The organism is Paenibacillus sp. Marseille-Q9583, assembly GCF_976954365.1.
Genome location: NZ_CDRJTB010000048.1, coordinates 1 through 50,992 on the forward strand (window position 1 = coordinate 1; position 50,992 = coordinate 50,992).

Consider the following 50,992-nt stretch of genomic DNA (forward strand, 5'->3'; position numbering starts at 1 on the left):
CCTTATTGAGGGACATTCGGACTGGAAAGACGGTATTCGCCATGATTAGGAGGAATATCTAGCATTTTCGAACACATAACGACTATGGGGTCGGATAGCATCTCAAATGTGCGGAAATCTTACAAATAAGGGCTCTGGGGTCCGTAAGGGTTCGTGTAAGTGCGCTACGATTGATGTCAATTATTGCTCGATCAAAAAACTCTCATGAGCCCTCGGCTCACACCCCAACATGAAAATGTTAATCCCACTTAATCATCCATACCTTTCGCTAGACTAGTAAAATCCTGCAAAAGTACAGGTTTTTGTACAGATTTCCTCTTCATGAAGTCCAAAAACTGCAAATGTACAGGTATATTCTCACTAATGGCTTGAAGGCTTGTTATTGAGCAAGAATAACTGCAGATTTGCAGGAATTAATGATTTTTCCATCTTCGTATCATTTAATAATGCACTTTTGCAGGTTTATTCCCCAGTTGAGTAACTAATTAGTCAACCATCCACATCATTGAAGTACACTGTGCTTCTTATCCACTTGATCGTTCCTTACATTTACGTAAAAAAGGCCCACCCCCAGTAGAATTCACTACTTGGGGGCGGGTCCAGCACCAATTATTCATAAGACTAAGGATAGTTTAGTCTGTCAACAACTCATACAGCCCTTTTACAACCATGTCGGCTTCCTTCAGCACTTCCGGTTTTCCTATGCCTACTACCTTCATACCTGCAGCCTTACCTGCTTGAACGCCTGCCTCCGCATCCTCAAACACAATACATTCGTCCGGCTGTAAGCCTAGCTCCTGACCAGCGATCAAGAATACCTCCGGGTCCGGCTTGGCAAGAGACACTTTATTACCATCAACAACGGCATCGAACAGATCCGTAATGTTCAGCTTATTCAAAATAAACTCTGCATTCTTACTAGCTGAACCTAACGCAATTCCAATCCCGCGCGTTCTCAGTCCAGTTAAGTATTCTTTAACGCCAGGAAGCAGTTCCGACTCCTCAAGCTTCGAGATGTACTCTACATATAGACGATTCTTCTTCTCCGCCATCGCAAGCTTCTCCGCTTCTTCAAATTGTAGGCCACCAACTTCCAGAAGAATATCGAGCGATCTCATCCGGCTCACGCCCTTAAGACGTTCGTTATCCTCCTCTGTAAATGTAAAGCCTAGCTCGTCAGCAAGACTCGCCCAAGCCAAATAATGATATTTGGCCGTATCTACGATAACGCCGTCCAGATCGAAAATGGCACCCTTCATATTTTGCAACATGGATTTAATTCCTCTCCGTTGTTAGTTAATGTCTATACTGTTGTTTCAGCCAAGGTTAGCCGCAAGCTCTCACCTGCACCACAGGACTTTCCTTCGCCCCCTTGTACCGAGAACACAAGAGTCCCGCTGTAGTCAGCTGCTGTGGTAACTGTAACTTCATCGTTGCTGATCCGCAGTTTAAAGGTATCTCCCCGAAGCGTAACCGGTAGCTCAACAGACTGCCAATGTTTAGGCAGTGAAGGTTTGATATGGACAGTTCCCCCATCATAATCCAACCCTGCAAAACCAAGCACCGCAGCCATCCAAGCACCACCGTTAGCGGCTGGGTGGGTACCACCGATATAAAGATCGCCTACGTACTGCTTAGATTCTCCCGTGAGATCAACAGTAGCCGTACGCATAAAATATGGATATCCCCAATCCGGCGAACCAATATCGGCAGCTACCAAAGCGTAGATACAAGGACTAAGACTTGACCCATGCTCGGTGCGCGGTTCGTAGAATTCCCAGTTCGCTTGTTTCACTTCCTTGGTGAAGGAATGTTTGAATAGATTCAACATCAATACGACATCCGCTTGCTTCAGTATTGTTGTGGTTGTGGCTAATCCATTACCGCCACCCAAATACTCATTTTTGTTAAGTACACGGGATTTCAAATCTGGCAGCCTAACATCTTCTAAGGTGAAGTAACGGTCGAATTGCTCGATGACAAGACTGGCAGGGTCTGGCTGCGGAACATAGAAGCTATCCAGCATAGCTTTGAACTCTGTCAGAAACGGACCTTCACTAAACTCTGTAGACAGTTGGTTGTACACTTCCGGATACTTTTCTTGCAGCAATTCTGCTGTGCGCAAGGCAATCTCCAGTGTCTCCTTAACCAGAGCATTCGTAAAAGCATTATTGTTCACACGCTCATGATATTCGTCTGGACCTGTTACATCTAGAATCTCGAAGCGTTCTTTTACTGAATTATAGTAAGCATAAGAGTAGAAGAACCGGGCACATTCCCAGATCACTTCCGCCCCTCCGCTAGTCAGCAGGCTCTCGTCACCTGTAAATTGAACGTATTTCCAGATCCCATGTACAACATCCCCACTGATATGAACCTGCTTATCACGGAAATAAGTCCGCATTGGTCGACCGGTAAATACATCATTCACATTAAACAGTGTACAAGCATCGTCTCCTGTATCCTGACTTTCCCAAGCATAGAATGCTCCCAAATAACCATATTCCGCGGCCTTCCGGCGAGCTCCGTCCAAGGTATGAATCCGGTACATCATCAGGTTGCGAGCAACCGTTGGATCCGTATGCAGGAAGAACGGCAGCATAAACATCTCCGTATCCCAAAATACTGCACCTTTATAGACCTGACCCGATAAACCACGAGCTGGGATAGAAACCTTCTCCGAAACTGTAGGTGCAATAATTAACAGCTGATAAATACTGTATCTTAAAGCAAACTGGGCATCCTCATCGCCTTCGATAATGACATCGCTAAGTGACCATCTTTCTTCCCATTGCTGGCGATGAGCCTGTAATAACTCGTCATAACCGAGCGTTTCAGCAGCTAGGACAGACTTTACTGCTTCTGACTCCGGTACACTAACATCAAGTCCAGTATATACCGCAACGTACTTAAACCATTCATAGGTCTCACCCGCACGCGCTTCAAAAGAAATCCGGCGAACACTAGCGCCTTCATCCAGTTGTTGATCTCCGAAATTAAATACGGCTCTTTCCGCCACAACTACAGGAATGTTCAATTCTCCACTAGTGGAGGAAGAGACTAGTACCTCACCCTGTGACTGTACTTTTTGACCATAGAGGTGGGGACCATTGATATCCCATACATCTGCGTCAATCCCGGTCTCAATCACAATTTGGCAGTCCTGTGTACTATGGATAGAGTATTTACTAACGAGCAGGTGAAGATTGTCCTGGCTTACGAAACGATCTGCAGTAAATGTCAACATCCCACCATTAGATAGACTATAGCCCGTGCTCCGATGATGCATGGCACTACGAATATTCAGCTCCTGAACATGAGAGCTCGGTTCACGCTCTAGCACACTTAACGGTTGACCGTTGCAGACAATCTTGGTCCATAATCCATTTGGAGCATTGACAGGTTCTCTCCACTTATCTCCCGCTTTGTCATATAGACCAGCTAAAGTTACGGCAACTAACTCAGTTTTACCGAATTCCTCAAGAGTCCCGCGATATCCCATATAGCCATTGCCTAACATATATTTGTTCCCGTTCGTCGTCACCAATTGCTTGTCAAAACAGCTATCCCTAACCGCCCAGCTCATCGAGCCAACATCCCTTCACCTAGCGGAAGTGTCGTCCCGGATGCGTCCACCGTAATTGACTGCCCATACACTGTAATATCAGTGCTCCCCCCATGAATTGCGGTGAGCGTTACTGAAGTCTTGTTGACCAAAATACGTAGTAATATCCCTTCATACATCACTTGAAAGCTATACTCGTTCCAGCGCTCCGGCAATGAAGGCTGGAAGGACAAACGATCCCCATCTGAACGCATACCTCCAAAGCCATACACAATATTCATCCAAGCGGCTGCAATCGAAGTCGTGTGCAATCCTTCGCGTGTGTTACGGTTGTAATTGTCTAAATCCAGTCTTGTCGCAAATTCAAAGAACGAATAGGCTTCTTCTGGCTTGCCGATTTCGCTTGCCAGAATGGAATGGATCGAAGGTGAAAGTGAAGACTCATGAATACATCTAGACTCGTAATATTCATAGTTAGCCAGCTTCGCTTCTTTAGAGAATTGTCCATTATATAAGAACATAAACATGAGAACATCCGGTTGCTTAATCATGTCATAACGGTACAATCGATCATACGACCAGTTCGAGTAGAGCGGAAACTCTGTTACAGGAATGGAATGAATATCAATATGTGGCATATCGAAGAATCCATCATGCTCCTCAAATACTCCAGTCACTTCGTCAACCGGAATCTTCATATGGTCTGCTTTATTTTTCCAATCGGTAAACTCTTCGTCACGGAGCCCCGTCTTTTCCGCAACCATTGCAAATGCCTCCGGTGCCTGTTCTTTCATTTCACTCAGGGTGTCTAGCGTGTATTCAAATGATTTTTGGGCCATCAAATTAATATAGCAGTTATTATTGACCATCAATTGGAACTCATCAGGACCCATTACGCCAAAATATCCATATTTCCCACTCTGTTGACCCCATTGACCGCGTGTAGCATAGAATCTACTGATCTGGATCAGCATTTCAGCGCCTTTACTGTACAGGAATTCTTTATCCCCAGTATTTTTGACATAATGCCAGATACCATAGGAAATAGCAGTCCCTACATGAAGCTGAAGATTCGAATGCTGCCAGAGATCACAGCTTTCAGTTCCGTCTATTGTAGCAATAGGGTAGCAAGCGCCATCGCAATCCACATCTTTAGCGCGTTGCATAGCCTGAGGTAATGTCTTATATCTAAAGTCCAGTAAACTCCGTGCAGCCTTAGGATTATTAAACATATAGAATGGTAAGCAATACGACTCTGTATCCCAGAACGCCAAACCACGATACACTTCTCCCGTCAATCCTTTAGCGCCGATATTGAACCCTGAATGATCACCATGATAAGTCTGATAAAGCTGGAAAATGCAAAAACGAATGCCCTGCTGATTCTCAGGATCGCCCTCGATCCGAATATCACTTGTCTCCCAGATACCATTCCAATATGCCGTCTGATCCGCGAATATTTGAGTATCGCTCAGTTGGCTTGCACTTTCAGCAAGAGCTAACCCTTTGCTCCACAGCTCTTCAGCTGTATGGGCAGATTCACTATCCGAACAGTTGATAACCAGCTTTGTAAAATGGGTCGCTTCTCCCTGAGCAAGATCCATAGTAAAGCTTCGTCCAATAAATTTATCATGTTCAACTCGCGTAAGCTGAAGCGGCTGTGAAGATTGTAACGAAAAGCTAGAGAATAGCTTGTTAGCTGTATTCACTGTTCTCGCCATGATAGCTGTGGTAGATCCTTGTTCTCCACTGCGGAGACTACTCCACATACATTCGCCGCGTTCCTCATGAATAATGCTGAAATCAAGACCTGCACAAATGTCCACGCTGCCCGAGAAATTAAGGGGCTCAAATTCCACCCGCTGTAGTCCCAGATGAGACATCGTCATACTTACCAGGCGTGTAAAGACAACTTTTAAAATTTTCCCATCATCTAGGTGCCAGATTAGCTCCCGCCGATAGGTCCCACTACGAAGATCCAGTTTGCGCACATAATCTGATATTTTACTTTTTGCCAGATCCAGCTGTTCACCATTCACAGTGATCCGTGTATACAGCCAGTCCACCGCATTCACCATATATCTCAGCGAGCGAATAATCCCTTTATAATGATTGCCAATGTCCAATTGTTCATTTAGCCCGTTGAAATAACTGCCTTGCAGGGAATCCCCAGAGTAACCTTCCTCAGCATACCCCCGCACACCCATATACTCATTTCCCAGCGAAAAAATAGATTCCGAGGTCCGATTTCGTTCTGGATCAAAGCCCTCTTCAATAATTGCCCAAGGATCTACCTTAAGATATTTGTCAGCCACTTTAGCCATGTATGATTTCCCCTTCTCCTGGTTTTTGCTCCATTCTCAGGATATCGTTCCATACCCGTTGCGCCAATGTCTGACCTTAATGAAGATGTGTGCATTTATACGGAATTGAAATCGAATGGATTTCTATATCATGAATTTTTGCAGTATACTATGTAGAATCTAATTAGCACAAAAAAAACAGCGACAGACCCATTATTTGAGAATAATGGATTGCCACTGCTGATATATAAAGAACTTCTTACTCCTTTTTAGTTAAAAATCATATTACATCTTGCACTTTTGAAGTGAAAATAATCACAATGTTGAAAATTCGACACTTTTAAATGGTTTTTCTTAACCAAATCGAAGATTTTAGAGGTATAATTAATTTAAAATTTACTGAAAAACTGAGGGAATAAAGGGGATGTCGATTATGCTAAAAGAACATTACAATGTCATCGAAGCCCACGGAAATACAAACTGTTTCTCCGAACAGAATTTCAACAGACTTCTTGTTACTATGAAAGAACGCGTTGTTCCAGAGGGTTCACATCTTTTCTGGGAAGGCGACTACTCGGATAAATTGTTTTATATCAAACGTGGACGTGTGAAATTAACTAAATCAACGGATGAAGGTAAAGAACTTATTCTTTATATGTACCAAGCCGGCGATATGGTAGGTCAAGCGGATCCATTCTTCAGCACCAAGCACAGCTTTACTGCAGAAGTGATTGAAGAAAGTGAAGTTGGCGTTATCGAGCAAAAGGATTTAGAAATTCTCATTTGCCAACATTGTGATTTTGCCATCGACTTTATGAAATGGATGGGCATTCATCACCGCCTAACTCAAACGAAATTCCGTGATTTGATGATGTATGGCAAACCAGGCGCACTTTGCTCCACTCTCATTCGACTTGGTAATACTTATGGTGAGAAGAGCAGCGATGGTGAGAACATCCTCATCAACAAAAAAATTACGCATACAGATCTGTCCAACATGATCGGTGCTACTCGTGAGAGTGTGAACCGGATGTTGAGCGACTTGCGTAAAAAAGACGCGGTTGAGTACGAGAACGGTATGATTGTCATCAAGGATCTTGGCATGCTGCAGGAAATTTGCCACTGCGAAATGTGTCCAAACGAGATCTGCCGAATTTAATTCCATAATAATGTACCCTCTATTCTCCTCAATGAAACATACATGACCCCATTATTCTGCACATTATAAAATAGAGTGGTCAAAGGCGCCTAACATAGGCGTCTTTTTTTATACCACAAGAAGAAAAAGAGCTGAACCCGAAATGGGGTCAGCCCTATAACTATAAATAAACTCTTAACGCTTGGTCTGAGTACCACGCACGGGAGAGATCATCCAGTAGGCCATACCGACAAATACGCCACCGCCAATTATATTTCCTAACGTAACAGGAATCATATTGTGGATCCATCCGGCAATTGTAACGGTGTCCGGGTGATTCGGGAGCAACACAGCAACACTCAGCAGCGTCATATTAGCCACACTGTGCTCATATCCACTCGCAATAAAGGCAAATAAACACCACCAGATTAGAACCAGCTTGGCAGTTTCACTTTTGGCGCGTGAGGCCATCCATAGCGCTAGACAGACCAGCCAGTTACATAGAATCCCACGGAAAAATAGCTCTGAAAATGGAAGGCTCATTTTCTTGGCTGCAGCCGCAAAGATCAGATGCTCTGGGGGAGCCGCACTGAATAGCCCAGTTCCTCGAATCAAAAGTGCTAAAATCACTGCCCCTACCACATTCCCTACAAACACAAGCACCCAGTTCTTGACAGTATCCCAGATACTTGTTCTACCAGCAAGTGTACTAACCGTAAAGAACATATTATTTCCGGTAAACAGCTCTGAGCCTGCAAACACAACAAGAGTCAAGGCAATACCGAAGGATGCACCCATAATGAGGGGTTGAAAAGGCGATTTGGCAGCCGCTAGAGGTGCTCCCAGCGAGAAAATAAGGATAATCCCAATGCCTACATATGCCCCTGCCAAAAGGGCTGCTAGAAAATATCTTGGTAAACTTTCATTCATTTGGTCTCGCTTGCTGACTGCCGCCTCAACAATGTTCTCCACACTTTGAGTAAACATAATACTCCACCCCACCGTTTTCTATTTCATCCTTTACTACAAGCTCGGTGTTTACAAGCTCACTGTCACAATGTCTCCGACAAGGGAAACTGGATAAGTCACAACGATACCTTGATCCGGTGCCTGAACTTCACCCGTGCGAAGATCTATTTTCCAATCATACAATGGATCATAAAGAAAGTGACCCGAAACGATCCCTTCAGCAATCGGACCCCCTTTTGGATGAGGGCTCCGATTCTCAAGTGCATAGATGGCTCCGTCAGACGCACGGAACACAGCTAGTTCAACATTTCCAGCAATCACCACACGGCCAATCTGCAGCAGGAAATCCTGTACTGATCCTATTGTATAAGTTTGTGTTGTCTTATTCATTGGTCTCTCCCCTTCTGTGTGCGTTATATCCGCTAGACTCTTGTTTCTTCAAAAAGCGCAGTACGAGTGCTGCTGTCATTAAGCATTTTTTTCCAAGGATCCGTAACCTGAGTCAGAGCAAAGTCAATCCGTGCGGCCAGCTCTTTACGGTTCTCTTCATTGTTCAGAATGACCGTTTGAATCTGCTCAAGTCCCAAACGCTCAACCCACTCGGAGGTTCTCTCCAAATAATTGCCGGTCTCCCGGTAATATTGCATCACAGCGGAGCACACTTCGATCAACTCTTCATCGGTCTTAATTTTGCAGAAGGAGTCTGCGATCCGTGGCTTGATCCCACCGTTACCACCGATAAACACTTCCCAACCACCATCATTACCGACGATGCCAATATCCTTCGTGCAGGATTCCGCACAGTTACGTGGACAGCCGTTGACAGCGATTTTAAACTTGGCAGGAAAATCAAGACGTTCATACTTACGTTCTATGAGCGCGCCCATTCCCAGCGAATCTTGTGTGCCAAAGCGGCAGAACTGGGAGCCCACACAAGTCTTAACCGTACGCAGGGATTTGGCATAACCATAACCTGATGGCATATCGAGCTCTTCCCATACTTTCGGCAGATCCTCTTTTTTCACACCAATCAGATCCAGGCGTTGCCCACCAGTCACTTTCACAACTTTCACATCATATTTAAGGGAGACATCGGCGATTTTCTTCAAATCCTCCGGTGTTGTTACCCCACCATACATGCGTGGTATCACGGTGTAGGTTCCGTCTTTTTGAATATTGGCCCCCATTCTTTCATTTACAAATCGGGATTCTTTCTCATCTTGATGGGTATCAGGGTTCATCATCCCTAGATAATAGTTAATCGCCGGACGACACTTGGAGCAGCCTTCCTCTTGTTTCCAACCAAGTACATTCATGACCTCTTTTGTTGTCTTAAGACCTTTAGCTGTAATTTCAGCAACAATTTCATCACGGCTAAGCGTTGTGCACCCACAAATACCTTGTTTAGCAGCTTGCTGGAAACTGTCACCTAAGACAAATTGCAGGATTTGTTCTACTACGGGTTTACAACCACCACAAGAGCGAGTAGCGCCAGTGCATGCTTTGATCTCATCCACAGTAGTAAAACCATGTTCAGTGACAGCATCCACGATATCTTTTTTAGTTACACCATTACAGCCGCAGACAATTTCTTCGTCCGCCATTGCTTCTACGGATGTGCTCTTCTTAGCTCCGCCACCGCAGCAGCCTGTTCCCATAACCTCCGTATAAATCTCATCGGTCATTATCGCGCCTTGTTTTACTAGCTTTTGCAAATTGGCGGACTCCGTCACATCACCGAACAAGACCGCACCGACAATCACATTATTTTTGAGCAAAATTTTCTTATAAGTTCTCTTCCATTCATCTTTGCTTGAGATCACAGTGTGTTCAGGAGAATCCAAAAACTCACCTGCAGAAAATACATCCACCCCAGATATTTTAAGCTTCGTGGAAACAATCGAACCTTCATAAGGCTTGGTATCACTACCACATAAATGTTTAGCTAGAACCATGCCTTGTTCAAATAGTGGAGCCACCAGTCCGTAACACATACCGCGATGCTCGGCACATTCACCGATGGAATATACATTCTGCATGGAAGTTTGCAAATAATCATCCACCAAGATCCCACGATTTACGGAGATTCCGCTTTCTTTTGCCAATGTCACGTTCGGTTTGATTCCAACAGCCATTACCACAAAATCTGCCTCAAGCGTACTGTCATCACTAAAACGCAATCCACTTACTCTCTGTTCCCCGATCAATTCTATCGTTTGTTTGCCCATAGCAAATTTCACACCTTGACGCTCAAGCTCAGCTTGCAGCATCGAGGAGGCATTCCGATCAAGCTGACGCTCCATCAGATCTTCCATCAAATGAACTACGGTTACGTCCATGCCTAGGTTCACAAGACCTTTTGCCGCTTCCAGCCCAAGCAAACCCCCGCCGATGACAGCCGCTTTGCTGTATTGTTTGGCCGCTGCCAGCATCGCATCACAGTCTGAAATATCCCGGAATCCTACAACGCCCTCTTTATCACTGCCAGGTACAGGTAAAATAAACGAATTCGAGCCTGTCGCAATAATCACTTTGTCATAGGGCACTATCATCCCGTTATCCGTAACAACTTGCTTCGAGCCTTCATCAATTCGTGTCACCGTTGTTCCCGTGTGTAGAGTTATACTATTGTCTTCATACCAATTCCAGTCGTTTAGGATGATATCATTAAGGGTCTTACTTCCTTCAAGAACATAAGACAACATGATGCGATTGTAATTGGGGTGAGGTTCACTTCCAAAAACCGTGATGTCATAAGCTCCACCCAGCTTCAATATCTGCTCAATCGTACCTATGCCTGCCATACCGTTGCCGACTAATACTAGTTTTTCTCTTATCGTTGTCATGGTTAGGTGCCTCCTCAAGCTTATGAATACCTGATCAATTTCTCTTCTACATATTGGAATTATACGGTTCAAATTCAAGTCGTCATTGTGATTGCAGTCACTTTAATTGTGAATATTTTCACACTTCAGTGTACTGATAATTGTTACATATCTTTTCCACATAAAAAGCCAGATTAACGATTCTGAACAACCGTTGATCTGGCTTAATGTACGATTTTTTAGCGTAAAGTCAATAAAATTTCCAATTCATCTTGAGCCCTGAGCTTCATATCCATTCCATCATCGAGTAGTTGTTTTCCATTCACCTTAAGCTTCCATTCTTCATTACTAAGAGGAGTATAATCGTCGACGGAAAGCACCTTTTTATTGTCATCGGCCAACTGTACGCTACTACAGCTTTTGAGCAGATCTCTTACAGTTAAATCCTCTTTAAATAACATAATATACGTATGATGCAAGTCTACTTCTACACTTCCACCGTTCAAGGTCAGCCTTACAGTTTGAAGTGGTGCTTGATGGTCCTTTGACTTCGCGGTGAAGACTAGCTGTGAATCATACCCTACAGTATTATTCCAATCCGCATTCCCAATGATTTGACCGCCCATCTGAAGCTCCCAAACCATTCCCGCCTCTAGCGAAAAATTCTTTACCGAAACAATGCTTGAGTTATCCTCAGCAAATGTGGCAACATTACTACCTTTCAGTAGCTCCATGATCGATATTCCATTTCTATAACTCCCACTAAGTAACCTATCTGATGGTTTAGTAAGCAGTTCATTATCTCCAACCCTTATCGATATTGTCGGTCCCTCTGATCCTGCCACACCATTATTAGCATTACTATTGCCGTCATTGTTAGTAGAGCATCCACCTATTATGAATACAATGACTAATCCTAGCATCAATTTCCACAAAGATCGCATGGGCATCCTGGCACCGCCTTGTCCCGCCTAATGACCCTATAGCGTCTCAGGCTTGTAAAGTTATGTATACTGTCTTTTTAAGGATAACTTAAACAAGCCATGTTCTCAAATAAGTAATAATAAGCTTACTTTCAGTATCTTTAATTATCTTCCTCTTTTTGCTCATTCAGCGTCATTTCACATATTCTGGGGGATTTATCCCCCTCTTTCTGCTCATTCAGCTTCATTTCGCATATTCTGGGGGATTTATCCCCCTCTTTTTACTCGTTCGGCGTCATTTCGCATATTCTGGGGGATTTATCCCCCTCTTTTTGCTCATTCAGCGTCATTTCGCATATTCTGGGGGATTTATCCCCCTCTTTCTGCTCGTTCGGCGTCATTTCGCATATTCTGGGGGATTTATCCCCCTCTTTCTGCTCACTCGGCGTCATTTCGCATATTCTGGGGGATTTATCCCCCTCTTTCTGCTCATTCAGCTTCATTTCACATATTTTGGGGGATTTATCCCCTTCTTTTTGCTCATTCAGCGTCATTTCACATATTCTGGGGGATTTATCCCCCTCTTTCTGCTCACTCGGTCCTATCTCATAGTCCGCTTTTAAGCAATCCTTCCGCCTGCCTGCCTGCCTGCCATCCATCCATCCATCCATCCTATTTTTCACGATCATTTATTCTACCTTTTTCAACGTAGTTATCCGCATTTCTTTACATTCTATAATTCCCTATAAAAAAAGCCCCCTAAGGGACTCTTTAGAACAATATTCATCTTCACTGAAACCTAGGGAACAATATATTATTCTCCAAATGTACGTGTTCAAAAGTCATACTCTCCAGCTCTTCCAGCCGGGCATATGTCAATCGATAGGTCGTGCAAGCATGCGCCGGTGGAGTGAAATCATCTGTAATACTACGTATTTTTCTCAAAATATCGCCCGCACCATCATGTTCACTCTCCAGCTCAGACAATGACTCACGAAGCGATGTCAGGCCTTCTTCACTAGGATTAGCAGCGTATGTCAACAGCTTAGGAAACTCATCTTCTTCTTCTTTAGCCGTATGCGTAAGTAAATCTTCCTTAAGTGTGTTGAACAAGTTATATAACTCCACCAAATGGGGAGAATCTCCGCCATGCACTCGATACACCTTAGTTACATTTTGGCTAATGAGGGGTAGCTCTTCACGAAGATAACGGTGGTGTTTGTTAATAATATGGTCAATTAACTCTTCTGAAGGTGCAGTATTCCAAGCGATTTCCTCTTGGGGTACTGGATACTCTTCGAACAGCTTGTTTAGATCGCCGATGATTATCTCGTGATCCAGACCACGCTCAGCAGCTGCTTCAGCAAGAGGTTTAGCTCCACCGCAACAGAAATCAATCCGTTTTGCTTTGAAATAATCTGCCGCTTTAGGGAACTGTAATACAATATCCCTCACTAGTGCATCTGGGATAAACCCAGCTTGTACCGATTGTGCTTGCTTCGAATCCGAAATACTATCATTAAGTTGTTTAGTTTCCATTATAGCTCCTCCTTGGGTTATGGGATTAGGTTCTGAATAACTCTTATCCACTTCTTCACCTTAACCCTGAAAGGAACATTGACTTGTGATTGTACGCACGGAAATTGTATCTTATTTTTGAACGAAATTGGAGATTGATGTACATGCAAAGTAAACGCAAAAAAGCACCTTTGCCTACAAAGGTGCTTTTTCAACTCACTTTATTGCACATAAGCCTGCATATACGTCCGCTGTCCCTTTGAATCCTTCAAATAAGGTCCCAATCCGGCAAAACGGGAGTGATCCATATAAACACCGGTCATCCATCTGCCTTCCGTCAAGCCACCATTCCATTTAAGGACAAGATCAGGTGCGGAAATCCATTCCTGAAAGACTCGTATATTCTGATCTTTGTATTCTTTACATGGCTTAGACCGCTCAATAAGGTGGAACTCATTAAGATAAGTTGGAACGAAATAAGAGGATATCGTATGCAAATCATCATCGTCAAAAAAAGGCTCGTCGCCTAAAAAGGGTTTGAATAATACGGTATTCTCGTACATGGACCAAATTAAAGCTTGAAGCACCATACTCTGGCGAATGCCGTTATGAAACTTATATTGTCGCCCATGATTCGCCGCATTTACATCTTGTGGAGGTTCCGTGGACTCCAGACAGTGCCGTTCACAACCAATACACTTCCAGCCGGTCGGACTTTGAATCCATTTTTGAAAAATAGTCCCACTATCATTGTTTCCTTTGTAGAGTGAAGAGATAATGCTGTAAGGCACGCCAATCCACGCATCCCATAAGGAATCAGGAAGATGGCTATGCAGCATGAACAACGTCTTGTCATAGATGAGCTGTACTTTGATAGAAGCATTCTCTAGCTCAGCAACATCCTTTTTTCCATACGTTATTTCCCGGGAAAACAGGGTCGTCTTCGTCTTCATCTCCCTCGCCTCCTAATAGTTCTGCTATGCCTGTACTCCAGCTGAGTAGATTTGAGCAAAAACCAATACGCGAGCGTTTCCATTCAAGGATCATACAATGTTTTTCTATTATATTACAATTATTTTTAAACTGTGCAAGTTTTTTTCAAGCATAAAGGATTGGAACAAAACTGTCACTGTCTAATATTTAGAAATTGAAAAGCCCCTTTTCCACCATTCCGGAAAAAGGGCCACAACATTACTGTGAATTTTAGTCTACCCAGCTCTCAGCCCAAGACTGAATCTGCTGCATAACAGGCTGCAACGCACGGCCTTTGTCTGTTAATTCGTACTCAATACGTACGGGTGTTTCTGGGTATACATGCCTAACCAGGATACCCTCACCTTCCAAATCCTTCATCCGCTCGGACAGCATCTTATCGCTCATTGAAGGAATGAGGCCGGAGATATCTTTAAAACGCTTCGGTCCACTCATCAATGTCTGAATAATAAGTCCATTCCAACGTTTGCCTAAGAAAGAGAAGGCTGTTTCAAATCTGGGACACATCGCAAATTGATGTTCTTCCATTGTTCTCACCTCTCACTAGCGAAACTTACTATTAGTTAGTATATATAATATTAACACATTTTAACCATGATGAACATCGTTTACCGAAAAAAGTTCATCTGACTCTATTATTATATCCCCAATGTCAATCCCCCATTGGTCCTTTAGATCCCCTTTGAGCAATCGCTTCAGTTACGATTTGTGCCAAGTCATCATTTCCAAAAAGCGAAAGTACACCCAGAACGGTGTCATCAGAAATGTCCCCCGCTTCCTCCGCGGAAACCGTGAGGGCAAGTGCCTGACGCAAGGCTTCATTCCCTTCCTGCTGCGGATAAGCTTGCAAGTATAGAGCATGTGGATCGAGTCCATTATTTACACACCACTGCGCAAATACAAGAATCATCATCTCTTCTTCGCGCTTATAGCTTTCGATGATCTGTTCCTCCACTAATTTACGGTTATCCTCCATATATTCTTCTCCTTTCTCAGAGACCTCATTCAGCAAGCTGTGCCGCCAGCATATGACTAGGCAGTACCGCTGAAGCAGCAATGCTGCATAGCTCCGGTGTATTTATGTTGCTAAGAAAATTATTCACCACTCCACTAAAACCTCTTCTATCGAGTACAGTATCCCAGCTTCCAAAGCCTTGAATATGCGGTAAGGTATCTTTTTCAAAAAGAATGGCCTTGTCTAGATCCACTACTTCTACCGATCTGCCATTTCCGTGCAGCTCAAGCTTCTCCAAATCCACACCAGCTTCACGGACCATACTGTACATCCCAACTGCACTATCTTTCCAGCCTAGCATTCCAGATGCCTGCAGAAGACGACCTTCTCCACTAGAGTGAAGATGACTACGAAGCAGTTCATACTGATCTCCACACAACCACAACATCAAATCAAGCATATGGATAAGATCATCATACACGGTTTCACGGCTGTTGCTTGTCTGTAGCTTCGTTCGATGTTTAATCGCACTGCAATGGCTAATTCCGCCAACTTCTTCAAGCCATTGCTTGGCGGTGACATACATTGGGGCAAAACGGCGATTAAAGCCCACTCCTAGCAAAAGCCCCTTATCTTGTGCTAGCTCTGCCATCCTTCTGGACTCTTCTAGATCATAGGAAAGTGGTTTATCTACATATACCGAAATCCCACGTTCGAGACATTTTGTTACTATATCATAATGAGTAGTTGTTGGGCTATGTACAAATACTGCATCCGGATCCCAAGATAACAGCTCTTCCAGATTCGTCGTCCCTTTAGGAAAACGGTAGGTATGAACGGCCTGCTCCACCGTTGTCGGTGAATGACTAAGAACACCAACTACCTCGGCATAATCATGCTGAGAGAGCAGTGGTAAATATACTTTGCGGGCTATATTGCCGATGCCTATTATGGCGACTCTTTTACGTTCAGGTACAATCACTGATCCATCCCCCTCTTAACACTTCAATATATCGTTCTTTTCTCTTTGTTCTCTACAAATGCTATTATACCTGCTTCTCATTCGCTGACAATTGATCTTTGCTTCAATATTTACTTCATATCCCGTATGATGAGATGAATGAGTGGAAGAAGGGGCATATTATCTATGAAGAAATGGTTCTCGATTGTTCTTTATGTTTCGGGTACAATCCTTGCGTTTATCTACAGATATGACATCCTAAGCTGGATGAAAGAGGATCATAATCTTTTCAGTTCTACAGGGATTGCAACTTTACTGGCCCTGTTTCCAGTTGTCCCTTATAAAGCTGTCATCGGATTCTTCGGTTATGCATACGGAAGTTTAGTGGGAGCCTTGATTTGCTGGCTAGCTACTAACTTGGCTGCCGCAATCCTTTTTGGTGTTGTGAAGTACTTGTTTCAAAGCCAAGCGAGAGCTTATTTAGCCTCCATTCCCGCACTCGAAAAGTTCACAGTAGGCATTGAGCGGCGACCTTTCGCTTCGATTGTCCTAGCACGACTCATGCCAATCATTCCCCAAACAGTGGTTAACATCTACGCTGGAGCTGCCGGTCTGCCTTTTTGGAGCTATATTGCAGCTTCCGGCATAGGAAAAATACCGGGAATTGCATTATACGCTTTCCTTGGGGATCATCTGTTTCAGGACCCTGTAAGTGCGGTTATTGCCATCATCGCCTATACCGCTGTGCTAATTATCGCTGGACTGAGCTTGCGTCCGCGCTCTCAAGAAGCGAAGAACAGCCGATAGCGAAAGAACTTATCGATTACAAACTGGCAGGCAGTTAGTATTTGCTTTATAATTAAATTGTGATCTATTTAATTGCATTATGTGAATGGAGGGATATCAATGAGTGAACATCAGACTAACCATATAAATACCAAGACGGAAAAAGCAACCTTTGCAGGTGGATGCTTCTGGTGCATGGTCTCGCCGTTCGAAGAATTGCCAGGTATCATTAGTGTCATCTCTGGCTATACCGGCGGTCATACAGTGAACCCAACCTATGAAGAGGTTTGTTCTGAAACAACAGGACATGTTGAAGCTGTACAAATTACGTTCAACCCAGATATTTTCCCTTATAGCAAGTTACTTGAGCTGTTCTGGCAGCAAATTGACCCTACCGACGCAGGTGGACAATTTCATGATCGCGGGACTTCTTACGGAACAGCAATCTTTACCCATTCGGAGGAACAAAAAGAACAAGCGGAAGCTTCCAAGACAGCTCTGCAAGCAAGCGGCCCTTTCTCTAGTCCGATTGTAACCCCGATTCTCCCTGCAACCACCTTCTATCCTGCCGAAGAATATCATCAAGGCTACCATCATAAGAATCCAGGACACTACAAACGTTATCGTAAAGGTTCTGGCCGAGAGGATTTTATCGAAACCCACTGGACACATAAAGAGGACAAACAAAGTTTGAAAGAACGTCTAACCCCTCTTCAATATGAAGTCACTCAGAACAGTGCAACAGAATCTCCTTTCCGGAATGATTTTTGGGATCACCATGGAGATGGTATTTATGTAGACATCGTATCTGGCGAACCGTTATTCAGCTCGCAGGATAAATACGATTCCGGTTGCGGCTGGCCAAGCTTTACTCGTCCCATCCGGGACTACGCTGTGAAAGAAAAGACCGATCTCAGTCATTTGATGGTCCGCACTGAAGTGCGCAGCAAAGTAGCGGATTCCCATCTAGGCCATGTCTTTGACGATGGTCCTGGAGAAAACGGCTTGCGCTATTGCATAAATTCAGCGGCGCTACGTTTTATTCCTAAAGAGGATTTGGAGAAGGAAGGATATGGGGAGTATCGCATACTCTTCCAGCCTGCCTAAACATCAATCCTCAGCACATAAAGAAACGGTTGTCGTCCTTTTTAGGATGACAACCGTTTTTTTCTCTTAAAATATAAGAAAGTATAAGTTTCACGTTATACATTATTCTTATATTTCTCGCTTAAACGCTTACCGTCTTTATAAAGACGCCGAGGGCGTTTATGCTTGTAGGGCTATTCTTTCTTTGAGTCCTCTGAGTCCTTAATAGCCTTCGAATCATCCTCTGAAACTGCCTCCTTAGGCTCTGTTGCCGCAGGGATAACTTGCTCACTGTTCAGTTCTTTATTTCGCTGACGAATCCGCTGGGCCTGCTGCCCCCGACGCTCGTATATATTTTTACGGGAAACTAAAACAATAGCTAATATTATAGCTGCTCCAATGAGTATCGGTAACGCTCCTGCAAGGATAACGACAATCCACTGAAACATAACAGATAACGCATTTAAGCTTCCTTTAAGAGCATCTGAAGCACGTTCCAGTAACGGCCCTTGCTCCTCCTTCTCCTTCACAGCAATACTTTCATCTGTCTGATACACTCTCAGTTCTACCGTAGAGAAGGATACATTCTGATTGATATAACGCATTCTACCTTTAATCTGCTCAATGCTTTCTTGAATCGAACCAAGCTCGTTCGCGAAGGCGACCAGATCAGTAGATTTCGTCGCTTTTTTCATAAACTCTGTATATTGTGCTTCCATTAGCTGCTTCGCCTTCAAACGCGACTCCAGATCAACATACTCTTCAGAGACATCCTGACCTTGAATGCTGCGCTGTAGAGATTCGTGTTTTACTTGTTCTAATTTATTCAGAAAAGGTGAGAATCCGGAGGCAGGCACCTTAAGGATAAACGTCCCGCCTTGCTCGTACTGCGACATGTTTTCGTTAAATTCAATAATATATCCATTAGCCATGGTTACTAAATTACGTATTTCAGTCTGAGCTTTTCCATAGTCTTCTACTTCCATATTAAGATTCGCTTTATAGATCAGCTTCTTGTTCAAGCCCGCTACTACATCGCTACCAGTAAATCCTGCACTTGTTTGATTCGTATTCTCTGGTGTGGAGCCCTTTACAGCCAAATTCTCGCTGCCACCTGCTTCTATCTCAGGCGCTGCCGCGGTACTCTGATCCGCAGATGAGTCTATCGAGTTTTGCGATTGTACCTCTACTGCTGCCTCATTACTCATACTACCATTTTGTTTTGCCGAACTATCTGCCGCTGAATTCCTATCCGCTGAGCCACAACCCGCCAAGATTACCGCAAGAATTAATAAACATAAGTAATGCAGACCCCATTTGCGCATTCTCATTCCTCCAAAAAATGTAGTAGATACCGCTTGCACGGATCATAATATCGTTACGGAATGTCTTGTTCTAAGCAGATCTCTTCCGCACTCTTTACTATGACGTTCCAAAACTTGGAAGGTTGCACTTAAAAATGGAATTGGAAACAATTTCTTTAGAATTAGGCTCTTTAAACAGAAAAAAAGCCGCATTTCTGCGACTCATTTAGTTGAAAGCAATAAATATTTTGTAGAATTTTTCATTATATTTTTATAAAGATTTGCATAGTTATAAAACATTTCTGTTATTGAATAACCCGTTTGCTTACATACACTTTATTTGGTACAATTACCACGTCTAGCCACACAGAAAACACCAAATACCCTCTATTCATAATGAATGAGGGCGCGGCATGGTTCTGTTCGGACAAGCTCCACCTTGCTGAACAGAGGATTTTTTAATGATGCTGTCTATCACTACAAGGGGAGGTGAACCCTCATGGCAAAAGACGTAATTTGCGAAGTTAACTCCTGCACCCACTGGGCAGAAGAGAACAAATGCAGTGCTGATTCTATCTTTGTAGCTTTCCACAGCTCCCAAGAACCTACACGTGCAGAAGAAACAGATTGCAAGACTTTCGAAAGCAAATAAGGTGATGATTTGAAGGGACCCTCCACGGTTCCTTCTTTTCTTTTCTCATTCTATCAAGAATGAGAATTATTATCAAGTGGCTGAAATAAAAAGCCAGGGAGAAATTCCCCGGCTATGATTTATTGTATACCTCTTATGTTATTTGGAAGCACTAACTCCTGCATTTTCTCTTGCAATAGCGGCAGCCTTTACCATGTTACGAAGTGCATCTTCCGTCTCCTGCCAGCCACGTGTCTTAAGACCGCAATCCGGATTAATCCAGAATTGTTCAGGATCAAGCACCCGCAGTGCACGATCAATATTAGCTGTCATCTCTTCTACTGCAGGAACCCGTGGACTATGGATATCATATACACCAAGACCAATTCCTTTATCATACGCCTGCTCCTCAAAGCTAACGATCAGTTCCCCATGGCTACGTGAAGTCTCAATAGAGATAACATCCGCATCCATCGCTGAAATGGAGTCTATCATGTCATTAAATTCGCTATAGCACATGTGGGTATGAATTTGTGTCGTAGCCTTCACATGATTCGTCGCGATACGGAACGACTTCACCGCCCAATTCAAGTATGCCTCATGATCTTCCGTCTTCAAAGGAAGTCCTTCACGGATAGCCGGTTCGTCTACTTGAATCATCTCTATGCCTGCATCCTCCAAAGCTTTAACTTCATGACGGAGCGCTAAGGCAATTTGATTCGCTACTGCTTCCCGACTAAGATCATCACGTACGAAAGACCAATTGAGAATCGTAACAGGACCAGTCAACATGCCTTTAACAGGAAGGGAAGTTAACGACTGAGCATAAACGCTTTCTTTTACAGTCATAGGCTGGATAAAAGCTATATCCGCATAAATAACCGGTGGCTTAACGCAGCGTGATCCGTAGGATTGAACCCAGCCATTACTAGTAAATAAGTAACCATCCAGCTTCTCCCCGAAAAACTCCACCATATCGGTTCTTTCGAACTCACCGTGCACGAGTACATCCAAACCCAGCTTTTCTTGGAAGGTGATTGCATCTGCAATCTGCTCACGAACGAACCCGTCGTAACGCTCTTGATTCCATACGCCTTTACGCCATTTCAACCTTGCCTGGCGCACTTCTACGGTCTGTGGAAAGCTTCCGATTGTTGTCGTTGGCAGAAGTGGCAGCTGCCACTTCTCCTGTTGCACCTTCAGGCGCTCAGCAAAAGGTAGGTTACGTTGGTCTGGTAAATCTGTAAGTCCGAGAACTTGCTCGGCCACATCCTTACGACCGCGTTCAGGAAGTGCACGGAAGGCAGTAAGGGCTTCACGACTGGCCGTCAACGCAGCAGCAGCTTCTGCTGTACCCTCTAAGGCTGCAGCAAGCAGGCCAAGCTCTCTAAGCTTCTCATCAGCAAAAGCTAAAGCGGCCTTGACGGTTGCCTTAAGCTTCACCTCACCCTGAACAGTAACCGGAACATGTAGTAAACTGCAAGAAGGCTGTAGAATAAGACGATCAAGCGGCACATGTACACTCAGCTTTTCGATCAGCTGCAGCTTAGCATCCAGATCCGAGCGCCAGATGTTGCGCCCGTCAATAATACCCGCTCCCAGCCACTTATCCTCAGGCCAGCCAAGACGTTCAATCGATGCCAGGTTCGTCCCACCATCATGGACAAAATCAAGACCTAAACCTTGTACCGGAAGCTTGAACAGTGCCTCCAGCGGTTCAGCAGCTTCAAAGTAAGTCTGCAGAATAATATTTAATCCAGGCACGGATTCAGCAATTTCAGTGTAAATCGAGTGAAGTAAGGATAATTCTGAATCATTTATTCCTGTAACAATCGCTGGCTCATCAATTTGTACCCAGCTTACTCCTTCTTGCTTCAGTTCCTGCAACAGCTGAACGTAAACCGGAAGAAACCGAGCAGCAATCTTCGCAATATCCGCAGATGCAAAACCTTTTGACAACTTAAGGAATGTATAAAGGCCTAAAACCACAGGCTTACCCTCAATTCCCGCTTGGGACTTGGCAAAACGATAAGCTGCCAGTGGCTTATTCTCGGTCAGACGCGGCGTTTGTGCACCGATCTCTGGAACGATGTAATGATAGTTCGTATTGAACCATTTAGTCATCTCGCAAGCGGTAGCCTCAGCATTTCCTCTAGCCATCGCAAAATAAAGATCAAGCCCAATATCGCCACCATCATACGCATAACGTGGAGGTACGATCCCGAACATTACAGCGGTATCTAGCACATGATCGTAGAACGTAAAATCATTTACCGGAATTAAATCAATTCCTGCCTCCTGCTGAGTCTTCAAATGCTGAAGCTGAATTCCTGTCATTTCAGTACGGAACGCTTCCTCATTTATTTTTCCCGCCCAGAAGGCTTCCAACGTTTTCTTCCACTCGCGGTTTTTTCCGATTCTTGGATAGCCAAGATTGCTTACTTTTACTTTGTTCGTCACTTTGCAGCTCCCCTTCTCCATCTTCTTATTTTGGACTCGATATCACTTGCATTCCTATAAAAAAGAGCGCCCTTCCCTAAAAAAGTCAAAGGGAAAGACGCCCATAATATACCTATGGTTAACGTCTAACACCTTCCTATCCTCCGTAGGTGAAGCAGTGCTGTTGAAACAGGCAGGTCTCCTGGCTAGCGGTGTCAGCATCCTAAGCAGTCTTCCCAGCAGTAGTAAATTGCCAGTGACATATGTTGCTATGGACTCTTCCGTTACAGTGGCGGGACCGCATCGGCTTCATACCGAATTTCCCTATTAAGCCTACCGAATTACTAATTTCCGGCAAGCACCTGTCTCCGTTATTTTCAAGCTAAAACGCCTTCGGCGTCCTTTTTAAGGACGGTAAGCGTTTATGCGAGAATGATAAGAAAGTATTTTGTGAAACTTATACTTTCTTATCATTTAATTGCTGAAATGCCTTCGGTGTCCTTATACGGACGGTAGGCGTTTATGCGAGAATTATAAGGATAAAGTGAGTGTCTTAATCTGATGTCATCATACGTGAAAGCCCCCGTCATCTGCAATAGATTACGGGGGCTTTTGTTATATCGATTCCTTATAACGGATTTAGAAAAACACGAAATATACTACTGCAGCAAGGACTATGCGATATATAGCAAATGGTAAAAGCTTAATCCGGTTGATCAATTTCAAGAAGAAACGCATCGATAATAGTGCAAATACAAAGGCACTGATAAAGCCTGCAATGAAGAACGGCAGGGCATCGATGGTGAAATATTGCCAGTTCTTCATCAGTGAGAGTAAACTGGCGCCTGCCATGATTGGAACAGCCATAATAAACGTGAAATCAGCAGCAGCACGATGACTCATACCCAGAAGAACACCACCAGAAATCGTCGACCCGGAACGAGAAAATCCCGGCCACAAGGAGAAGCACTGGACCAGACCAACACCTAGCGCCTGCTTATATGTAATCTGATCGACACTCTCCGTTTGAATCTTCTTTGGTCCGAATAGATCCGCAATAATCATTAATACAGCACCGACTACTAGACCGATTAACACGGTGGATGTAGAGAATAAATGCTCGTCAATATAATCATTAAACAGAACGCCCAGCACGCCTGCTGGCACTAAACCTACAAGCACCTGTGTAAGCTTAAGGTGGCCGCCTTTTTCAAGTTGTGGTTGCTCCTCAGTTACAGGGTCCAACTGCTTGCGGCTGAAGCGCTTTAAGCCCAGCAATTCAATGAACCTATTTCTAAAAATAACTACAACTGCTAGTATTGACCCCAGCTGTATAACCACTTTGAACGTATTGGCCGTATATTGCCCAAATAACTCTGTCGATTTTAACCACATATCATCAACAATAATCATATGACCTGTGGAGGATACCGGAGCAAATTCAGTTAATCCTTCAACAATGCCCAAAATTATAGCTTTAATAATCGTTAATAGCTCCATTTGTTCTCCTCCTTTTAATCATAACTTTTATCTATAAGTCCTTCTCGGTTCAACCTTCGGTTTTCATTTTCCGGCTGCGCTTGCGGAAGAACAAATACCCAAGGATCACTACTCCACCTGCAAGAAGCACGTACACTACGTTGGAGTACATATCCATATACATAGCGATGTCTTCCCAGGACTCACCCAAAGCCGCACCAATAAGCACGAGCAGTAAATTCCATCCCAGCGTACCAATCGTTGTGAAGATCATAAACACTCCAAATTTCATGCCTGACATCCCTGCAGGGATCGAAATCAAACTACGCACTAGTGGAACCATCCGACAAAATAATACGGTCCAATAACCATATTTGTCAAACCAAGCGTCAGCCTTGTGGATGTCTTTTTTGCTGATCCGGAGCAGGCCGCCCCAGCGTTCAACGATCTTTTCCAAGCGATTTACATCGAGCAAACGACCGATATAATAGAGAATCACTGCACCCAGCAGTGAGCCAAGCGTAGCAGCAATAATTACACCAGGAATGGTCAAATTCGTTGTGGTTGTCATGAATCCGCCAAAAGGAAGGATCACTTCGGAAGGAATCGGTGGAAATATATTTTCAAAAGCGAGCATCAGGAAAATACCAAAGTAACCAAACTGTTCCATAAAATCTGTAATCCATGCTTGCATTTCGTAACCCCCATTATTCAGATCAAGTTCTTCTTCAAGTTGCGTAAATAACGGCTGCGAATAAAAAAGAAGTAAAGTCCCTGGACAGCCAAATATCCCAATAACACCGCCCCGGTCTCCACAGCAATTGATAAGTAAAACAACCGCTGAAGCGCAATAAAGGCAAACACACTATGCAAAATGGCCACCCCAACCGGAACAAAAAACAACAACGACAATTGTATCGTTACAATTCGGTTTAGCTCTTGATCTGTAAGTCCCATTTTGGACAATGTAGAATATTGATGACGATCATGATCTAGATCTGTATACAACCGGAAGTAAAGGAAGCTGCCTGCTGCAATAAAAAAGACAGTACCTACCAATAAAGAAGCGAACAGCATCGTATTGTACAGTGTTCTCTGTATTTCAAACAGCGTGCCGCTAACAACAATCGCGTATGGCGAGTTACTTTCATAGGCCCGTTTGCCTTTATGGGCAAGATCTGCCGCTATACCTACTGTTCGCGGGAAGTCATCCATGTAAAATCCTGTATACAAATCGGTCTGTACGGGATGAATAGCCTTGTAAAGCTCATCGCTAATCACAACACCACTGAAATCTCCCCCATCCCTTCCATCCAGCTCCGGCAATAGATATTCGGCAATCGGAACATGCTGGGTATAACCCATTTCTCGAATGGAAAGACCTTGCTTCAAGGTGTATATCGGCTTTACTCTACCCGCTTGCAGACTCCGGTCTCGTTGCGAACCGATCATCACCAATCCTTCATCTCCACTTAGAGGCTGCTCATCCGTCGTAAACCCAGCATGAAGCAGAGCAAGCTTATAATCACTGTAAGCAATCAAGGGAAGCCTTAACGTGCGATCTGGCCCGGTTTGAGATTCCACCTCTGCGTATTTAATCGGAATACTAAGTGTCTCATAGGGTAAACCGAGCGTTGTAAGCTCTTCCTTAATTTCGTCCATATGCTGATCAAAAGGATCCTGCAATTGATTGCCTTTGGCTACATAACCAACTGCTGCGGGATAGTCCAATTTCAACTCTCTGGAAAGCGTATGGATCGATGCGAATACTCCCACTGAAGTAAAAGATACTGCGGATACAATCGTCACCATAAAAAACATTCGGGCATTCTCTTTCCAGCGGTAAGACAAGCCCGATAAAGTAATGATATTCGTGCGGTTCCAATACAGGCGCCGGATCGCCTTAAGTAGTTTAACAGTGTAAATACTGAGCTGAGTATAAAAGAGATAGGTACCCGCAACCGTAATTATAACGACCGGGAACATCACCTTTTCAACCGAAGCCGCTTGTGCTGTAGCTGCCATAAAATAGCCCGTTAACAGCAATAAAGCAGACAGTAAAGATAACACCAAGGAAACTTTAGGTTCCTCTTCTGCTTTTCGTTCTCCCTGAAACAGCCGCATCAGTGATTCATTCCCAATAAAGAAGAACGTGCTTAGCGAGATTAGAATAAATAACAGCGCAAAGCTACATATCGTTAGTACAAGCGCCTGCCATGGAAGATGAAACGTTAAAAGAGGTATCCCTAGAAAAGTAGATCCGATCATCAAAAACAACTTACCCAGAATTAACCCAAGTAAAGTACCTGTCAGGATGGCAGAGGTACCGATCATCATATTTTCCAAAAATACCATCATGTTCAGCTGTCGCTTTGTCATTCCATGCATCAATAAAATCCCAAACTCCATCTTACGTGACTGCAGGAACGATCCGACCGATACAAGAACGAACAAGGAGCAAAACACATAAATAATGGCTTCTGCCGCCATCATTGTATGAGCAGCTGTACTATAAACCAAGCTCTTAGAAATATCCGGATGGTAAATAAACAATGCGCACACAAAAAAGATCATCACTGAAAAAGCACTGACGACAAAATAAGCCGCATATTTACGCTTGTTACGTGTAACATTCCTATAAGCGAATTGCCGAAAGGTCATGGCTAGTTCCCCCAAGCAGAGACAACATATCAATGATACTTTGAAAGAAGGCGCCTCTACTGCTCCCCCTGTACATTTCACTATAGAAACGTCCGTCTTTAATAAAGATGACTCGGTTACAAAAGCTCGCGGCCACTGCATCATGTGTGACCATCAGCACCGTTGCCCCTTCTTCCTTATTTACCTCTGTCAGCATATTCATGACTTCACCTGAAGCTTTGGAATCCAGATTCCCTGTAGGCTCATCTGCTAAAATCAGAGCAGGACGATGAATCATCGCGCGGGCGATGGCAGTCCGCTGCATTTGTCCACCTGAAATCTCGTATGTCCGTTTTTGCAGCAAATGCTCAATGTCCAGCATGCTTGCTACTTCTTTCAACCTACTCTCCATTTCCGTTACATGGACACCAGCAAGCGTGAGAGGAAGCACAATATTCTCCTCTACAGTGAGCGTATCCAGTAGATTGAAATGCTGAAAGACGAAACCGAGCTCATGGCGGCGAAAGAGCGCTTTTTCTTTTCTGCTAAGCAGATTGGGATCTCGGCCGTTGATCAGAATCTGACCGGAGGTCGGCTGGTCGATGGTGGCGATCGTGTTGAGTAGTGTTGTTTTCCCACTCCCCGAAGGTCCCATAATGCCAACGAACTCCCCCTTTTCAACAGAAAAGCGGATATGATTCAATGCCTGAGTGGACACTTTACCCTCATATATTTTTGATAAATTATGAACATCTAGAATGGGCAAGTGTTACCTCTCCTTCTTTCGACTGGATTGCCTTCATTATACAAAGTGTATACACAGGCTGCCATTTCTCTAACTTACAATGACCTTACATTTTTGTAAGGTAGGACTCCCTAAACACTATCCGCACGGTCGTGCCCTTACCTTCTTCTGAGCATATGCTCACCTCGTGACCAAGTTTTCCGCAGATCTGTTTCACAAGATATAGACCCATCCCCGTGGATTCTTGAAAGGTTCGTCCATTCACACCTGTAAAATAAGGATCAAACACACGCGGCAGATCACCTGCTGGGATGCCAACTCCTTCATCTCGTATCTCCAGTACTGCTCTCTTTTCTTCTTGTATGTACCCATGGAAATATACATGTTTGCCGACTTCCGTCGTATAACGTATTGCATTCGTAATAATTTGCGTAAGCACAAAACTTAGCCATTTCTCATCTGTGGTTACGGCGATTCGCTCATCTATATTAATAGTAGGAAATATACGATTACGTATGAACAGACGTTTCTGCTCTGAGGTCACGCTACGTACGAGAGTTTCCAAATCCAAACGTTCCACGTAAAAATCATGCTCAAAAGTATCTAGCCGAGCCGTATAAAGTACAGTGTCCAGTCCTTTTTTCAGACGGTCCAGTTCATCACCTATCGCCGTAAAAGGCGGTCCGTCTTTATCTTGAATCATCAAATGGATGACAGACAATGGCGTCTTCATTCCATGCACCCACTGATTAATAAAGTGAATATGTTCCTCCAGCTTGTGGCGGTAGCTGTGTAAATCATTTTTGTAGAGGCGGAATTGTGACCCTAGTAGTCCTCGTAAACTCACGGCAAGCGGAGAATCCTGTGATGGACCGCCAGCTTCATCTAGAGAGGAGGGTAGAGTCTCCAGTCGTTCATAGAACGTACGATTGCTGATATACCGATAAGCGAGGTAGCCAAGTAGCAGACAAGTGCTGAGAAGTGCAGCGTACAGACTAACACTCACACCACTGCCCCCATCCAGCCGATATACTAGTGTGATCAAGATGAGCTGTGCTAGATAGACAACAATTAAAGAGATCTGCTCCCGTAAAAACAGCTTCAATCCTCATCCCCCCAATTCGGAATCAAGCGGTAGCCTTGACCTCGAACGGTTTGTAGACCGTCCGTAATCTCAAGAGCGGCAAGCTTTTTACGCACACGGGTGACATAGACATTAAGCGTATTCTCATCCACAAAGGCTTGATCATCCCAGATTTTTTCGAGCAGTCTGTCGCGGGTAACGATAGTTCCCGACTTTTGCATCAACTCATCTAGTATCTTGGCTTCCGTGTGACTTAAATCCACCTTGGCTTCTCCTCGAGTAAGAACTAGCCGCTCCACATCCAGTGCCATTCCGGCAACGGTAAGAGTACGCTCATTGTTGCTTCCTGCATAGGTACCATAGGCGCGTCGCAGCTGGCTTTTAATTTTGGCCATCGCAATTTCGTAATCAAAAGGCTTCGTAATATAATCGTCAGCTCCGTTCTCCAGCGCCATCACCTGATCCATTTTGCCGTCACGGGCAGATATAAAAAGGATAGGGCAGGTGGAAATCCCACGAATCTGGCGGCACCAATAATACCCATCGTATTTTGGCAAATTAACATCTAATAGAACCAGGTGCGGAGCGAACGTCTCAAACTGAGTGCGAACCCGCTCGAAATCATTCACAGCCTGTGTTTCATATCCAAACTTATGTAAATAGTCCTGTAGCAGAGCCACCAGTCCACGGTCATCTTCTATAATAAATATTTTGAACATATCATGCCTCCGGTCACAGCCTTAACAATATAGGGGTTTGCCAAATAATATATACATCGTGGACAGGGTTAGTCAAATTGTTAGGGGGATTGTGCGATAGATCGTCAGCGTAAAGCTAGGCAGATCGTCATGCGTAATGTGAGGCAAGTCGCCAAGCGTAACGTGAGGCAGATATATAATGGTTATGAATTAAACTATCCCAAGCCCAACCTCTAAAAAAGACCCGTGAATGAACATAATCATTCACGGGTCTCACTATATAGTTAGTTACAGATACAGTAGCGGTGGAAATCACAGATTCGATAATACAAATGTCGAATGTTGATATCACATCGAACAAAAGTAACCAGTGTCTTGCTGAAGCAATTAGAACTGGATCTGGCCATTTCTACGGGATTTATACCGTTCTTTTGGCCGGATTCGCTCAATCCGTGCAAATCAAGGGCATTTTTACCCTTCTTTCGCTCCATTTGGGCCAATTCCCAGAAATCTAGGGTATTTTTGCTCTTCTTTCGATCCTTTTGGGCCAATTCCCAGAAATCTAGGGTATTTTTGCCCCTCTTTCACTCCATTTGGGCCAACACGCACAATACAAGGGGTATTTCTGCCCTTGTCTCCCCCTAATAAGCCACTCACTAAAACCGCTCATTCTGTGCCTCGAATGTTCTACCCATCAACCGCGCACAAGCCTATCTGCCATCCAGCAGATTGCCGAGTCCTCCAAGTACGCTGCCTTCTTCTTTGCGTCCGCTGTTACCGGCTGCGGACAGAATGCGGTCAGCCATACGGCTGAACGGCAGTGACTGCACCCACACCTTGCCGGGTCCGCGCAGTGTGGCGAAGAACAGGCCCTCGCCGCCGAATAGCGCGGTTTTGACACCTTTTACAAACTCAATATTATAATCCACGGAAGACGTCATAGCGACAAGACAACCTGTGTCCAGCTTGAGCGTCTCTCCCGGCTGCAGTGTGCGTTCCATAACGTAACCACCAGAGTGTACGAATGCAAGACCGTCGCCCTCCAGCTTTTGCATAATAAAGCCTTCTCCACCAAAAAAGCCTGTGCCCAGCTTGCGCTGAAATTCAATACCGATCGAGACGCCCTTCGCCGCACAGAGGAATGAATCCTTTTGACAGATCACTTTTCCAGCGTATTGCTGAAGATCGAGCGGGATGATTTTTCCTGGATATGGAGCAGCAAAGGTGACACTTTTTCGTCCATAAGAACCGCTGTGTGTGAATACGGTCATGAACAAGCTTTCCCCTGTCAACAGACGCTTGCCGGCACCCATCAGCTTACCCATCAGTCCGCTTCCGCGCGTCCCCCCACTACCATCACCAAAGATCGTCTCCATCGTAATTTCCTGATCCATCATCATGAAGCTTCCAGCTTCGGCAATTACACTCTCTCCGGGGTCAAGCTGCACCTCCACACACTGAATTTCCTCGCCCATAATGACATAATCAATCTCGTGAGCACTCATCCCGCATTTCCTCCTTATTATTAAAGTCACCATGTGACTCTTCGAATGAAAATTAATACGCGCGTTGTGATTCACGGTTTCGCCAATCATAACTATCCATGTTATTCGATTATATCCAGCAAAAAAAGTCAACCAAAATTCTGGCTGACCTTAATCGTAGTATCCCCGAAAAATGCAGTTTATACCAGCCGACAAAACGACTACATCCAACAGGATGAATACAGTACCTACTTTGACTCCAACATCCACTGATCAGCAGCGGTAAAATATCGTCTCATCCACTCGCGCCGCCACTTGCAGACTTCCCCCATAGGTATGATGATTCAGACATATTCATTGCGCTGTTTTTCTTACTAATATCCAAGTTTTAACCATTACCGATTCAAGAGTATCTTTTTCAAGTCTTGATAATATGTTACAATACTTTTTATACTCAAACGTTTATTTAGTAGTCTAATTCTAATGATAAAGGTGAAAAGAATGAACCCACAATCGGAATATGCAATTCTGCTATACTATAAATTTGTAAAAGTGCCGGATGCAGAACAATTCGCTCAGGAGCATTTGGCTTACTGCAAAGAGCTTGACGTAAAGGGACGCATTCTCATCTCAGATGAGGGCATTAACGGGACATTGTCCGGTACGATTGCCCAAACCGAGCAATACATGAAGGATTTGCGCGCAAATCCGCTGTTTAGTGATATCGTCTTCAAGATCGATGAGGCTGATGGTCATGCCTTCAAAAAGATCTTCGTTCGTTATAAAAAGGAACTCGTGACGTTCCGGGTCGAGGATGAACTGGACCCTAACGTGATCACCGGAGAACATCTGGCGCCTAAAGATTTCTATGAAATGATGCAGCGCGATGATGTGGTAATTCTGGATGGTCGTACCGGCTACGAATTCGATCTTGGTCATTTCCGCGGTTCCATCCGCCCTGAAGTAGACAGCTTCAAAGAATTCCCGGACTGGATTCGCGAGAATATGAGCGAGCTAAAAGATAAACCAATCCTGACCTACTGTACAGGCGGAATCCGCTGCGAGAAATTAAGCGGGTTTATGATGAAGGAAGGCTTCCAGCAGGTGTACCAGCTGGATGGCGGCATTGTGACTTATGGTAAAGACCCTGAGGTACAGGGCGAATTGTTCGATGGAAAATGTTATGTCTTTGATGAGCGGATCTCCGTACAGATTAATCATACCGACGGGGATATCATTGTCGGACGTTGCCATCACTGCGGTCAGCCAGCTGACCAATTCATCAACTGCGCCAACGATGCTTGCCACCTTCAGCATATTTGCTGTGAGGACTGTGAAGCACAGCACAGTGGTCATTGCTCGGACGAATGCGAAGCTATCACGAATGCCGTGGGCTAAATAAAAGGGCAAGCTGGTCGCAAATGTCTCTACACGATTCAAAGACGAGCACAAGAGAGTCTTAAATTAACTAAAAGGTGGCGCACAGGATTTCACTGTACGCCACCTTTTGTTATGAGCGAAACGTCCAAGCAACGTCCCTGAGATCTTCAACCCTTTTAACAACCCTTTTAACAACCCTTTAAATCACGTCACTTATACAACAAAAAAAAGTCAACCAGAAATTTCTGGCTGACCTTAAATATAGTATATCCCCGAAATAAACTGTTTATACAGTCTTATTCACATTACCGTACCATCATGCGGTTTACGCAGCGTAGACTGAATCTTTGGCGCCTTCACTAACTTTGGTTTACCTAAAGAGGTTGTAAAGGTGATCACATAACCAGCTACAACTACCGCCATCACCGTATACATCGTTTCTCTAACAGGCATATAAAAGAGTGATAATGCCAGAACGACTACATCCAACATAATGAATACTGTACCTACTTTAATTCCCTTCCATTCACTGATCAACAGCGACAAAATATCGTCTCCACCACTTGCGCCGCCGCTTCGCAGAATAATTCCCGCGCCTAAACCTGTCAGTACGCCAGACAAAAGGGCTGCTAATGCCAAGTTGCCCTGCAAGTTGATGACCAAACCGGAATAACGTTCCATGAGACCGTAAAAGATTGTAAAAGCTCCTACAGAAACAAAGGTGTTACACACGAACGTTTTCCCTTTGAACATCCATGCAATCAAGAGTACTGGAACGTCTAGAAGCAGAGTTGAAATTGAAGGTGAAATTCCTAATACATATTTGCCGAGTAGCGATAATCCTACGAATCCGCCCTCAGACAAATGGTTCTGAAAATTGATGTGATAATAAGCAAATGCAAGCAAAAATGTTCCAAACAAAATGACTGTCAACCGGAGCAGTACATTCACTCGTAATTGTGGTTCCTCATACAGGTCTCCCCTTATCGTATATGGCGGCTAAACGTCCCACCAACCTCTACGACGGGTAAAACCGGAGGTATTGCTCCTTCGCATATATATACTCCTTCCCCTCGCAGAGGCGGTTCGTCGAGTAACAACGGTTCACGCACCTTCTACAGGGAAGCTAAGTATAAGACAGATCATAACGTTTCCAAATCGTCCTTTGGGGAATCGTCCTTCGGGGACACATGGTATCCTGATCCTTTCTGTAATTTAATAAGTTCTGAATACATTATACCACGGAGATCCCCTACTCTAAACACTTCGTTATAAAAATAGGCAGGAATCACTCCACGGTACGCAACAAACGATTGACTGTTTCGCGTCTCACACCGATCAATTGTCCAATTTCTTCCTGTGTCAAAAGCTCTGTTAGCGCTGCGCCATGAGAGTAGTCATTGAACCAACGGGTTAAGAGCTCCATACGTTCTGCGGGTGTTCCAACAGTAAGGTGATCTAGCCGAGTCTGCATAAACCGTACCTTCTCCTGAAGAAGGATAGCGATCTCCATCGCTCGACCTGGCTCATCCCGTACCTGTTGATACCATTCCGCTGAAGGAACTGCCTCCACCTCGCTCTTCATCATCGCAACCGCTGTTCCATGCGCCTCCTTTGGCGAAATGAGTGAATGATGGGGAACCATCTCACCAGGATACAAGATGTTGAACAACACCATGTTCCCATTCTCATGAAGCCTTGTTACCTTGAACAGCCCACTTTTCACCTTATATAAGAATTCGCAGCTGTCCCCTTGACGGAACAAGACTTCCCCCTTGTGCAGTATCATCTCGCTCGCTCCTTTGCCCTCTTGTTATATATATTTTCAATTATACAAAAATAAACCTCAATGAAGGAGATTATTCTCGCAAGGATTGAGGGGCATACGTGGTCAAAGTTCAGGTAAGAAGAAACGCCTTCGACTTCCTTTTAGGGACGATTTGATCGTTTCTGCGAAAAATAGAAAGATAGTTTTTAGCGTAAACTTAAAAATTCTTATATTTCAAAAAACTGCCGAGCACCAGAAGAAGCGTCTGGCACCCAGCAGTTCAAATTATTTATTTTATTACTTTGCCTCAAGAGGTTTCTTCCATAATCCGAGCATTAATCCGGAAATAACAGATCCGATCAGAACGGCCAAAAGGAACAACAACGCATGACTCGAAAGCGCGGCTACAAAGATCCCACCATGCGGTGCTGGAACGTTGATATTCCAAAACTGAGTGAGACCACCTGCTACGGCTGAACCTAGGATACAAGAAGTCAGGACACGCAGTGGATCGGCAGCGGCGAATGGAATCGCCCCTTCTGTAATGAACGATAAGCCCAATACATAGTTTGTTAACCCTGACTTACGTTCTGATTCTGTAAATTTGTTCTTAAAGAAAGTAGTAGCAAGCGCTATTGCAAGTGGAGGAACCATACCGCCTGCCATTACAGCCGCCATCATGAATCCGTTAGTATTTCCACTGGTAGTGAATACCCCGATGGCAAAAGTGTAGGCCGCTTTATTGAAAGGACCTCCCATATCAATAGCCATCATTCCACCGAGAACGAGACCCAGAATTACTGCATTAACGGTTCCAAGATCGTTAAGCCAATTAATGAGTCCTACGTTCATCCAGCTAAAGATCGGATCGAACAGGTAATACATCAACCCACCGGTTATCAATAGACCAAATACCGGATATAACAGAATCGGCTTTAATCCGTCGAGCGTTTTTGGCAGACCTGCAAACAGTTTGCGCAGACCGATAACAACATAACCAGCCAAGAAACCTGCAGCCAGACCGCCGAGGAATCCAGCGTTGGAATTCAAGGCCATGTAACCGCCAACCATACCTGGCATCAGGGCTGGACGGTCACCAATACTAATCGCAATAAATCCAGCAAGAACCGGAATTAGGAAATGGAAGGCACCATCACCGCCACCAATCGTCTGCAGCAGCTGGAATAGAGGGTGATTCTCTCCACCGACTTGTTCAATCAGGAAGGAGATCGCCAGCAGAATACCACCACCGACTACAAACGGCAGCATGTGAGAGATACCGTTCATCAAGTCCTTGTATATTTTACTACCGATACTGCCGGATTTCTCTTTCGACTCTCCTTCATTACCACTACGACCTTCATTATGATAAATCGGTGCATCGCCATTCATTGCTTTGCGAATGAGCTCTTCCGATTTGCGAATACCGTCACTAACCGGTCTTTGCAGTACTGGCTTACCATCAAAACGGGCCATTTCCACTTGTTTATCTGCTGCCACAATTACACCACTTGCACGCCGAATCTCATCGGGTGTTAAGACATTTTTGGCACCTTCTGAACCATTTGTCTCTACACGGATATTAACTCCCATTTCCAGAGCCTTCTTCTTGAGCGCATCTTCAGCCATAAAGGTATGCGCAATTCCAGTAGGACAAGCAGTAACAGCTACGACGAATGCTTGGGAATCCGGGTTGCCGACGATTAGCTTTTCTGGTTCTGACTTCTTGACAGCTTCAGCAGCTTCGCTCTCTTTCTCCTTGGCTTCCCCTTCCGCCTGTTTCGCATCGAACAGGGCGGATACCTCATCTGGAGTTCGGGTATTCATCAGCTGTTCAATGAATTCACTATCGATCAACAGTCTGGACAGCGAGGCCAATGTACGAAGATGCATGTTGCCCGCTCCTTCTGGGGCGGCAATCATAAAAAAGATCCGAGCCGGCTCATCATCAAGTGATTCGAATTCCACGCCCTTCGCACTTTTGGCAAACACAACTGTCGCTTCATTCACCGCTTTAGTCTTGGCATGTGGCATTGCGATACCGCCACCAATCCCAGTACTGGACTGCTCTTCGCGCTTCAGGATCATCTCTTTAAATAGAACAGGATCATTGATACGACCACTTGCGGCAAGACTGGCGATCAATTCATCAATTGCACCTTCTTTAGTGGTTGCTTTTAAATCCATAATCATTGTTTCTTTTATCATCAAATCTGTAATTCTCATATCTTCCAACTCCCTTGAGTACTTTGAATGCTGTTAGCTTACACTTCTGAGATGTCGATCAGCGGTCTCAGCTGCTCAATGAATGCTCTATCTGCCAGGTCATCAGAGAAAGCTGTTGCGCTGCCTGAGGCAACACCTGCACGGAAAGCTTCCATTAAATCTCCAGTCAAAGAAAATGTGCCAACGAATCCAGCGATCATAGAATCGCCTGCACCTACAGAATTCTTTACTGCTCCTTTTGGAGCATTGGCGTGGTATACCCCCTGTTCCGTAATGAACAAGGCACCTTCACCAGCCATTGAAACTAACACATGCTTCGCGCCAGCTTCGAGCAGCTTGCGACCATAAGTTATAATTTCTTCCTTAGTCTGTATCGTAACGCCGAATAGCTCTGCAAGCTCATGATGATTAGGCTTAACGAGCAACGGCTGATAAGGGAGTGCCTTTTTCAGCGCTGAACCTGTAGTATCAATGACAAATTCGGCCCCTCTTTGCTTGCATACGGATATCAACTTGTCATAGAAATCAGCACCCAGTGAAGGAGGAACACTTCCGGACAATATCACAACATCGCCTGCATTCAGAACAGCCAACTTCTGTAATAATGTCTCTGCCTCCGTATCTAGGATAATGGGCCCTGCACCATTAATCTCCGTTTCCTCTCCATGCTTAAGCTTGATATTAATTCGGGTATCATCAGAAACAAATACGAAATCACTTGAAATCGACTCTTTCCGCAACCATTCCTCAATGTATCTTCCAGTGAATCCACCAAGGAAGCCTATAGCTTTATTCTGAACCTCAAGCTGATTTAACACGCGTGATACGTTGATCCCTTTACCTCCAGGAAGCTTCAAATCACGTTTCATCCGGTTCAAGCCACCTAGTCTCAAATCTTCAACTTCCACGATGTAATCGATGGAAGGATTAAGCGTTACTGTATAGATCATAATTATCCCTCAATTATTTTGGTTTTCTAAGCCATAGATTACCGGCTAACATGCGGCAAATGTAATTTCTCCAAACGATCTTACAATGATTCCATACCACTCAAATTAAGACATTTTCTAACCGTAGAACATCCTACACCTAAGGTCATACCAGTGAGTAGTCTACGCCCATTTGCGTAATCTCACGGATGAACTTTTCAGACGCACCAGAATCAATAATGCAGTGATCCATTTCCGTCACGTCGGCAACCTTACAGAAGGATACTTGACCGAGCTTGCTATGATCAGCCAGAAGAATTACTTGCTTCGCAACCGAGATCATCTTACGTTTGGTTGCTGCTTCAAGCATATTAGGTGTAGTAATTCCTTCTCGTAAGTCTAATCCGTTGGTTGCAAGAAAGGTTTTATCCACTCTTACCATCTCTAAAGAGCGCTCTGTCATCGGTCCTACAAAAGCCAATGTATCCGGCCGCAACATTCCGCCTGTAATCGAGACTTCTATATTGCGACAATCCCGCAGTTCATTAAGCGCCATAATCGAATTCGTAATGACTTTGATATTAGAAAAAGCCCTCAGCTCTTTGGCAATCTGTAGCGTTGTGGTTCCAGCATCCAGCAGAATAGCATCGCCTTCCTGAATCATCTCTACGGCCTTGCGTGCTATCCTCTGCTTCTCATCCAACAATCGATCTTCCTTATCTGGATAAGTCGCCTCAAAGTTAACACTCTGCAAGGATACTGCCCCGCCGTGCGTTCGCTTCAGCAACTTGGCTTCTTCAAGCTCTTTCAGGTCACGGCGCACAGTAGACTCAGACACGCCCAGTTCCTGACTTAACTCCTGTACCGAAGCTCTTGAATTCTTTTCCACAAAAAGCACGATTCTTTGTTTTCTCTCTTCCTCAAACAACATCGTGGTTCGCTCCTTTAAGTTACAGTGCTATCCCATTTATTAAATGCGCTTATCTTTGGAGATCTATGACCATTATTTGATTATATATGACTGTTATTGATCATTTGTGCTCGTTTATGATTTTAACAGCGTTTTCATCATCTGTAAAGCGCTTTAACATTAAAAATGATACTCTGGCAAAATGTAATAAATGGATTGATTTCATGCTTTGCTCAAGGTGAAACAAGCCCGTAAGAAAATTACATACCAATTGCCTATCTCCTCACTGATGTTTAAAACATATTAATACTACATATAGGAAAAAGCGGGTGATCAGAAATGGCCAACGGAAGAAATAACAAAAAAATGGGCGGTAACAGCAATGCTAAGAGTAACGGAAATAGTAATGGAAATAACAACGGGAACGGTAATAGTGAGGAAACAACAGAATTAAGTGCTGAAGATTATGAAATCATTGCTGCCGCACTAGCCACTTTAGGGGAATTTTTTGCTTTTTTATCTCTCGTCAAGGCAAGACAAGTTACGAAGGAAACCGGAGGCGCGGTTGAAGTACCAGAAATATTCACCCTTTCCACGAAGAAACCTTCTAGACGGAAGTTAAGATGATCCACAAAGCCCCCGAGCGATTTATATGATGATGTTATGGTTACGTGTTGTGAACAACTTACTTGGCGTAGCCTCAGTCATAGGGTCATCTTCCACGGATATGCCAAGAACTACCTATTGGAGAGTAATCCATTTTTTTGAATCAAGTCATGTGAATTAGGGTTATTAAACTACATAGATTATATTTTGAACTTGGGGGATGTTCCTATTGCAACAACAGAAGTATTTTCGGACAAGTCTTGCTATTATCGCTTTTTTACTTATTTTGTACTTGGGCTCCAAAGTAATGTTTCTATTCGCACCACTGGCTGCCATTATCAGATTATTACTCGTTCCCATGGTACTATCAGGTTTCATGTACTACTTATTACGACCGTTAGTAAGAGTTCTTGAGAAAAGAAAATTAAACCGGGCATTCTCCATCCTGCTCATTTATTTCTTGTTTGCCGGATTGTTTGTTCTCTTCTGGGTTCTAGTCTGGCCGACACTGCAAGAACAAATTCAGAACTTTATTGACAACACGCCTTACCTTGTTCAGGGAATACAGGATCAGTTCAATGCATTAAGGGATAATCCGACACTCTCACGCTTTTTCCAAGGGGACTCCGACATAGCTGCCCGTATATCAGAATATCTTAGCGAGGCTATTACTTGGGTGACCAATTCGATGTCCAATTTGATCGGCGTAGTTTCCAGCATTGTTATTCTAATCGCTACCTTGCCCATCATTTTGTATTACATGCTAAAAGATGATTATAAGCTGTCACCAAAACTACAGGGCTTAATCCCTAGAAAGTACCGTAAAGAAGGCAAAGAAATGTTCGGGGATATCGACAGTGCACTGAGCAGTTTCATCGTCACACGTGTGGTGCTAAACGTCGTACTCGGTATTATGTTGTATATCGGTTTCCTTATCATCGGATTGCCTTATTCACTGCTGCTCGCAGTAATTTCGGTACCGCTCAATTTCATTCCTTATGTGGGTTCTTTCCTTGCGGGAGTACCAGTAGTTATTGTTGGATTCATTGAATCACCCACGATGGCAATATGGTCGCTGGTCGTCATATTCATTGCACAGCAAATCCAAGATAATGTACTCTCACCGATCATTTACGGCAAATCATTAGATGTGCATCCACTGACCACGGTCCTTCTTGTTCTTATAGGTGGGGATTTCTACGGTATTATTGGTGTGCTTATTGCGCTGCCCGTCTATATGATTGCCAAAATTATTTTTTTACGAGTGTATGAGATTATTGTTGCAGATCGAGAGGAAGAGGCTGAGCCTCTCAAGCATGAGAATCTATAGCACTTACGAACTGAATGAGGTTCCATAAATAAAAAAAGGTACGTCTCCAATTAGAGATGTACCTTTTCGTGCTTCATTATAGGATTACTGAAATTAACCTCGCAAAGAACGAACTACAAATATGTGATTGCCTTTCATAAGGTTCTGTCCATCCTGAAGTGTAACTGAACCTTTGGTATGCGAAATGATGGTCGTATTCAGAGCAATCAGCCGATCTTCTTTCCAAACACTTACAGCCGATTTAAAATATACTGCATTATCGAATTGCTGCCGTTCCCTCATCACATAACCCACAGAATGCAAGACTGGAGGCAGTGCTCTTTCTCTAGGAGCCAAAGCTTTAATGACCACAATATCCCGAAATGGCACAGCAATTTCCTGATGACCGATGACCGCTACAGAAGCGGAAAGATCCCATTTGCGAAGAATGCCTTTCATGATCGTGTAAGGTTCGTCCCCGCAGTACATGATAACCGGTTTACCAACCCAATGCTTCATTGCTCCCTCCCCCTTCCCAACATCCCATTAGTTATAAGTCCGAAATGAACCAATCGATTCCTTTCATTCCCTTCGACTCCAAAAACTGATTGACCTTCGAAAAAGGACGGCTACCAAAGAATCCACGATACGACGAGAGCGGACTCGGATGTGGGGACTGAATAACCTTATGACGACTTTGGTCTATGAAGGCACCTTTTTTCTGTGAATGACTTCCCCATAAAATAAACACCATCGGCGTAGTTCTTTCATTTAACTTCTTCATTATGGTGTCTGTGAATGTCTCCCACCCTAGACCTTTATGAGAATTCGGCTCTCCCTCACGTACCGTTAGTACCGAGTTGAGCATAAGCACTCCCTGTTCCGCCCATCGCAGTAAGGATCCGTGGTTTGGAATTGGTACACCCATATCCTCCGATATCTCCGTATAAATATTACGCAGTGAAGGCGGTATACGCACCCCCGGATTTACCGAGAAGCTCAAACCGTGTGCTTGTCCCGCTCCATGGTATGGGTCCTGTCCCAAAATAACAACCCTTGTCTCACTAAAAGGTGTATGCTTTAACGCCGTGAACAGTAATTCTTTTGGCGGATAGACTGTATGTTCCTTATATTCACTTTCCAAATTAGCCATCAGCTCCAGAAAATAGGGCTTTTGCATTTCATCTTGTAATATCTCATCCCAATCGTTGCCGAACATCCCCAATTCTCCTCCTCTAGCCGAAACCCAGAACCTTACTGCAACTATTTCCGACCATAATCTGCTTTAATTTCGCCCCACTCTTTAGTTTGCCACTTAAGCACTTTATTGTCATATGTATTGGTTTGCAACCAACGTTCTGCCCGATCAATAAGTACCCATATTTCCTCTGTTGAAGCATCGCGTGGCAAGGTTGTCGCTACTTTCTTCTGCTTTACCCACTTCATTGCATTCACAGAGTCGCTGTAGACTGTCTTATTACTTCCCTCTTTCTTCAGGAGCGCCAAGGCATGCACAATCGCTAAAAACTCACCTAGATTATTAGTACCCTTCCTGATCGGCCCACAAGAGAAGATAATATCTCCGGTTTGCGTATCCACACCCTTATATTCGACTGGACCCGGATTACCACGAGTTCCAACATCCACAGAAATGCTGTTGTAATCGATCTCCGCTGAGGTCTCCACTGTAGCGCTTCGTTTAAAAGAACTTGTCCCCTTAGACTTAGCCGCACCGGATGCTGATGACCCTGTTCCCCAATTACCTTTCCAGCCCGCTGTGTAAGCCGCATCTGCCGCCGCTTTAGATTCATACGATTTATATTTGGCTCCGGTATAGTGATCCGTCTGCGCCTGGCATTCTGCCCATGTGCTATAGACTCCCGGCTGCTTGCCTTCCCATACTACATAATACTTCTGTTTAGCCATTAGTACAGCTCCCTTTTTCACCTTAACTTATTGTAATCCAAAATGCTTCTTCATCAAAAGAAGAATGTTATTTTTCGTGAATTCCTTCGAATAATTCATATTTTCCAGGTCATACTATACGCCAGAGATGTCCAGGCCTATATTACCATTTGTAGAATGATCGGTAAATATTATTGTGTCCACAAGCAGAAACGCCTTCAGCGTACCTCAAGGACGGTAAGTGTTTGTGCTTACACCACATTAATACTAACTAATCAGTCTATATTAAGCTCGAAGGATATCAGTACAATTACTTAGGGAGGTTATACAGATGAGAAAGATAGCAAGCGTAGCCGCAGTATTTGCAATTGTGCTGTTGGTCGGATGCGGAAACTCAACCAATAACAATGCCAATGTTACCCCTACCGCCACTACTACACCTGGTAACACCAATAACGCTGGCAACACTAATAACACCACTGATGCTGTAACCTCTGCGTCGGTAGTGGATAATGAAGAGGCCTTTAAAAAGGCTATCAGTGCGGACGGTACTTGGATTGCCGCTACACTGAAAGATTTAACCTTCACCGAGGATCTCGTGCTGGACGGACAATTCACGAATAAAGATGAGCCTGCCCGCAAAATTGCTCTCTATACACAAGATGCAGAGCACAATATCACCAACTCCTTTAAACTAACTGCACCAAAACTTACGATCAAAAGTAAAAACGCTCGTATTCAAGGCGGCACATTTATTGGTGATGTATACGTAGAAGCAGATGGCTTCAGTTTAGTAAATGCAACGGTTGAAGGGAATGTTTACTTCACAGATGCTAAGTATCAATCCACCTTTGATACCTCGGATCAAGGAAAAGTAACGGGCGTTACTGAAGTGAAAAAATAAGCAAAAAGGTGCTCTCAAGTCAATAAGACCTGAGAACACCTTTTTTCATGAATTCATTATTCTTGATAAAACCCATTTTTGAAAAAGTTATACCATCCATCGATTTGTTCTAATGGCATAACCTTTAACTTCTTCAAGACTTCTTTTGTAAATTCCAAAGAAGCCGTACCATTAGCAGTAATGATATCGTCACTCGAAACGGTCTGTTTTTCTAAAAAATTTGCGTGTCCTTTATAATTAGGAGCGAACTCTTTTAAGTAATCTAATGAATTTCCAGTGTGAGGAATCTTATCTAAATAGCCATGTTCTGCCAAAAAGGTTGATGCGTCACATATAGCCGCTATAGGAGTTCTATTCTGTATACAACTTTCAATCACTGGAGTAATCGCTGAATTATCTTTCCAGCCTGTACCCCCAATTAAAATTAACATTTCAAACTGGGCGGGTAAACTATCTATAGTATAGTCTGGAATAACAGTAAATCCGCCCATAGATTGTACATTGTCGCTATTTAAAGAAACTGTCTTAACTTTGTATTCACTTTCTGGCTTGTTTAGTTCGGCACTTATATAGCCAGCTTCCCAATCTGCATATCCATTAGAAATAAAAATCAATACTTCTTTTTTCATTTACTGATCCCCCTCAAGTTTCAACAATGTATCTGCAACTTCCCGCCCGTTAACCAACAGTACAATCCTATGTTCCCCGGGATAATGACGACGAGTGGTTAAATTCGCCCAGCGATGCGTCCGTTTGCCCGACAGAATTGTACCCCCAGGTACTGTTTTATCCGATAGTAAGAAAGATTTACGAGAGGTTCGACCTGTAGCCTTGACGAAATAGATGCCATATTCTATTCGAACACGGGCAGGAGTTCCTTCACAAACTTGAAGTTTGTATTGTAATTCAGAGTTTTCTCCAATTCGCAATAGGGTAAGATCAATCGTTATAGAAGCACTCGTTATGAGTGGTGTTGCTTCGTCTGCTTGCTCCGCATATCCGAATAAAGCCATAATCTCCGGATTAGCTTTACGGATTAAAGAACGACAACCATGCCGCACAATCCAGTCTGTGAGGGGATCTATACCTATCCAGCGGCGAGCTGTCTCAAGCACCACCTCCGGGTGATCCTTCGCAATATCGTTCAAATGGTTAGCCACGCTCTTGCGCACATATAGGGAAGAATCCGTCTTAAGCTGCTCAAGTACAGGTAGCACAGGGGCTGGATCTAGCTTAAACATGGGAAGAGCCTGTCCCCATGGAAGACGAGGACGACACCCCTCACTTGCTAACCGGCGCACATGCTCATCGGGGTGCTTCGACCATACCAACATTTGCTCCATCATCCGCTCCGGTTCACGCAAGAGAAACGGTCTAACCGCAAATTCTGCTGAAGACTTCGGTGTGAACCTTTCCAGCGCCTGCATAGACAGCTCCCAATGCTCAGCCCCTTGACCAAACACCTCTACAAAATCTGGGAAGATCAAGTATGGAAATCCCACACAATCCTCAGTAATGGCAAATAAAATCGCCAGTGCTTCCTCATAAGGAAGCTGTAAATGACTCCCCAGTGTCTCCGTAATCCGCCGCATCCTTGCCTTCAGTTCGAGCGCATCCCAAGGTTCCGCCATAGCCGAAATTACAAATGCATCAGTGTCGAAAACACTATGTACACTGCGAATCTTTTCGCCAAAATCATGCAGAAATTGTTCATTGTACATTGCTTTTAAAGGTTCCGCCATTGTGTATCCCTCATTTTCTTCTATAAATCATCAGAGGTTAATCTGTTATGAAATCGTAGCACACCCAATTTGACAACAGTATGTCAACTTCGGCCATTCCCTAATCTAGAACATCGACCTGCCTAGTATCAAGATTAATAATGCGACTTCTCGTATCATTACTTGAAATATAAATAGGTTCTCCGGTAGAGTCGATCCAATAAGAGATGGGAATCGAAATTCCACAATTTCGGTAAGATCCGTCCGCATGGCTTGTCCCAATAATCATCGTATTATATTTCACGGCGATCCTAGTGGCTTCCCCGATCCATAATTTAAATTGTTCTTCGCTGAACATGCCTACCCCAATCGGATGTGCGATGAAATCTAACGACTCAGCCTGTCCTTCCAAACCAACGTATCCTTGCAGAAGCTCAACACACAGCAAATAACCAATACTCAGGCCATCCGCTTCCGCAACTGACGGGCGATATAGCTGTTCATCCATCGGCGATTTGGCTCGTTCCAAAATGATGTCCCCCGAAGGATGAATCATTAGCGCTCTATCCTTGTTATTGCTGTTCCTATATCCTGTAATGATCAGCTTTTTATATGTTTTGGCAACTTCACATAAGGTCTTTACACTGGCTTCATCTGCTACATAACCTTCTGGATACAACACCGCGTCAAAAGAATCCTGTCTGCTCATTTCTTTGAGTAAATGCTCCAAATGTGGTTCGTGTTTAGGTTGAGCTACGAGTAATCTCATATTTCCCCTCCAACGGTTAATTAATTAGCACCTTCACCTGTTCTAAGCTTTGCTCTGCACGACTGTTCAAAGCTCTCTTATCTTTAAGGCCAAGCCCCTTAAGCTCATGTCCAGGGTCAATGACCATCGGCTGTGAAATTACATTTTCGAGGATTTGTACGGCAACTTTGCAGGCTCCAAATAACAGCTCTTTGGAGATCACTTGTTTATGAGAGCCAATAATTTCAACCAGTTTCTCTGCGTAGATCAATCTAACCAGACTATCCGCACTCATCATATTCCGCGAGGCAAAAGAAGATACCTTCTCCACAATCCAGCTGTCTTGATAGTTTCTCGATAAGGCGTCTAGTGCAGTAATTGCATCCCAATCTCGGATCGACAACTGCTCGGCGTACGCCAAGGCCATTTCATTGAGCCATGCTATCTCTTGTTCTCTAGGAATTTCAAAACTCTTATACTCCTTAAGCAAACCTGCCTTATGCATATCTAAAAAATGACCCAGAAATCGTGTGTATAACTCCTTGGCTCTTTGTAGCTGTTCAGTCATTTGCGATCATCCTTTCACTACACAAATCATATCCGTCCGCAGGTTTCTTTTCAAACCAGAAAGTAAAAAAAAGACAGACAGCGAAACAACTTCGCTACCTGCCCTCGGATGATCTTCGGATTTTAATACAATTACAACCAAATTTCGCATATTTTTGACCAAAATCAAGTAATTCCTCCTCAAATTCATCCGCAAATCGTGGTAAAATAGTTCCTTAGGATTATTTATATTCATACATGTTGAAGATATCACCGGAGGGAATACCATGCCACATACACTTAATAAAAATATTGATTTTTTTATAGCCGCTTTATCCCAAACTTATATCACTGCCCTACAGCTTGACCCTGATGGAATGTATTCAGAGGTAGCCTCAGGAATCGTTGAACAGTTCTCCGATGTACAGGTACGCCTTAGAAGATATGACGGCTCCGTATCACACTATGCTAGGGACAATACGAAATTCCAGCGCAATAAAGGTTAGGCGGGAATGCATGCCAAAAAGACGTGACTGGAGAAACCATCTACAATGGTCTTTCCTCCAGTCACGCCTATGCATACTCTATATCCTGCTAGTTAAGTACAATCCATTCCCCTTCGGCATTCGCTGACTGTACTTCCGCCTCTATGATTTCCAAAGATTCTGCTGCACTCTCAGGCGTACAAATGATAATAGGCTTATCTTGAATAATCGCATCCAAGAAATAGACCAGCTCTCTGTAGTAGCCCGCATCCGGGGAAAGCTCCACCGTAAAGCCTGCTCCATCATTGGGATTCACCTTGACTCCACTACCATCAAATACTACATTTCCTCGCTCAAAGTTAACCCTATACCCCATGTAGAATCCAAAGTCGCCCTCCAGCGTCCAGTCCACCTGAGCATTGATCACCTTTGCATCCTTATAATAATAGTGTGTAGAAGCAATATCATATCCGCTTCCCGGTAGAACATTCCGTCCCAAAGTCGATACTTTATCCGGTCTGCCGAACAGATAGTTAATCATATCCGTATCGTGAATATGCATATCCACAATGCATCCACCGCTTAGCTTCTCATCCAGAAACCAATCTTTAGGAGCCCCTGAACCACGGTAGAAATATCCTTCTGTCACTTTACCAAATTGCTCAGTTTCCACAACTTCTTTCAAATATTCATACCCTGGCCAAAAACGAAGGCACTGCCCGATCATCAATTTCTTTCCACTGCGCTCCGCTGCTTCTACCATTTTCTGCGCTTCTACTGAAGTTCTAGCCATCGGCTTCTCACAAAAGACATGATATCCTCGTTCCAGCAGCGAACAAGCCATTTCAGCATGCAGGTAAGTAGGAACTGCAATATCGATCATATCCAGTTCCTCATTCGCTATCATTTTCTCCAGATCATCATAGAGACTGTAAGCTGTTAAATCATACACTTCTTGAGCGGTACTCATATTGCCGTCCGCTTTACCTTCTTTCAATTCCTCAATTCGCAAGTCACAGATGGCTTTAAGGGCGATGGGATGCCCCTCTTCCGTTAAGCGAACATAATTATCAAAATGCATCCGGCCCATAAATCCAAAGCCAATCAAACCTATTTTCAACATAGTGAAACCTCCCCAGCTAAATGATTAATAATTAAACAAGCTCTATTCAAGCACCTTCCAGCCCAGCGGATTGTATCTCAGCCTCAATGATTGCTATAGGCTGAGCATCGCCTTCCCCTTACTTTAAGCTTTGAAAGTGGTACGTCCGAGAATGACATCCATAGCTGCAGAAGTATTAAAAATAATTTGCTCCGTATAATGTGTGTATGACGGTATCATTTCACCGGTAACATAATTGTTGTATCCAATGTCTTCAAGCGCTTTCATGACTGCTGGATAATCCACATCCCCAGCGAGCAGATCAACAAATCCGTGAAGCCCACCAGCCGTCCGACGGTAATCCTTGAAATGCACCTTTTTAATTCTATGGCCTAGAATCCGTATCCACTGCTCTGGATAACCGGAATGCACGATATTCCCAACATCAAGATAGGAACCTACATAACTCGAACCGACCGTATCAATAAAAGTACGTAATTCAAGCGGAGACAGCAAGAATTTATTCCACACATTTTCAAGACCTATAGAAACGCCTGCTTGCTCAGCATCCTTGGCTAAATGACTAATCGCTTCCAGCGCTCTATCATAAGCTTTTTCATAATCAACAACCTCACAGCCCTCGATGAAATCCACACCAACAGCGCCAGGGATGACAAGAATTGTATCTACACCTAGCGCAGCCGCCAGCTCCAGTTGCTTTTTGCATACGTCGATTGCCTTGGTTCGATTCGCTTCAGATTCACTAGTCATCGCATAAGACCAATATAGACCTGTTGCCAAACCCGCGATCTCCAGACCCGTTTCATTAATAGAATCACGAAGGATACGCGCTTCTTTCTCAGTGGTTTGCAGGCCAAGTTCACCTGACTCATTTAATGACAGCTCGATCCCCTCAAACCCAGCCGCTTTGGCTAGACGTACGCATTCTTTAATTTCAGTTCCTTCGCGAAACGACCAGATGTTTATTCCCTTTTTCATTTGAATCCTCCTCCTATTTGTTCTTTTCCGTTTTCCACTCTCTAGGTTTAGGTGCACTTTGTATCCTTTAATTATTTATATTATACTAGATTTAAAATTCGATTTATTTAGGCGAAGAAGAGACTTTTTGCATTATTCCGGTCTATTCTATTAAACATTCAGGAGGCAGTGACATGTCTGACAAAGATCCCTCTTACCCACTGAGAAAGCAGGTACCCTCTCGTGATTGGGCACCCGGAATTCACTATGCACAATTGCAGACACTTCCGCCTTGCACCTTTCAAAGAAGAAGGCTATATGACTTCGAGCTACTATATGTTCGCCAGGGCAAATTATTAACAAAGATGGATACGGAAGAATATATACTGAATGCTGGGCAGCTAATTTTCCTCTCATCTGGGGTATATCATCAGAATGTTATCCTGTCAGATTCAGATACTAAGCTTATTGGAATCCATTTTGATTTCTTTGGGGAATCAATTATTACACATGATGAAGATATGGTAGTTAATGAGGATGAAGTCATACACGATAAATTCGCCTTTGAAGCCGTAACTGTCCCCTTCATGCCATTGTCACAAGAACCGATCTACTCCCCGCCACCCGAATGTGTTCATGCCATGGAACAGCTCGTTCATGAATTCACTATGCGGCCTGCCGGCTATGAGTGGGTCTGTCGAGGGCTACTACTTGGTATTCTGACTTCGCTGCTTCGAACGCAAAGCTCCCGAGATGCAGCTAAGTCTTCCGTTCACACCGAGCGGATCAGGGCGTTAATAGACGAGATAGAAGAGCGGTTAGCAGAACGCTGGACCAATAAATCCATGGCCACATCCATGAATATGCATGAGGACCACTTTGCCAAGCTCTTTCGTGAGGTTGCAGGTATGCCCCCCGGAGAATACCTCCGCTCGATCCGGCATAGGGAAGCGCGTAAGCTGCTGCGAGAAACGGATTGGCCGATTGAGAGGGTGGGCGATCAGGTCGGCTATCCCGATATCCATTATTTCAGCAGGGTGTTCACGGCGAATGAGGGGATTTCTCCGCGAGCGTATCGCAAGTTGTCTCGGATTCTCTAAATCATGCAAGATAGACTTATGTCAAAGAGATTTCTACGCAAATCGGTATACATGATCAATTTTATTTCACCAGACTTTTCAAGAAGCATTTTGGAGTTAATCCGAGTGAATATAAAGATTATGTTCAAGCGACGCTTGGCTCAGGAAATTAAGATCCTTTCTTTTATGACGAAAGGCCTTTGCTGTAGATCAGCAAAGGCCTCTTTTTTGGTATTACATCACTTTCCGAAACAATTCTTTGTTTAACCGCTCCAGCTGCAGAAGATGATGACGATAGTGCATCTCAATAAGCAGGAACCATTCCTCCGCGCATAGTCCACCGAATCGCGGGTGAGATACGGTATTTTGTTTGGACGCTTTTTCGAGGCGCGGTTCGATCTCTCTCATTCTTTGGATGACTGAATGTAACCCTTGAATTAATTGTTCCTTACTCTCCGGCTGCTCCGGCGTATATTGGGCGGAAGGCGGAACCTGAATACGAATGGGTGGAAAGCTTCCTTGTGCAAATATAGCCGCACCATCCTCGGTTTTCCCCACATGGGATACCAAGGGATCTTGGCTTGGCACCAGACATTGATCAATATTACGAAGCTGCATATACAGTGCCGAGTTAATGAGATGTTGAACCATCTGTCCGATGGACCACTCGTTTTCACTTGGCTTTTGCTTCAGCTGCTCCAGATTGAATCGCTCTACTTCTTGAATATAGTATGTCACAGTTTCTTCAAAACGTTGTAAGGCTTCTTTTGTTGTAATCATTATATATCAGCTCCTGTAGTCATTGATTACCCAAGTATACAAAAACGCTACTGACAGCGTTATGTCAGTAGCGTTTTAACATTATTTCTAGTTCGTTTCTAACTTGATGGCGAAAAGATTCCGGCTCTAGCACAACCATGCCGCCTCCCCAGCCCAGCACCCATTGCAGCAATTCCGCTGGCTCTCGAACCCGAAAAGTAACCCGTAAGCCTTCCGCATGATCCTCTATAGTTTCCATATAGAAATTGTTCGATTCCCTTACCTTATCAGCTATGTCAGAATGAACTAAGATAACCACATGAACGTTGCGATCATCAGGAGGTTGGTATACCTCCAATTGAAAATCCGCTGGCCGTATAAATTTATCTTCCAGTTCAATAAGCTCCCTCATTCGGGATAACCGGAAATGACGGATGTCTTGACGCAATTCACACCAGGCGACGAGTACCCATGATCCTTGATGAAGCACAAGTCCGTAAGGAGCAACCGTACGAATACTTTGACGGTTCCCATCGGCTTCGGCGATTCTTTTGGAATAACGAAATCTTATTTTCCTTTCCTCCAATATCGCTCGACGAATGGCTTCCAGACATGCCTTTTCTTGTATTGGTGCTATATCTGCTGCGGAAGCAAATAAACGAAAACTTTTGCGGATCTGTGATGCTTCACTGCGGATGGCTTCTGGCAGGATAGCTTCTATTTTTGCTTTAGAACTTCTAGCTTTATTGCCATAGTGGGCATCAAACCACTGCCCAATAAAGTCAGTCCCAATAAGCAATGTCACTGCTTCGTCCAGCGTGAAACTAACGGGTGGCAGGAAATAGCCCTCAATCAAGGAGTAGCCCTGCCCTGGTGCTCCTATTATGGATACGCCCGCTTCACTCAGTGCCTGAATATCCCGATAAATAGTTCTCACGCTCGTTTCAAACGTAGCCGCCAAATCCTCCGCTCGCAACACTTTATTACGCTGCAATTCAAGCACTATAGCTAACAAACGGTCCATTTTGTTCATACGGCTCTCTCTCCCCGAGAAATTGATTTTCTATCTCTAACAAGCAATGTAAAAAACCTCTAAAAGCTACTATATCTA

General features: G+C 44.0%; 49 protein-coding genes, 1 pseudogene and 1 riboswitch. Of the genes and pseudogenes, 11 read left to right on the forward strand and 39 right to left on the reverse strand.

From position 1 onward, the window contains the following. Positions 1 to 632: 632 nt before the first annotated feature. The 3 genes from pgmB to ACWNM1_RS20130 are packed head-to-tail and all read right to left on the reverse strand — an operon-like array spanning position 633 to position 5,889. On the reverse strand, positions 633 to 1,271 hold the full coding sequence (gene pgmB, locus ACWNM1_RS20120) for a beta-phosphoglucomutase (RefSeq protein ID WP_449602379.1): 639 nt from the start codon (positions 1,269 to 1,271) through the stop codon (positions 633 to 635). Positions 1,272 to 1,303: 32 nt separating this feature from the next. Next, positions 1,304 to 3,586, reverse strand: coding sequence for a glycosyl hydrolase family 65 protein (locus ACWNM1_RS20125; RefSeq protein ID WP_449602380.1), 2,283 nt, complete (start codon positions 3,584 to 3,586; stop codon positions 1,304 to 1,306). Continuing rightward, entirely contained in the window at positions 3,583 to 5,889 is a 2,307-nt protein-coding gene (locus ACWNM1_RS20130; RefSeq protein WP_449602381.1) for a glycoside hydrolase family 65 protein, read from the reverse strand. Before ACWNM1_RS20130 ends, ACWNM1_RS20125 begins: the two co-directional genes overlap by 4 nt. A 412-nt stretch (positions 5,890 to 6,301) precedes the next feature. On the opposite strand from ACWNM1_RS20130, the gene ACWNM1_RS20135 reads away from it, so the two are divergent. Then, a complete protein-coding gene (locus tag ACWNM1_RS20135) occupies positions 6,302 to 7,027 on the forward strand; it encodes a Crp/Fnr family transcriptional regulator (RefSeq protein ID WP_042129903.1) in 726 nt (241 codons plus the stop codon). A 174-nt stretch (positions 7,028 to 7,201) separates the two neighbouring features. Here the strand turns inward: ACWNM1_RS20135 and ACWNM1_RS20140 are convergent, their stop codons facing one another. The 10 genes from ACWNM1_RS20140 to ACWNM1_RS20185 all read right to left on the reverse strand — a co-directional run bounded on the left by ACWNM1_RS20140 (position 7,202) and on the right by ACWNM1_RS20185 (position 16,171). Next, positions 7,202 to 7,993, reverse strand: a complete 792-nt coding sequence (locus ACWNM1_RS20140) for a formate/nitrite transporter family protein (RefSeq protein ID WP_076300840.1) — start codon at positions 7,991 to 7,993, stop codon at positions 7,202 to 7,204. A gap of 51 nt (positions 7,994 to 8,044) precedes the next feature. Beyond that, on the reverse strand, positions 8,045 to 8,365 hold the full coding sequence (locus ACWNM1_RS20145; RefSeq protein WP_449602382.1) for a nitrite reductase (NAD(P)H) small subunit: 321 nt from the start codon (positions 8,363 to 8,365) through the stop codon (positions 8,045 to 8,047). Between the two features lie 32 nt (positions 8,366 to 8,397). Further along, positions 8,398 to 10,821 carry a nitrite reductase large subunit NirB gene (gene nirB / locus ACWNM1_RS20150; RefSeq protein ID WP_449602383.1) on the reverse strand — a complete coding sequence of 808 codons (2,424 nt, stop codon included), beginning with the start codon at positions 10,819 to 10,821 and terminating at the stop codon, positions 8,398 to 8,400. 218 nt (positions 10,822 to 11,039) lie between these two features. Further along, the gene (locus tag ACWNM1_RS20155; protein WP_449602384.1) at positions 11,040 to 11,750 is read right to left on the reverse strand and encodes a hypothetical protein; all 711 of its coding nucleotides are present in this window, start codon (positions 11,748 to 11,750) and stop codon (positions 11,040 to 11,042) included. Positions 11,751 to 12,004: 254 nt separating this feature from the next. Beyond that, on the reverse strand, positions 12,005 to 12,412 hold the full coding sequence (locus ACWNM1_RS20160) for a hypothetical protein (protein ID WP_449602385.1): 408 nt from the start codon (positions 12,410 to 12,412) through the stop codon (positions 12,005 to 12,007). A gap of 100 nt (positions 12,413 to 12,512) precedes the next feature. Continuing rightward, positions 12,513 to 13,262 (reverse strand): iron-sulfur cluster repair di-iron protein, encoded by a 750-nt coding sequence (gene ric / locus ACWNM1_RS20165; RefSeq protein ID WP_449602386.1) that lies wholly within the window; start codon positions 13,260 to 13,262, stop codon positions 12,513 to 12,515. A gap of 200 nt (positions 13,263 to 13,462) precedes the next feature. After that, entirely contained in the window at positions 13,463 to 14,194 is a 732-nt protein-coding gene (locus ACWNM1_RS20170; protein ID WP_076300835.1) for a hypothetical protein, read from the reverse strand. A gap of 250 nt (positions 14,195 to 14,444) precedes the next feature. Continuing rightward, on the reverse strand, positions 14,445 to 14,762 hold the full coding sequence (locus ACWNM1_RS20175; RefSeq protein ID WP_042129916.1) for a winged helix-turn-helix transcriptional regulator: 318 nt from the start codon (positions 14,760 to 14,762) through the stop codon (positions 14,445 to 14,447). Positions 14,763 to 14,886: 124 nt separating this feature from the next. Next, a complete protein-coding gene (locus ACWNM1_RS20180; protein WP_449602387.1) occupies positions 14,887 to 15,210 on the reverse strand; it encodes a hypothetical protein in 324 nt (107 codons plus the stop codon). A 25-nt stretch (positions 15,211 to 15,235) separates the two neighbouring features. Next, positions 15,236 to 16,171: a Gfo/Idh/MocA family protein gene (locus ACWNM1_RS20185; protein WP_449602388.1), complete on the reverse strand. Its 936-nt coding sequence runs from the start codon at positions 16,169 to 16,171 to the stop codon at positions 15,236 to 15,238. A 165-nt stretch (positions 16,172 to 16,336) separates the two neighbouring features. Between ACWNM1_RS20185 and ACWNM1_RS20190 the strand changes: the two genes are divergently transcribed. Together ACWNM1_RS20190 and msrA are read left to right on the forward strand one after the other, a co-directional pair. After that, on the forward strand, positions 16,337 to 16,957 hold the full coding sequence (locus tag ACWNM1_RS20190; RefSeq protein WP_449602389.1) for a TVP38/TMEM64 family protein: 621 nt from the start codon (positions 16,337 to 16,339) through the stop codon (positions 16,955 to 16,957). Positions 16,958 to 17,056: 99 nt separating this feature from the next. Continuing rightward, positions 17,057 to 18,043, forward strand: a complete 987-nt coding sequence (msrA, locus tag ACWNM1_RS20195; protein WP_449602390.1) for a peptide-methionine (S)-S-oxide reductase MsrA — start codon at positions 17,057 to 17,059, stop codon at positions 18,041 to 18,043. Positions 18,044 to 18,216: 173 nt separating this feature from the next. Here the strand turns inward: msrA and ACWNM1_RS20200 are convergent, their stop codons facing one another. Next, a complete protein-coding gene (locus ACWNM1_RS20200) occupies positions 18,217 to 19,347 on the reverse strand; it encodes a DUF4349 domain-containing protein (RefSeq protein WP_449602391.1) in 1,131 nt (376 codons plus the stop codon). 478 nt (positions 19,348 to 19,825) lie between these two features. On the opposite strand from ACWNM1_RS20200, the gene ACWNM1_RS20205 reads away from it, so the two are divergent. After that, positions 19,826 to 19,978 (forward strand): DUF1540 domain-containing protein, encoded by a 153-nt coding sequence (locus ACWNM1_RS20205; RefSeq protein WP_076120659.1) that lies wholly within the window; start codon positions 19,826 to 19,828, stop codon positions 19,976 to 19,978. Between the two features lie 138 nt (positions 19,979 to 20,116). Here the strand turns inward: ACWNM1_RS20205 and metE are convergent, their stop codons facing one another. The 8 genes from metE to ACWNM1_RS20245 form a co-directional block, all read right to left on the reverse strand. Then, on the reverse strand, positions 20,117 to 22,417 hold the full coding sequence (gene metE, locus ACWNM1_RS20210; protein WP_449602392.1) for a 5-methyltetrahydropteroyltriglutamate--homocysteine S-methyltransferase: 2,301 nt from the start codon (positions 22,415 to 22,417) through the stop codon (positions 20,117 to 20,119). A 154-nt stretch (positions 22,418 to 22,571) separates the two neighbouring features. Continuing rightward, positions 22,572 to 22,777, reverse strand: a riboswitch (cobalamin riboswitch). A gap of 258 nt (positions 22,778 to 23,035) precedes the next feature. Further along, positions 23,036 to 23,896: an undecaprenyl-diphosphate phosphatase gene (locus tag ACWNM1_RS20215; protein WP_449602393.1), complete on the reverse strand. Its 861-nt coding sequence runs from the start codon at positions 23,894 to 23,896 to the stop codon at positions 23,036 to 23,038. Between the two features lie 49 nt (positions 23,897 to 23,945). After that, positions 23,946 to 24,569: a DedA family protein gene (locus ACWNM1_RS20220; protein WP_449602394.1), complete on the reverse strand. Its 624-nt coding sequence runs from the start codon at positions 24,567 to 24,569 to the stop codon at positions 23,946 to 23,948. Between the two features lie 17 nt (positions 24,570 to 24,586). Then, positions 24,587 to 26,536 carry an ABC transporter permease gene (locus ACWNM1_RS20225; RefSeq protein ID WP_449602395.1) on the reverse strand — a complete coding sequence of 650 codons (1,950 nt, stop codon included), beginning with the start codon at positions 26,534 to 26,536 and terminating at the stop codon, positions 24,587 to 24,589. Next, a complete protein-coding gene (locus ACWNM1_RS20230; RefSeq protein WP_449602396.1) occupies positions 26,511 to 27,281 on the reverse strand; it encodes an ABC transporter ATP-binding protein in 771 nt (256 codons plus the stop codon). The genes ACWNM1_RS20225 and ACWNM1_RS20230 overlap by 26 nt, the downstream gene beginning before the upstream one ends. Before the next feature lie 85 nt (positions 27,282 to 27,366). Then, positions 27,367 to 28,365 (reverse strand): sensor histidine kinase, encoded by a 999-nt coding sequence (locus ACWNM1_RS20235; protein ID WP_449602397.1) that lies wholly within the window; start codon positions 28,363 to 28,365, stop codon positions 27,367 to 27,369. After that, positions 28,362 to 29,063: a response regulator transcription factor gene (locus tag ACWNM1_RS20240; protein ID WP_340971935.1), complete on the reverse strand. Its 702-nt coding sequence runs from the start codon at positions 29,061 to 29,063 to the stop codon at positions 28,362 to 28,364. The genes ACWNM1_RS20235 and ACWNM1_RS20240 overlap by 4 nt, the downstream gene beginning before the upstream one ends. A gap of 689 nt (positions 29,064 to 29,752) precedes the next feature. Then, positions 29,753 to 30,547: a TIGR00266 family protein gene (locus ACWNM1_RS20245; protein ID WP_042190589.1), complete on the reverse strand. Its 795-nt coding sequence runs from the start codon at positions 30,545 to 30,547 to the stop codon at positions 29,753 to 29,755. A gap of 480 nt (positions 30,548 to 31,027) precedes the next feature. Here ACWNM1_RS20245 and trhO point away from each other — a divergent pair, with 480 nt between their 5' ends. Then, entirely contained in the window at positions 31,028 to 31,924 is an 897-nt protein-coding gene (gene trhO / locus ACWNM1_RS20250) for an oxygen-dependent tRNA uridine(34) hydroxylase TrhO (RefSeq protein ID WP_449602398.1), read from the forward strand. A 282-nt stretch (positions 31,925 to 32,206) separates the two neighbouring features. Here the strand turns inward: trhO and ACWNM1_RS20255 are convergent, their stop codons facing one another. From ACWNM1_RS20255 to ACWNM1_RS20280, 6 genes and pseudogenes are all read right to left on the reverse strand, one after another. After that, positions 32,207 to 32,857, reverse strand: a complete 651-nt coding sequence (locus ACWNM1_RS20255; protein ID WP_449602399.1) for a YitT family protein — start codon at positions 32,855 to 32,857, stop codon at positions 32,207 to 32,209. A gap of 337 nt (positions 32,858 to 33,194) precedes the next feature. Continuing rightward, positions 33,195 to 33,695: a Crp/Fnr family transcriptional regulator gene (locus ACWNM1_RS20260; RefSeq protein WP_076284669.1), complete on the reverse strand. Its 501-nt coding sequence runs from the start codon at positions 33,693 to 33,695 to the stop codon at positions 33,195 to 33,197. A 276-nt stretch (positions 33,696 to 33,971) separates the two neighbouring features. After that, a complete protein-coding gene (locus tag ACWNM1_RS20265; RefSeq protein WP_449602400.1) occupies positions 33,972 to 35,900 on the reverse strand; it encodes a PTS fructose transporter subunit IIABC in 1,929 nt (642 codons plus the stop codon). 38 nt (positions 35,901 to 35,938) lie between these two features. After that, positions 35,939 to 36,850 (reverse strand): 1-phosphofructokinase, encoded by a 912-nt coding sequence (gene pfkB / locus ACWNM1_RS20270; protein ID WP_449602401.1) that lies wholly within the window; start codon positions 36,848 to 36,850, stop codon positions 35,939 to 35,941. Positions 36,851 to 36,995: 145 nt separating this feature from the next. Then, entirely contained in the window at positions 36,996 to 37,583 is a 588-nt protein-coding gene (locus ACWNM1_RS20275) for a DeoR/GlpR family DNA-binding transcription regulator (protein ID WP_449602416.1), read from the reverse strand. Positions 37,584 to 37,586: 3 nt separating this feature from the next. After that, positions 37,587 to 37,769 (reverse strand): annotated as a pseudogene (locus ACWNM1_RS20280) (DeoR family transcriptional regulator); the annotation flags it as partial. Between the two features lie 309 nt (positions 37,770 to 38,078). Between ACWNM1_RS20280 and ACWNM1_RS20285 the strand changes: the two are divergent. Both ACWNM1_RS20285 and ACWNM1_RS20290 read left to right on the forward strand, forming a co-directional pair. Beyond that, positions 38,079 to 38,366 (forward strand): hypothetical protein, encoded by a 288-nt coding sequence (locus tag ACWNM1_RS20285; protein WP_449602402.1) that lies wholly within the window; start codon positions 38,079 to 38,081, stop codon positions 38,364 to 38,366. A gap of 199 nt (positions 38,367 to 38,565) precedes the next feature. Beyond that, complete coding sequence (locus ACWNM1_RS20290) at positions 38,566 to 39,675, forward strand: AI-2E family transporter (protein WP_449602403.1); 1,110 nt, start codon at positions 38,566 to 38,568, stop codon at positions 39,673 to 39,675. A gap of 93 nt (positions 39,676 to 39,768) precedes the next feature. On the opposite strand, the gene ACWNM1_RS20295 is transcribed toward ACWNM1_RS20290, so the two are convergent. Genes ACWNM1_RS20295 through rnhA form a run of 3 tightly spaced genes read right to left on the reverse strand, consistent with a single transcriptional unit; the run spans position 39,769 to position 41,580 of the window. Then, on the reverse strand, positions 39,769 to 40,173 hold the full coding sequence (locus ACWNM1_RS20295; protein ID WP_042190609.1) for a hypothetical protein: 405 nt from the start codon (positions 40,171 to 40,173) through the stop codon (positions 39,769 to 39,771). A gap of 31 nt (positions 40,174 to 40,204) precedes the next feature. Beyond that, a complete protein-coding gene (ung, locus tag ACWNM1_RS20300) occupies positions 40,205 to 40,873 on the reverse strand; it encodes a uracil-DNA glycosylase (RefSeq protein ID WP_449602404.1) in 669 nt (222 codons plus the stop codon). 44 nt (positions 40,874 to 40,917) lie between these two features. Further along, positions 40,918 to 41,580 carry a ribonuclease H gene (gene rnhA, locus ACWNM1_RS20305; RefSeq protein WP_449602405.1) on the reverse strand — a complete coding sequence of 221 codons (663 nt, stop codon included), beginning with the start codon at positions 41,578 to 41,580 and terminating at the stop codon, positions 40,918 to 40,920. A gap of 310 nt (positions 41,581 to 41,890) precedes the next feature. Between rnhA and ACWNM1_RS20310 the strand changes: the two genes are divergently transcribed. Then, positions 41,891 to 42,463 (forward strand): hypothetical protein, encoded by a 573-nt coding sequence (locus ACWNM1_RS20310; RefSeq protein ID WP_449602406.1) that lies wholly within the window; start codon positions 41,891 to 41,893, stop codon positions 42,461 to 42,463. Positions 42,464 to 42,519: 56 nt separating this feature from the next. On the opposite strand, the gene ACWNM1_RS20315 is transcribed toward ACWNM1_RS20310, so the two are convergent. The 4 genes from ACWNM1_RS20315 to ACWNM1_RS20330 all read right to left on the reverse strand — a co-directional run bounded on the left by ACWNM1_RS20315 (position 42,520) and on the right by ACWNM1_RS20330 (position 45,500). Continuing rightward, positions 42,520 to 43,092 carry a type 1 glutamine amidotransferase family protein gene (locus ACWNM1_RS20315; RefSeq protein WP_449602407.1) on the reverse strand — a complete coding sequence of 191 codons (573 nt, stop codon included), beginning with the start codon at positions 43,090 to 43,092 and terminating at the stop codon, positions 42,520 to 42,522. Further along, positions 43,093 to 44,205 carry a DNA alkylation repair protein gene (locus ACWNM1_RS20320; protein WP_449602408.1) on the reverse strand — a complete coding sequence of 371 codons (1,113 nt, stop codon included), beginning with the start codon at positions 44,203 to 44,205 and terminating at the stop codon, positions 43,093 to 43,095. Between the two features lie 100 nt (positions 44,206 to 44,305). Then, positions 44,306 to 44,953, reverse strand: coding sequence for a hypothetical protein (locus tag ACWNM1_RS20325; protein ID WP_449602409.1), 648 nt, complete (start codon positions 44,951 to 44,953; stop codon positions 44,306 to 44,308). Between the two features lie 16 nt (positions 44,954 to 44,969). Next, positions 44,970 to 45,500, reverse strand: a complete 531-nt coding sequence (locus tag ACWNM1_RS20330; protein ID WP_449602410.1) for a hypothetical protein — start codon at positions 45,498 to 45,500, stop codon at positions 44,970 to 44,972. A 265-nt stretch (positions 45,501 to 45,765) separates the two neighbouring features. Here ACWNM1_RS20330 and ACWNM1_RS20335 point away from each other — a divergent pair, with 265 nt between their 5' ends. Next, a complete protein-coding gene (locus tag ACWNM1_RS20335; protein WP_076284681.1) occupies positions 45,766 to 45,984 on the forward strand; it encodes a hypothetical protein in 219 nt (72 codons plus the stop codon). Positions 45,985 to 46,072: 88 nt separating this feature from the next. Here ACWNM1_RS20335 and ACWNM1_RS20340 read toward each other — a convergent pair whose 3' ends face one another. Continuing rightward, a complete protein-coding gene (locus ACWNM1_RS20340) occupies positions 46,073 to 47,086 on the reverse strand; it encodes a Gfo/Idh/MocA family protein (protein ID WP_449602411.1) in 1,014 nt (337 codons plus the stop codon). A 123-nt stretch (positions 47,087 to 47,209) separates the two neighbouring features. Beyond that, the gene (locus ACWNM1_RS20345) at positions 47,210 to 48,064 is read right to left on the reverse strand and encodes a sugar phosphate isomerase/epimerase family protein (RefSeq protein WP_449602412.1); all 855 of its coding nucleotides are present in this window, start codon (positions 48,062 to 48,064) and stop codon (positions 47,210 to 47,212) included. A gap of 173 nt (positions 48,065 to 48,237) precedes the next feature. Between ACWNM1_RS20345 and ACWNM1_RS20350 the strand changes: the two genes are divergently transcribed. Both ACWNM1_RS20350 and ACWNM1_RS20355 read left to right on the forward strand, forming a co-directional pair. Continuing rightward, positions 48,238 to 49,143 carry a helix-turn-helix domain-containing protein gene (locus ACWNM1_RS20350; protein ID WP_449602413.1) on the forward strand — a complete coding sequence of 302 codons (906 nt, stop codon included), beginning with the start codon at positions 48,238 to 48,240 and terminating at the stop codon, positions 49,141 to 49,143. A 29-nt stretch (positions 49,144 to 49,172) separates the two neighbouring features. Continuing rightward, a complete protein-coding gene (locus ACWNM1_RS20355) occupies positions 49,173 to 49,295 on the forward strand; it encodes an AraC family transcriptional regulator (RefSeq protein WP_081389984.1) in 123 nt (40 codons plus the stop codon). Positions 49,296 to 49,356: 61 nt separating this feature from the next. On the opposite strand, the gene ACWNM1_RS20360 is transcribed toward ACWNM1_RS20355, so the two are convergent. After that, complete coding sequence (locus ACWNM1_RS20360; RefSeq protein ID WP_449602414.1) at positions 49,357 to 49,902, reverse strand: DinB family protein; 546 nt, start codon at positions 49,900 to 49,902, stop codon at positions 49,357 to 49,359. Positions 49,903 to 49,966: 64 nt separating this feature from the next. Next, positions 49,967 to 50,914: a helix-turn-helix transcriptional regulator gene (locus ACWNM1_RS20365; protein WP_449602415.1), complete on the reverse strand. Its 948-nt coding sequence runs from the start codon at positions 50,912 to 50,914 to the stop codon at positions 49,967 to 49,969. Positions 50,915 to 50,992: the final 78 nt, after the last annotated feature.

Coding starts and splice junctions, on each gene's coding strand:
- ACWNM1_RS20145 (WP_449602382.1), bottom strand. CDS start 8,365: ATGAATAAGACAACACAAACTTATACAATAGGATCAGTACAGGATTTC.
- ACWNM1_RS20335 (WP_076284681.1), top strand. CDS start 45,766: ATGCCACATACACTTAATAAAAATATTGATTTTTTTATAGCCGCTTTA.
- ACWNM1_RS20225 (WP_449602395.1), bottom strand. CDS start 26,536: ATGACCTTTCGGCAATTCGCTTATAGGAATGTTACACGTAACAAGCGT.
- ACWNM1_RS20130 (WP_449602381.1), bottom strand. CDS start 5,889: ATGGCTAAAGTGGCTGACAAATATCTTAAGGTAGATCCTTGGGCAATT.
- ACWNM1_RS20180 (WP_449602387.1), bottom strand. CDS start 15,210: ATGGAGGATAACCGTAAATTAGTGGAGGAACAGATCATCGAAAGCTAT.
- ACWNM1_RS20310 (WP_449602406.1), top strand. CDS start 41,891: ATGAGAAAGATAGCAAGCGTAGCCGCAGTATTTGCAATTGTGCTGTTG.
- ACWNM1_RS20315 (WP_449602407.1), bottom strand. CDS start 43,092: ATGAAAAAAGAAGTATTGATTTTTATTTCTAATGGATATGCAGATTGG.
- ACWNM1_RS20175 (WP_042129916.1), bottom strand. CDS start 14,762: ATGGAAGAACATCAATTTGCGATGTGTCCCAGATTTGAAACAGCCTTC.
- pfkB (WP_449602401.1), bottom strand. CDS start 36,850: ATGATCTATACAGTAACGCTTAATCCTTCCATCGATTACATCGTGGAA.
- ACWNM1_RS20215 (WP_449602393.1), bottom strand. CDS start 23,896: ATGGAGCTATTAACGATTATTAAAGCTATAATTTTGGGCATTGTTGAA.
- ACWNM1_RS20360 (WP_449602414.1), bottom strand. CDS start 49,902: ATGATTACAACAAAAGAAGCCTTACAACGTTTTGAAGAAACTGTGACA.
- trhO (WP_449602398.1), top strand. CDS start 31,028: ATGAACCCACAATCGGAATATGCAATTCTGCTATACTATAAATTTGTA.
- ACWNM1_RS20220 (WP_449602394.1), bottom strand. CDS start 24,569: ATGCAAGCATGGATTACAGATTTTATGGAACAGTTTGGTTACTTTGGT.
- ACWNM1_RS20260 (WP_076284669.1), bottom strand. CDS start 33,695: ATGATACTGCACAAGGGGGAAGTCTTGTTCCGTCAAGGGGACAGCTGC.
- ACWNM1_RS20340 (WP_449602411.1), bottom strand. CDS start 47,086: ATGTTGAAAATAGGTTTGATTGGCTTTGGATTTATGGGCCGGATGCAT.
- ACWNM1_RS20245 (WP_042190589.1), bottom strand. CDS start 30,547: ATGAGTGCTCACGAGATTGATTATGTCATTATGGGCGAGGAAATTCAG.
- nirB (WP_449602383.1), bottom strand. CDS start 10,821: ATGACAACGATAAGAGAAAAACTAGTATTAGTCGGCAACGGTATGGCA.
- ACWNM1_RS20290 (WP_449602403.1), top strand. CDS start 38,566: ATGTTCCTATTGCAACAACAGAAGTATTTTCGGACAAGTCTTGCTATT.
- ACWNM1_RS20320 (WP_449602408.1), bottom strand. CDS start 44,205: ATGGCGGAACCTTTAAAAGCAATGTACAATGAACAATTTCTGCATGAT.
- ACWNM1_RS20200 (WP_449602391.1), bottom strand. CDS start 19,347: ATGCGCAAATGGGGTCTGCATTACTTATGTTTATTAATTCTTGCGGTA.
- ACWNM1_RS20365 (WP_449602415.1), bottom strand. CDS start 50,914: ATGAACAAAATGGACCGTTTGTTAGCTATAGTGCTTGAATTGCAGCGT.
- ACWNM1_RS20135 (WP_042129903.1), top strand. CDS start 6,302: ATGCTAAAAGAACATTACAATGTCATCGAAGCCCACGGAAATACAAAC.
- ACWNM1_RS20285 (WP_449602402.1), top strand. CDS start 38,079: ATGGCCAACGGAAGAAATAACAAAAAAATGGGCGGTAACAGCAATGCT.
- msrA (WP_449602390.1), top strand. CDS start 17,057: ATGAGTGAACATCAGACTAACCATATAAATACCAAGACGGAAAAAGCA.
- ACWNM1_RS20240 (WP_340971935.1), bottom strand. CDS start 29,063: ATGTTCAAAATATTTATTATAGAAGATGACCGTGGACTGGTGGCTCTG.
- ACWNM1_RS20155 (WP_449602384.1), bottom strand. CDS start 11,750: ATGCCCATGCGATCTTTGTGGAAATTGATGCTAGGATTAGTCATTGTA.
- pgmB (WP_449602379.1), bottom strand. CDS start 1,271: ATGTTGCAAAATATGAAGGGTGCCATTTTCGATCTGGACGGCGTTATC.
- ric (WP_449602386.1), bottom strand. CDS start 13,262: ATGGAAACTAAACAACTTAATGATAGTATTTCGGATTCGAAGCAAGCA.
- ACWNM1_RS20350 (WP_449602413.1), top strand. CDS start 48,238: ATGTCTGACAAAGATCCCTCTTACCCACTGAGAAAGCAGGTACCCTCT.
- ACWNM1_RS20295 (WP_042190609.1), bottom strand. CDS start 40,173: ATGAAGCATTGGGTTGGTAAACCGGTTATCATGTACTGCGGGGACGAA.
- ACWNM1_RS20345 (WP_449602412.1), bottom strand. CDS start 48,064: ATGAAAAAGGGAATAAACATCTGGTCGTTTCGCGAAGGAACTGAAATT.
- ACWNM1_RS20125 (WP_449602380.1), bottom strand. CDS start 3,586: ATGAGCTGGGCGGTTAGGGATAGCTGTTTTGACAAGCAATTGGTGACG.
- ACWNM1_RS20205 (WP_076120659.1), top strand. CDS start 19,826: ATGGCAAAAGACGTAATTTGCGAAGTTAACTCCTGCACCCACTGGGCA.
- ACWNM1_RS20170 (WP_076300835.1), bottom strand. CDS start 14,194: ATGAAGACGAAGACGACCCTGTTTTCCCGGGAAATAACGTATGGAAAA.
- ACWNM1_RS20190 (WP_449602389.1), top strand. CDS start 16,337: ATGAAGAAATGGTTCTCGATTGTTCTTTATGTTTCGGGTACAATCCTT.
- ACWNM1_RS20160 (WP_449602385.1), bottom strand. CDS start 12,412: ATGATCGTGAAAAATAGGATGGATGGATGGATGGATGGCAGGCAGGCA.
- rnhA (WP_449602405.1), bottom strand. CDS start 41,580: ATGGCTAAACAGAAGTATTATGTAGTATGGGAAGGCAAGCAGCCGGGA.
- ung (WP_449602404.1), bottom strand. CDS start 40,873: ATGTTCGGCAACGATTGGGATGAGATATTACAAGATGAAATGCAAAAG.
- ACWNM1_RS20265 (WP_449602400.1), bottom strand. CDS start 35,900: ATGAGAATTACAGATTTGATGATAAAAGAAACAATGATTATGGATTTA.
- ACWNM1_RS20140 (WP_076300840.1), bottom strand. CDS start 7,993: ATGTTTACTCAAAGTGTGGAGAACATTGTTGAGGCGGCAGTCAGCAAG.
- ACWNM1_RS20330 (WP_449602410.1), bottom strand. CDS start 45,500: ATGACTGAACAGCTACAAAGAGCCAAGGAGTTATACACACGATTTCTG.
- ACWNM1_RS20325 (WP_449602409.1), bottom strand. CDS start 44,953: ATGAGATTACTCGTAGCTCAACCTAAACACGAACCACATTTGGAGCAT.